General features: G+C 37.9%; 60 protein-coding genes, 4 tRNA genes, 1 other RNA gene and 3 pseudogenes. 36 read left to right on the top strand and 32 right to left on the bottom strand.

Annotation, left to right across the window (positions count from 1 at the left end; genetic code table 11):
- Nucleotides 1–508 precede the first annotated feature (508 nt).
- From ssrA to M1V25_RS06600, 5 genes are all read right to left on the bottom strand, one after another.
- Nucleotides 509–919: a transfer-messenger RNA gene (gene ssrA / locus M1V25_RS06620) on the bottom strand.
- Nucleotides 920–1,210: 291 nt separating this feature from the next.
- Nucleotides 1,211–2,176 (bottom strand): beta-ketoacyl-ACP synthase III, encoded by a 966-nt coding sequence (locus M1V25_RS06615; RefSeq protein WP_498842768.1) that lies wholly within the window; start codon nt 2,174–2,176, stop codon nt 1,211–1,213.
- Between the two features lie 5 nt (nt 2,177–2,181).
- Nucleotides 2,182–3,222, bottom strand: coding sequence for a phosphate acyltransferase PlsX (plsX, locus tag M1V25_RS06610; protein WP_498842775.1), 1,041 nt, complete (start codon nt 3,220–3,222; stop codon nt 2,182–2,184).
- Between the two features lie 49 nt (nt 3,223–3,271).
- Entirely contained in the window at nt 3,272–3,457 is a 186-nt protein-coding gene (gene rpmF / locus M1V25_RS06605; protein WP_116962957.1) for a 50S ribosomal protein L32, read from the bottom strand.
- Between the two features lie 25 nt (nt 3,458–3,482).
- Nucleotides 3,483–4,019 (bottom strand): YceD family protein, encoded by a 537-nt coding sequence (locus M1V25_RS06600; protein ID WP_498842767.1) that lies wholly within the window; start codon nt 4,017–4,019, stop codon nt 3,483–3,485.
- An 81-nt stretch (nt 4,020–4,100) separates the two neighbouring features.
- Between M1V25_RS06600 and M1V25_RS06595 the strand changes: the two genes are divergently transcribed.
- The 3 genes from M1V25_RS06595 (at nt 4,101) to M1V25_RS06585 (ending at nt 5,863) form a co-directional block, all read left to right on the top strand.
- The gene (locus M1V25_RS06595) at nt 4,101–4,568 is read left to right on the top strand and encodes a peroxiredoxin (protein ID WP_498842766.1); all 468 of its coding nucleotides are present in this window, start codon (nt 4,101–4,103) and stop codon (nt 4,566–4,568) included.
- Nucleotides 4,569–4,650: 82 nt separating this feature from the next.
- A complete protein-coding gene (locus tag M1V25_RS06590) occupies nt 4,651–5,583 on the top strand; it encodes a DnaJ C-terminal domain-containing protein (RefSeq protein ID WP_116962954.1) in 933 nt (310 codons plus the stop codon).
- Nucleotides 5,584–5,587: 4 nt separating this feature from the next.
- Nucleotides 5,588–5,863: a chaperone modulator CbpM gene (locus tag M1V25_RS06585; protein ID WP_116962953.1), complete on the top strand. Its 276-nt coding sequence runs from the start codon at nt 5,588–5,590 to the stop codon at nt 5,861–5,863.
- Nucleotides 5,864–6,109: 246 nt separating this feature from the next.
- On the opposite strand, the gene M1V25_RS06580 is transcribed toward M1V25_RS06585, so the two are convergent.
- Nucleotides 6,110–6,307 (bottom strand): aspartate 1-decarboxylase, encoded by a 198-nt coding sequence (locus M1V25_RS06580; RefSeq protein ID WP_275667729.1) that lies wholly within the window; start codon nt 6,305–6,307, stop codon nt 6,110–6,112.
- Complete coding sequence (locus tag M1V25_RS06575; protein ID WP_275667728.1) at nt 6,286–6,402, bottom strand: aspartate 1-decarboxylase; 117 nt, start codon at nt 6,400–6,402, stop codon at nt 6,286–6,288. Before M1V25_RS06575 ends, M1V25_RS06580 begins: the two co-directional genes overlap by 22 nt.
- Before the next feature lie 264 nt (nt 6,403–6,666).
- Between M1V25_RS06575 and M1V25_RS06570 the strand changes: the two genes are divergently transcribed.
- The 5 genes and pseudogenes from M1V25_RS06570 to M1V25_RS06550 form a co-directional block, all read left to right on the top strand.
- The gene (locus M1V25_RS06570; protein ID WP_498842765.1) at nt 6,667–6,918 is read left to right on the top strand and encodes a 2-oxoglutarate and iron-dependent oxygenase domain-containing protein; all 252 of its coding nucleotides are present in this window, start codon (nt 6,667–6,669) and stop codon (nt 6,916–6,918) included.
- Nucleotides 6,919–7,017: 99 nt separating this feature from the next.
- Entirely contained in the window at nt 7,018–7,554 is a 537-nt protein-coding gene (locus M1V25_RS06565) for an MFS transporter (RefSeq protein WP_498842764.1), read from the top strand.
- Nucleotides 7,555–7,571: 17 nt separating this feature from the next.
- Complete coding sequence (locus M1V25_RS06560; RefSeq protein WP_498842763.1) at nt 7,572–8,192, top strand: MFS transporter; 621 nt, start codon at nt 7,572–7,574, stop codon at nt 8,190–8,192.
- Between the two features lie 24 nt (nt 8,193–8,216).
- Entirely contained in the window at nt 8,217–10,073 is a 1,857-nt protein-coding gene (locus tag M1V25_RS06555; protein WP_498842762.1) for an aminopeptidase P family protein, read from the top strand.
- A 246-nt stretch (nt 10,074–10,319) separates the two neighbouring features.
- Nucleotides 10,320–10,631: pseudogene (locus tag M1V25_RS06550) on the top strand (transposase family protein); the annotation flags it as partial.
- Nucleotides 10,632–10,724: 93 nt separating this feature from the next.
- On the opposite strand, the pseudogene M1V25_RS06545 reads toward M1V25_RS06550, so the two are convergent.
- From M1V25_RS06545 to rplM, 6 genes and pseudogenes are all read right to left on the bottom strand, one after another.
- Nucleotides 10,725–10,910: pseudogene (locus M1V25_RS06545) on the bottom strand (3-methyl-2-oxobutanoate hydroxymethyltransferase); the annotation flags it as partial.
- Between the two features lie 25 nt (nt 10,911–10,935).
- Nucleotides 10,936–11,127, bottom strand: coding sequence for a hypothetical protein (locus M1V25_RS06540; protein ID WP_498842761.1), 192 nt, complete (start codon nt 11,125–11,127; stop codon nt 10,936–10,938).
- A gap of 160 nt (nt 11,128–11,287) precedes the next feature.
- Complete coding sequence (locus M1V25_RS06535; protein WP_498842760.1) at nt 11,288–11,695, bottom strand: ClpXP protease specificity-enhancing factor SspB; 408 nt, start codon at nt 11,693–11,695, stop codon at nt 11,288–11,290.
- Nucleotides 11,696–11,698: 3 nt separating this feature from the next.
- On the bottom strand, nt 11,699–12,316 hold the full coding sequence (locus tag M1V25_RS06530; protein ID WP_116964782.1) for a glutathione S-transferase N-terminal domain-containing protein: 618 nt from the start codon (nt 12,314–12,316) through the stop codon (nt 11,699–11,701).
- Between the two features lie 121 nt (nt 12,317–12,437).
- Complete coding sequence (gene rpsI / locus M1V25_RS06525) at nt 12,438–12,830, bottom strand: 30S ribosomal protein S9 (protein WP_116964784.1); 393 nt, start codon at nt 12,828–12,830, stop codon at nt 12,438–12,440.
- 15 nt (nt 12,831–12,845) lie between these two features.
- Nucleotides 12,846–13,274: a 50S ribosomal protein L13 gene (gene rplM, locus M1V25_RS06520; protein ID WP_116964786.1), complete on the bottom strand. Its 429-nt coding sequence runs from the start codon at nt 13,272–13,274 to the stop codon at nt 12,846–12,848.
- A 329-nt stretch (nt 13,275–13,603) separates the two neighbouring features.
- Here rplM and M1V25_RS06515 point away from each other — a divergent pair.
- Nucleotides 13,604–13,691, top strand: a tRNA-Ser gene (locus tag M1V25_RS06515).
- Between the two features lie 188 nt (nt 13,692–13,879).
- On the opposite strand, the gene ffh is transcribed toward M1V25_RS06515, so the two are convergent.
- The 12 genes and pseudogenes from ffh to M1V25_RS06455 all read right to left on the bottom strand — a co-directional run bounded on the left by ffh (nt 13,880) and on the right by M1V25_RS06455 (nt 26,685).
- Nucleotides 13,880–15,277 (bottom strand): signal recognition particle protein, encoded by a 1,398-nt coding sequence (gene ffh, locus M1V25_RS06510; protein ID WP_498842759.1) that lies wholly within the window; start codon nt 15,275–15,277, stop codon nt 13,880–13,882.
- A 134-nt stretch (nt 15,278–15,411) separates the two neighbouring features.
- Nucleotides 15,412–16,104, bottom strand: a complete 693-nt coding sequence (locus M1V25_RS06505; RefSeq protein WP_498842758.1) for a Bax inhibitor-1/YccA family protein — start codon at nt 16,102–16,104, stop codon at nt 15,412–15,414.
- Between the two features lie 93 nt (nt 16,105–16,197).
- Complete coding sequence (locus M1V25_RS06500; RefSeq protein ID WP_498842757.1) at nt 16,198–17,676, bottom strand: POT-type proton-dependent oligopeptide transporter; 1,479 nt, start codon at nt 17,674–17,676, stop codon at nt 16,198–16,200.
- Between the two features lie 33 nt (nt 17,677–17,709).
- Nucleotides 17,710–18,309: a lipoyl(octanoyl) transferase LipB gene (lipB, locus tag M1V25_RS06495; RefSeq protein WP_116964794.1), complete on the bottom strand. Its 600-nt coding sequence runs from the start codon at nt 18,307–18,309 to the stop codon at nt 17,710–17,712.
- Nucleotides 18,310–18,313: 4 nt separating this feature from the next.
- Nucleotides 18,314–18,625, bottom strand: a complete 312-nt coding sequence (locus tag M1V25_RS06490) for an HP0495 family protein (RefSeq protein WP_116964796.1) — start codon at nt 18,623–18,625, stop codon at nt 18,314–18,316.
- Between the two features lie 66 nt (nt 18,626–18,691).
- Nucleotides 18,692–19,270 (bottom strand): phosphoribosylglycinamide formyltransferase, encoded by a 579-nt coding sequence (gene purN / locus M1V25_RS06485; RefSeq protein ID WP_498842756.1) that lies wholly within the window; start codon nt 19,268–19,270, stop codon nt 18,692–18,694.
- Nucleotides 19,263–20,306, bottom strand: coding sequence for a phosphoribosylformylglycinamidine cyclo-ligase (gene purM, locus M1V25_RS06480; RefSeq protein ID WP_498842755.1), 1,044 nt, complete (start codon nt 20,304–20,306; stop codon nt 19,263–19,265). Before purM ends, purN begins: the two co-directional genes overlap by 8 nt.
- 71 nt (nt 20,307–20,377) lie before the next feature.
- Nucleotides 20,378–20,881: a DUF4442 domain-containing protein gene (locus tag M1V25_RS06475; RefSeq protein ID WP_498842754.1), complete on the bottom strand. Its 504-nt coding sequence runs from the start codon at nt 20,879–20,881 to the stop codon at nt 20,378–20,380.
- A 355-nt stretch (nt 20,882–21,236) separates the two neighbouring features.
- A complete protein-coding gene (lspA, locus tag M1V25_RS06470; protein WP_116964803.1) occupies nt 21,237–21,722 on the bottom strand; it encodes a signal peptidase II in 486 nt (161 codons plus the stop codon).
- Nucleotides 21,709–24,519: an isoleucine--tRNA ligase gene (gene ileS / locus M1V25_RS06465; protein ID WP_116964805.1), complete on the bottom strand. Its 2,811-nt coding sequence runs from the start codon at nt 24,517–24,519 to the stop codon at nt 21,709–21,711. The genes lspA and ileS overlap by 14 nt, the downstream gene beginning before the upstream one ends.
- A gap of 3 nt (nt 24,520–24,522) precedes the next feature.
- Nucleotides 24,523–25,476: a bifunctional riboflavin kinase/FAD synthetase gene (locus M1V25_RS06460; RefSeq protein WP_116964807.1), complete on the bottom strand. Its 954-nt coding sequence runs from the start codon at nt 25,474–25,476 to the stop codon at nt 24,523–24,525.
- 546 nt (nt 25,477–26,022) lie between these two features.
- A pseudogene (locus tag M1V25_RS06455) lies at nt 26,023–26,685 on the bottom strand (transposase).
- Nucleotides 26,686–26,993: 308 nt separating this feature from the next.
- On the opposite strand from M1V25_RS06455, the gene M1V25_RS06450 reads away from it, so the two are divergent.
- Nucleotides 26,994–27,920: a branched-chain amino acid transaminase gene (locus tag M1V25_RS06450; protein WP_116964870.1), complete on the top strand. Its 927-nt coding sequence runs from the start codon at nt 26,994–26,996 to the stop codon at nt 27,918–27,920.
- A gap of 164 nt (nt 27,921–28,084) precedes the next feature.
- Here M1V25_RS06450 and rpoH read toward each other — a convergent pair whose 3' ends face one another.
- The 3 genes from rpoH to M1V25_RS06435 all read right to left on the bottom strand — a co-directional run bounded on the left by rpoH (nt 28,085) and on the right by M1V25_RS06435 (nt 29,324).
- Nucleotides 28,085–28,960, bottom strand: coding sequence for an RNA polymerase sigma factor RpoH (gene rpoH, locus M1V25_RS06445; RefSeq protein ID WP_116964484.1), 876 nt, complete (start codon nt 28,958–28,960; stop codon nt 28,085–28,087).
- 190 nt (nt 28,961–29,150) lie between these two features.
- Nucleotides 29,151–29,226: transfer RNA gene (locus M1V25_RS06440), tRNA-Glu, on the bottom strand.
- 22 nt (nt 29,227–29,248) lie between these two features.
- Nucleotides 29,249–29,324 (bottom strand) — tRNA-Ala (locus M1V25_RS06435).
- Between the two features lie 364 nt (nt 29,325–29,688).
- Here M1V25_RS06435 and M1V25_RS06430 point away from each other — a divergent pair.
- Complete coding sequence (locus M1V25_RS06430) at nt 29,689–30,096, top strand: type IV pilin protein (protein WP_498842753.1); 408 nt, start codon at nt 29,689–29,691, stop codon at nt 30,094–30,096.
- Nucleotides 30,097–30,100: 4 nt separating this feature from the next.
- Here M1V25_RS06430 and dnaQ read toward each other — a convergent pair whose 3' ends face one another.
- The 3 genes from dnaQ to M1V25_RS06415 form a co-directional block, all read right to left on the bottom strand.
- Nucleotides 30,101–30,838 (bottom strand): DNA polymerase III subunit epsilon, encoded by a 738-nt coding sequence (gene dnaQ / locus M1V25_RS06425; RefSeq protein ID WP_116964485.1) that lies wholly within the window; start codon nt 30,836–30,838, stop codon nt 30,101–30,103.
- A gap of 258 nt (nt 30,839–31,096) precedes the next feature.
- On the bottom strand, nt 31,097–32,239 hold the full coding sequence (hemW, locus tag M1V25_RS06420; RefSeq protein ID WP_116964486.1) for a radical SAM family heme chaperone HemW: 1,143 nt from the start codon (nt 32,237–32,239) through the stop codon (nt 31,097–31,099).
- Nucleotides 32,239–32,673, bottom strand: a complete 435-nt coding sequence (locus tag M1V25_RS06415; protein WP_116964487.1) for a universal stress protein — start codon at nt 32,671–32,673, stop codon at nt 32,239–32,241. Before M1V25_RS06415 ends, hemW begins: the two co-directional genes overlap by 1 nt.
- Before the next feature lie 188 nt (nt 32,674–32,861).
- Here M1V25_RS06415 and M1V25_RS06410 point away from each other — a divergent pair, with 188 nt between their 5' ends.
- Complete coding sequence (locus M1V25_RS06410) at nt 32,862–33,185, top strand: YbaB/EbfC family nucleoid-associated protein (RefSeq protein WP_204723383.1); 324 nt, start codon at nt 32,862–32,864, stop codon at nt 33,183–33,185.
- Between the two features lie 24 nt (nt 33,186–33,209).
- Entirely contained in the window at nt 33,210–33,815 is a 606-nt protein-coding gene (recR, locus tag M1V25_RS06405) for a recombination mediator RecR (protein ID WP_116964489.1), read from the top strand.
- Nucleotides 33,816–33,850: 35 nt separating this feature from the next.
- Here recR and M1V25_RS06400 read toward each other — a convergent pair whose 3' ends face one another.
- Nucleotides 33,851–34,189: a P-II family nitrogen regulator gene (locus M1V25_RS06400; protein WP_116964490.1), complete on the bottom strand. Its 339-nt coding sequence runs from the start codon at nt 34,187–34,189 to the stop codon at nt 33,851–33,853.
- Between the two features lie 76 nt (nt 34,190–34,265).
- Between M1V25_RS06400 and M1V25_RS06395 the strand changes: the two genes are divergently transcribed.
- The 23 genes from M1V25_RS06395 to nuoN all read left to right on the top strand — a co-directional run bounded on the left by M1V25_RS06395 (nt 34,266) and on the right by nuoN (nt 57,237).
- Nucleotides 34,266–34,520 carry an accessory factor UbiK family protein gene (locus M1V25_RS06395; protein ID WP_116964491.1) on the top strand — a complete coding sequence of 85 codons (255 nt, stop codon included), beginning with the start codon at nt 34,266–34,268 and terminating at the stop codon, nt 34,518–34,520.
- 9 nt (nt 34,521–34,529) lie between these two features.
- On the top strand, nt 34,530–36,035 hold the full coding sequence (locus M1V25_RS06390) for a YifB family Mg chelatase-like AAA ATPase (RefSeq protein WP_498842752.1): 1,506 nt from the start codon (nt 34,530–34,532) through the stop codon (nt 36,033–36,035).
- Between the two features lie 29 nt (nt 36,036–36,064).
- Nucleotides 36,065–36,979: a lysophospholipid acyltransferase family protein gene (locus tag M1V25_RS06385; RefSeq protein WP_498842751.1), complete on the top strand. Its 915-nt coding sequence runs from the start codon at nt 36,065–36,067 to the stop codon at nt 36,977–36,979.
- On the top strand, nt 36,976–38,013 hold the full coding sequence (gene hemE, locus M1V25_RS06380) for a uroporphyrinogen decarboxylase (protein WP_116964494.1): 1,038 nt from the start codon (nt 36,976–36,978) through the stop codon (nt 38,011–38,013). The genes M1V25_RS06385 and hemE overlap by 4 nt, the downstream gene beginning before the upstream one ends.
- A 62-nt stretch (nt 38,014–38,075) precedes the next feature.
- Entirely contained in the window at nt 38,076–39,788 is a 1,713-nt protein-coding gene (locus M1V25_RS06375) for an NAD-dependent malic enzyme (protein ID WP_116964495.1), read from the top strand.
- A gap of 142 nt (nt 39,789–39,930) precedes the next feature.
- Complete coding sequence (gene glmM / locus M1V25_RS06370; RefSeq protein ID WP_498842750.1) at nt 39,931–41,271, top strand: phosphoglucosamine mutase; 1,341 nt, start codon at nt 39,931–39,933, stop codon at nt 41,269–41,271.
- Nucleotides 41,272–41,283: 12 nt separating this feature from the next.
- Nucleotides 41,284–42,036, top strand: coding sequence for a triose-phosphate isomerase (tpiA, locus tag M1V25_RS06365; RefSeq protein WP_498842749.1), 753 nt, complete (start codon nt 41,284–41,286; stop codon nt 42,034–42,036).
- Nucleotides 42,036–42,506, top strand: a complete 471-nt coding sequence (secG, locus tag M1V25_RS06360; RefSeq protein ID WP_498842748.1) for a preprotein translocase subunit SecG — start codon at nt 42,036–42,038, stop codon at nt 42,504–42,506. Before tpiA ends, secG begins: the two co-directional genes overlap by 1 nt.
- Nucleotides 42,507–42,543: 37 nt before the next feature.
- A tRNA-Leu gene (locus tag M1V25_RS06355) sits at nt 42,544–42,629 on the top strand.
- A 23-nt stretch (nt 42,630–42,652) separates the two neighbouring features.
- Nucleotides 42,653–43,048, top strand: a complete 396-nt coding sequence (gene ndhC, locus M1V25_RS06350; RefSeq protein ID WP_204723384.1) for an NADH-quinone oxidoreductase subunit A — start codon at nt 42,653–42,655, stop codon at nt 43,046–43,048.
- Nucleotides 43,039–43,524, top strand: a complete 486-nt coding sequence (locus tag M1V25_RS06345; protein WP_116964499.1) for a NuoB/complex I 20 kDa subunit family protein — start codon at nt 43,039–43,041, stop codon at nt 43,522–43,524. The genes ndhC and M1V25_RS06345 overlap by 10 nt, the downstream gene beginning before the upstream one ends.
- A gap of 2 nt (nt 43,525–43,526) precedes the next feature.
- Nucleotides 43,527–44,195, top strand: a complete 669-nt coding sequence (locus M1V25_RS06340) for an NADH-quinone oxidoreductase subunit C (protein WP_116964500.1) — start codon at nt 43,527–43,529, stop codon at nt 44,193–44,195.
- A 12-nt stretch (nt 44,196–44,207) separates the two neighbouring features.
- Nucleotides 44,208–45,461 carry an NADH-quinone oxidoreductase subunit D gene (locus M1V25_RS06335; RefSeq protein ID WP_498842747.1) on the top strand — a complete coding sequence of 418 codons (1,254 nt, stop codon included), beginning with the start codon at nt 44,208–44,210 and terminating at the stop codon, nt 45,459–45,461.
- A gap of 13 nt (nt 45,462–45,474) precedes the next feature.
- The gene (gene nuoE, locus M1V25_RS06330; RefSeq protein ID WP_116964502.1) at nt 45,475–45,966 is read left to right on the top strand and encodes an NADH-quinone oxidoreductase subunit NuoE; all 492 of its coding nucleotides are present in this window, start codon (nt 45,475–45,477) and stop codon (nt 45,964–45,966) included.
- Nucleotides 45,967–45,969: 3 nt separating this feature from the next.
- Complete coding sequence (nuoF, locus tag M1V25_RS06325) at nt 45,970–47,241, top strand: NADH-quinone oxidoreductase subunit NuoF (RefSeq protein WP_116964503.1); 1,272 nt, start codon at nt 45,970–45,972, stop codon at nt 47,239–47,241.
- A gap of 47 nt (nt 47,242–47,288) precedes the next feature.
- A complete protein-coding gene (gene nuoG / locus M1V25_RS06320) occupies nt 47,289–49,691 on the top strand; it encodes an NADH-quinone oxidoreductase subunit NuoG (protein ID WP_498842746.1) in 2,403 nt (800 codons plus the stop codon).
- On the top strand, nt 49,688–50,701 hold the full coding sequence (nuoH, locus tag M1V25_RS06315; protein WP_116964505.1) for an NADH-quinone oxidoreductase subunit NuoH: 1,014 nt from the start codon (nt 49,688–49,690) through the stop codon (nt 50,699–50,701). Before nuoG ends, nuoH begins: the two co-directional genes overlap by 4 nt.
- Nucleotides 50,702–50,717: 16 nt before the next feature.
- Nucleotides 50,718–51,209, top strand: coding sequence for an NADH-quinone oxidoreductase subunit NuoI (nuoI, locus tag M1V25_RS06310; RefSeq protein ID WP_116964506.1), 492 nt, complete (start codon nt 50,718–50,720; stop codon nt 51,207–51,209).
- 8 nt (nt 51,210–51,217) lie between these two features.
- Nucleotides 51,218–51,820 carry an NADH-quinone oxidoreductase subunit J gene (locus tag M1V25_RS06305; RefSeq protein WP_116964507.1) on the top strand — a complete coding sequence of 201 codons (603 nt, stop codon included), beginning with the start codon at nt 51,218–51,220 and terminating at the stop codon, nt 51,818–51,820.
- Complete coding sequence (gene nuoK, locus M1V25_RS06300) at nt 51,817–52,134, top strand: NADH-quinone oxidoreductase subunit NuoK (RefSeq protein WP_116964508.1); 318 nt, start codon at nt 51,817–51,819, stop codon at nt 52,132–52,134. Before M1V25_RS06305 ends, nuoK begins: the two co-directional genes overlap by 4 nt.
- A 4-nt stretch (nt 52,135–52,138) precedes the next feature.
- Complete coding sequence (gene nuoL, locus M1V25_RS06295; protein WP_498842745.1) at nt 52,139–54,148, top strand: NADH-quinone oxidoreductase subunit L; 2,010 nt, start codon at nt 52,139–52,141, stop codon at nt 54,146–54,148.
- A 24-nt stretch (nt 54,149–54,172) separates the two neighbouring features.
- The gene (locus M1V25_RS06290) at nt 54,173–55,786 is read left to right on the top strand and encodes a complex I subunit 4 family protein (RefSeq protein ID WP_116964510.1); all 1,614 of its coding nucleotides are present in this window, start codon (nt 54,173–54,175) and stop codon (nt 55,784–55,786) included.
- A gap of 8 nt (nt 55,787–55,794) precedes the next feature.
- The gene (gene nuoN, locus M1V25_RS06285) at nt 55,795–57,237 is read left to right on the top strand and encodes an NADH-quinone oxidoreductase subunit NuoN (protein WP_498842744.1); all 1,443 of its coding nucleotides are present in this window, start codon (nt 55,795–55,797) and stop codon (nt 57,235–57,237) included.
- Nucleotides 57,238–57,671 lie beyond the last annotated feature (434 nt).

Below are 57,671 nucleotides of genomic sequence, written 5' to 3'. Positions count from 1 at the left end.
TCCGACTCCTCAAGGGCGATTGGTTTTCTTGCCACGCCAGAGGTGATAATGGGGATGCTGGGCGGAGCTTCCCCAAGTTAAAATGCCCTTTAATATATTTAGGCAGGGGCCGATTGTCAAACGTTTTCGTCCGGATAAAGCCGCAAAGGTCTGCTCACGGGCGTAACCACTGGCCACTGGCAACTCTCTTTGCGTAAGTATGGGCATGGCAAAGTCGATTAAGGCGAATTATGAGGCTTAGCGCAGTAGTTGGTCCGAGGCAACGAAACAGATGGACGGTATTGTATATGCTACCGTTGTAAGTGACGTATTTCAGACTTGGTCCGGAGAAAACAGAGAATCAGGGGCCAAACAGAGAAAGAAAGGCTGGAAGATGGGGAGAATAGATGGTGCGGAGAGGTGATTTGGAAAGATGTGAAACGGGCGCAAACCATTTAGAAACAAGGGAAAAAAGAAAACCCGCCTACTCAGAGAATAACTCTGGAGAGACGGGTTTTCTTTTTCAAAATGGTGGAGGCGGCGGGAGTTGAACCCGCGTCCGTAAACTCGCAATCTTCAGATCTACATGCTTAGATTTATCTATTATGTTTAACTTGAGTCTACCCGATAAATCAGGGTATGAAACCAGCGAGTCTTAGAATTTAACATCAGTGTTCAGACGGACACTTTAGCTAGCTTATGTCAATATGAACGAACGTAAGATAGATCCACAAGCAAATACTATCGGTTCGTGCGTATCTAGGGTTTTAAACTAGATTAAGCAGCTTTACGAACAGCGAAAATGCTGTCGTTAGCCACAACGCGAGCTTTTTTATTGTTGCCAGTTATTCTGACGATATAACGTGTTTTACGAGGCAGATACACCCTCGGCATGCACCGTAAGACCTTGACATTCCCGTCGAAGCCATACTTCGCCCCCAGTGACACTGTCATTGTAAAGCTGATAAGATACAAAGGCAAGTAGGTTTTGATTAAGTAGCACACAAAGTAATTACTTTTATGACTCTGAAGTGTAGTACGTGTAGATAAAAATTTCGGTGGAGGAATGATATGTGTTAACAGAAAGATGTTTTGATAATTCATCACTTAAGCAAGCCAACAATCCTACTACTAAAAACATTGCGATAATTACGCTGAAACGTTCTAAAAGCTAAACCATAGCAAGATCTTTTTCAATGTCTTCTTGTAAAGAAAGTCGTTGAGGGAAGATTTATAATTTTGCTATAAAACCTCCCCATACTAAACCTGCTCCAAAAGCTTCCGTGAGAATGGTTTGCCCTGGTTTAATCGTGTTATTACGTATTGCATAATCAAGCGCTAACGGAATGGAGGCTGCGGATGTATTGCCATGGTTTTGCAGGGTAAGCACGACTTGAGACATAGGCATGTTAAGTTTTTTTGCTGTTGCTTCAAGGATACGATAGTTTGCTTGGTGCGGTACCAACCAGTCGATTTCATGGGAACTTAATTTGGCCTTATGTAGCAGCTCATTTACCAGTTCGCTTAATGCAGATACCGCTTTTTTAAAAACCTTGTTACCTTCCATATAGAGTTTTTGTTCAAGTTTTACGCCATCAAAAGCATTTTTAGGAAGAAGACCAGGAATGTTTAAAATATCTTTGCCTTGACCATCGGTATGAAGCACCGATGCAATAATTCCAGGTGTTTTGCTTTGTGTAAGCACAATTGCGCCTGCACCATCACCAAACAACACACATGTAGAGCGATCCTGCCAGTTTAAAGTGCGTGACATACGCTCTGATGCAATCACAAGTGCATTTTTGCTGCTTCCATTTTCAATATATTGTTTGGCGATATCTACCGCATAAACAAAACCACTACAGGCAGCAGAAATATCAAAAGCAGGACAGTTAGGGGTATGAAGTTTCATTTGAACAATACTGGCAGTTGAAGGCATAATGTAGTCGGCTGTACCTGTTGCAACGATAATGAGATCAATGTCGTTTGCTGTTAAGTGAGCACTTGTCAATGCATGCCGTGCAGCTTCAATTGCCATAAAGGATGTGGTTTCTGTTTCATCAGCAATATGACGTTCTTTAATACCAACACGTTGTCTAATCCACTCATCTGATGTATCGACCATTTTGGCAATATCACCGTTGCGCAAGATCATTTGTGGTAGATAACTGCCTGTGCCAATGATTTTTGCAAACATATCCTTTAACCTTCTGATTGCATTATTCGCTCAATGTGCGACTGTGTTTTTTGTGGAATATTAAATTTGATTTCTTTAATCGCTTCATAGATTGCAGTTTCAAAGGCTTCTGCAGAAGCACCCCCGTGACTTTTGATCACAATCCCACGTAACCCTAATAAAGATGCACCGTTATATTGATTTGTATCAAGTTTGCTTTTTAGGCTTTTAAGCACCGATGCACTAATAAGCATCGCAAGCTTAGAAAATATACTGCTAGTGAAGCTGTCTTTTAGCATGTCGGCTATGATTTTAGCAGTGCCCTCCATAGTTTTTAAGGCGATATTACCAGCAAAACCATCACATACAATAACATCTGCCTTTGCTGAAAAAATATCGTTGCCTTCAACATAACCGATATAATTAATGTGATCACAATTTTGGAGCATTTTAGCAGCTTGCTTAATGCTATCTAAACCTTTCATTTCTTCTTCACCAATATTTAGCAAAGCAACGCGAGGTCGTTCTTTGCCTTTTAAATTGGCAGCAAGTACCGAGCCCATAATGCCAAATTGAAACAGTTGTTCAGAGGAACAATTCACATTTGCCCCCAAATCAAGCATGTATGCTGGATCCATTTTCTTAGTTTTTCGATCTAAGGATGGAATAGCATAAACGATGGCAGGGCGATCAATGTCGTTTAGTGTTTTTAATACAAATTTAGAAGTTGCCATTAATGCGCCTGTATTACCAGCACTGACACAAGCATCGACATCATGATTTTTGACAAGGTTAATGGCTACTCGCATCGAAGAATCCTTTTTATTACGTAATACTAAAGCAGGGGATTCATCCATTTCAACGATTTCACTAGCATGAACAACCGTTAAGCGACTAGCATCATAGCGGTTTTTAGATGCACTTAGTGCTTGCTCAATTTGGTCAGAGATCCCAACTATAGAAATATGCAGATTGGAATATTTGTTCAATGCAGATATGCACGCAGGTATGGTGGTTTTTAAGCCATGGTCACCACCCATAGCATCAACAGAAATTTTATATGAAATTGCGGTGCTCACAGTATATTTAGAATAATTGCCTTATCGTGCACTCATTCTATTCATCATCAGATGCAACGGCAACTACTTTCTTTCCTTTATAGTAACCGTTTGCACTTACGTGATGACGCAAGTGAACTTCACCCGAAGTTTTATCAGTTGAAAGCGCAGCAGCAGTTAATGCATCATGAGAGCGACGCATATCTCTTTTTGAGCGACTTTTTCTGGTTTGCTGTACAGCCATTATTATTCTCCTATTACACTACTTTCTACTTTAATTTTTTATTAAACTTTAGCTCTTTTAAAGCAGCAAACGGGTTGTGTTTGTCCTGCTTTTCAGTATCACCAGTTTCAAGAACGCCATAGTATGGCGTATTTTGTTCAACTTGACAATCATTTCGTTCTTTTTTTGGAATCATTGGAATACACAACAGAACTTCCTCTTCGATCAGATGAGTTAAATCAATTTGGTTATCTTTATAGATATAGGGTTCGTAGTCATCAGGAAAGTTTTTAAAGAAGCGATCATCAGTAACAAAACCAAGTTTAATGTCACTTTCTATATTGAAGGTAAATGGCTCAAGTGTGCGCTGACAGATAAGCTCAACGTTACCTGTGACTTTCCCATCTAACAACGTTTTTTCATGCTGACAGCTAAAGTTGCCACTAAAGTGAAAGCTATATTCACCCTTTATGACGCAATCATGAAGTGTATCTAAGTTTGAAAAAACAAAGGTTTTGTCGATTACAAGGTTCTCTTTAGCTGATTTAATCGGATTTAAGTGATTGGTTTTTTGTTGTGACATGCTTTATCTCTTATTAGGTTTTGTTAAAGTAAGCATATTTAATAAGAAGTATATAATAATCGAAGTTAAGGAGTATAGACAATGACTTTTCAAGTTGGCAATAAAGTAACGTTACCTCAAGTAGCAACAACATCTGGTAAAACATTTAACTTAAATGACTACAAAGGCAAGTATGTCATACTATACTTTTACCCTAAAGACAGCACCCCAGGTTGCACGATCGAAAGCGTTGGATTTAAGAATCGCAGCGAAGATTTTGCTAAAGCCAATGCTGTGATATTTGGTGTTTCAAAAGATACTTTGAACTCACATGAAAAATTCAAGGCAAAGCATCATATGCCATTTGAATTAATAGCAGATACAGACATGATATTATGTAATGCCTTTGAGGTGCTTAAAGAAAAAAGCATGTTTGGCAAAAAATATATGGGCATTGAACGTAGTACTTTTATTATCAATCCCGAAGTCAAATTAATAAAAGAATGGCGTAAGGTTTCAGTCCTAGGACATGTTGAGGAAGTATTAGAGTACCTTAGAGGACTAAATTAGATTACTTAAGATCAAGGTGGAGTTATTCGTCATTATCACAGTCAAAAGTGTGAGACTTGCTATTTAGAATTAAGGACAATAAATGGAAAAAAATTATTATAGTATCTTAGGTATTGATAAAAATGCCAGTGATGCTGAAATCAAAAAAGCCTATCGAAGGTTGGCTAAAAAGTATCACCCAGACGTTAGCACTGAAACCAATGCTGAAGAAAAGTTTAAAGAAGTTCAAGATGCATACGAAGTGTTAAAGGACAGCAAAAAACGTAAGCTATATGATGAATATGATGGCAATTGGCAGCATGCAGAAAAAGGTGAATTTGATAATCAATATGCACATGATGGTGCTTATCGCCATTACTCTCATGGTTCGGAAGGTTTTGGCAGTTATGAAGATATATTTGGTGAATTTTTCCGCCAGCAACGCTCACATCGCCATCAAAATACAGGATTTGATATCGATGGGCAAGATCTACACACTAAGGTTGAGATTTCTATCCAAGATGCGTTAGTCGGTGTTGAACGTGAACTTCATTTTGTTTACCAGGCTTTAGATGAGCGTGGAAGCGTCGTTCAAAAAAGTAAAAAACTTAAAGTTAAAATTCCTAAATATGTGGGAAACCATCAGCAAATTCGTTTAAAAGGTCAAGGAGAAGCAGGGATTGGTAAAGGACATAACGGTGATTTATACATAGAGATTATTGTGCGTTCAGATCAGCAATATAAGGTTGTTGGTAACGATATTTACAGTCATATTCCAATTGCACCGTGGGAAGCTGCTTTGGGTGCGGATATTACCATTTCAACGCCACATGGCAAAATGAAATTGACAGTCCCAGCACATACTCAAAGTGGTAAAAAGATGCGATTAAAAGGGAAGGGATTAATAAATGGTGATTATTATGTAGTGTTGGAAGTAATTTTGCCACCAGCTGTTTCTGAAACTCAAAAAGCTTTCTATGAAAAAATGAAGAAGGAGATGGCATTTAACCCACGTAAAGATCTGCTAGGAGTATAACGTAATGAGTGAAATCATATCAGAAAGCCAATATATTACTGTTGTTGAACTGTCAAAATTGCTATGTGTTCCACAAGCGATTATTGTGGAGTGGATTGAGCATGAAGTGATTTATGCTGAGCATAAGCAAGATATTTATTACATTGCAGCATCGGATATTGTGCGAGCAAAGTCTGCTATGCGTCTTGCTTATGACCTAGGTGTAAATGCCTCGGGTATTTCAATTATCTTACAATTAAGAGAAAAAATTCAGCAACTTGAAGCATTGTTAAATAAGTGACAACCCTGGGGAAGGGATAAAATAACTGTGTAAATTCGTTCATAGGTCATGCTGGCTAAAACTTATAATCTAGGAACAAAAGATGAAAAAGTGAAAAACAAAATCAAGCTTTAAATCAAGCACTGGGTCTGATTATAGTTGACGTTTAATGTCAGAAAGGATGATTAATCGATGAGTCTAAATATCTCTTAATCTCAATTAACGCATTTTGCTTATTAACAAAGACCAGATAAGGATTATGATGTATTAATTCTTGTTCTTCGTATTCGGGGCATATGAGGCAATGATAACTGTATCCCCCTTGGCAACATGACGTGCTGCTGCACCATTTAGACAAATTTCCCCTTTGTCACCAAGAATAACATAGGTCGCAAAACGTGCACCATTGTTACAGTTATAAATCTCTACGCGTTCAAATGGAATTAGGTTAGCCTGTTTGCACAACTCTCTATCGATACTAATTGAGCACCATAATAACGTAAGTTAGCTTCAGTCACCGTTGCCATATGAATTTTAGATTTTAATAATGTGCGTTTCATGTAATTTCCTTGGGGTTATATATTATAATCTTGTGGAGGTTAGCATTATATTCAAGACACCGACTATTACCATAAAGAAAAATTGCAAAAATTGCTTGAGTTTTAATTACTCCATAGATTTAGATACAAAATATGTAAAATTTTGTAAGAAAAGTATTGCGATCAGCTTTCAGTGACGTTTAGAATGTGATTGAGATCGAGGGGGGAAATGATAAGTCTTCCGCATCAAAGTTTTATGAATTGCAAACAAAGGATGACTTGAAGATGAATAAAATTCCTGTTATTGAATTGTCAGAAGTACGGTTAGGCTCGCAGCAAGCAATTAATAATGCCGTTATAGAAATTGATAAAGCATGCAAAGAGATAGGTTTTTTTGTGATTACTGGACATGGCATTGACAAAAAGATCATACAGAGAGCCTATGAAGGATTAACTGATTTTTTTAACATGGATTTTAAACGCAAAACCGCATGTAAACTAACTTCAGGCTTGACCACAAATTATACCTCTTACTGAATTTTTAGAGTTTGCAAAATAGCAATAATCAGGTTGATAAATTTAAACTTCAAATTTTGACTGGAAAGAGAGGATTACATGTTTTTTATTTTAAGGAAAATGCCTAGCGTAATTCATATAGTCTTATTTGGTGGTGTCATAATATGGACAGTTTATTTTATGTTGTGGCCATTTATGGCAGTTATTTTTTATCAGAAGTTTGAACTATCAATTCTTGCCACGGGTTTTATTTTGAGCGTAGCGACGTTTATATCGATAATTTTAAGTATTTGTGGGGGGTATTTTTTAGATAAAATTGGTAATAGCTTTATGTTTAAGCTTGGGCTATTGGTTGTAAGTTTAAGTTTAGTGACTGTCTTGTTAACAGATAACTTATTAACTTATGTCATCATGCTTTTTGGTATTTCGGCGGGGAAAGGTATTTTAGGGACAACTTTTAAAACAATTATTGCCAATGAAATCAGGGATGCTGAGGTTAAGAAACAAGCTTTTTATTGGTTTTATTTTTGTATTAACGTAGGTGGAGCTTTAGGCCCTTTCTTTGGTGTAACTTTTACACTTCATTACCCTTGGCAAACTTTTTTACTCCTATTGACTACCTGCGTGGGATATGCCTTTATTGCGATTGTTTTTTAGATGGGCATCTTAAGAAAGTGATCAATTCTCAGGAGAAATTAAGTTTATCAAACTCGTTTAAACTTAAATATCAAGATCGTGCTTTTTTACTTTTAATTCTTGCTAACATGTTAGTTATTCTAGTTTTTGGTCAGATGGACTCAACATTAGCACAATATTTTTCTCGCCTAAATAACCCTGAATTTATTGTGTTATTTAGCTATTTAATTGTGGTTAATTGCGTAGTGATTCTTATCTTCCAGTTCCCCTGTTTAAAGTTAATTGCAAGATTCTCAGATAGACAGCAGGTTTACATTGGCATTGCGCTGTTCGCATTAGCGCAATTAGTGTTTGCAAGCACTCCAAATGCTTTTTATGTCGGTTGGGTGTTAGCTATTATTTTACTTAGCCTAGGCGAAATTATCTTATTTTCTGTTCTTAATGTACAAATTGATAAACTTGCTCCAGACAACCTCAAAGGGGCCTACTTTGGTGCATCGAATTTTCATATGTTTGGTCTAGTCATGGCACCTTATTTGGGAAGTTTGTTGCTCACGCTCATTGGTAGAAGATGGACCTTTGTGGCGATGTTCTTGTTATGTACAATAATTTTTATTTTGTATCGCATAGCTATAATGAAAATGAGAGAAATGCATTAATCAAAAATATGAAAGGAGAATAAAATGATAAAGATAGAAAAAAAACTCACTAAATTGCGTCAACTAATGCAGGAGCAACAGCTGGATTATTATCTTGTCCCTAACTCTGACCCACATGGTAATGAGATCCCTCCTAGTTGTTGGTCAAGGCGCCCGTGGATTACTGAGTTTACAGGCTCAGCGAGTGAAGCACTAATTGGGAAAGAAAATGCTTATTTATTTACTGATGGTAGATATTTTCTACAAGCGACCAATCAAATGGATCGTCGTTATTTTTCTTTATTAAAACAGCCTGGGTTTTCCTCTGTAACAAGTGCATTTTTGCTAGAAACTGCACACGGGAAAACAGTAGGAGTAGACCCGCAAACCATGACTATTCTAAGATCGGTAAATTTGTCACAACAACTTGAAAGTATAGGCGGAAAGCTGAAATTTACTGAAACAAACTTAATCGATACATGTAAGAAGTACTTTGATGAAATGCAAGCTTTACCAAGCTCATCGGCATTCGTATTAGATTTGCAATACGCGGGAGAAAGCTGCTCTGAGAAGATTAACTGGTTGCAAAAAATTTTGGAGCAAAATCATGCGGATTATATAGTATTAAATGTCCTTGATGAGATTTGTTGGCTTTTAAATATTCGTGCTAATGATATTGAAAATACTCCTGTATTGATTTGTTACGCCATTTTTGGTAAACATGAAAATATTTTATTTACCAATATAAAAAGTCTTAATCAAAGTGTATTAAATTATCTCGCAAATAATAAAATTAAAGTGCACAAGTATGATGAATTTCCAGTTTATTTAAGGGAACTATCTGGAACGATTATGCTGGATGATTTGCAGGCTTCCATGTGGATATATAATCATGTAATACAAAACAGACAAAATATAATTAACTTTAACCCTTCCCCTATTATTACCCGTAAAAGCTGTAAAAATAAAGTTGAACAACAAGGTGCAAGAGTGGCACATATTAAAGATTCTGTTGCTTTGATTAATTTTATGCATTGGCTTACAGAAAATTGGCGGCAGGGGATAACAGAAATAGAAGCCGCGGATAAATTAAAAAACTTGCGTTTGCAAATGCCAAATGCACTTGATCTTAGCTTTGAAACAAAAAGTGCTTTTGGCAGCAATGGTGCTGTTATTCATTATGATCCTACCCCGGAAACCAATAAAACAATTGCGGATTCCAGCCTTTACTTATTTGACTCTGGAACTCAATATTTAGAAAGCACAACTGATGTTACGCGCACAATTCACTTAGGGAAACCAACGGCAAGGCAAAAGCAACATTATACTTTGGTATTAAAAGGTCATCTCGCACTTGGTCGTGCTAAATTTCCAAAAGGAACCTGTGGAGAGCACTTAGATGCCTTTGCCAGAATGTATTTATGGGAAGAAGGATTAGACTACCAACATGGTACAGGTCATGGAGTTGGTAGTTCATTATGCGTACATGAAGGACCGCAAAAAATTTCAAAAGCCCCCTCAGGTGTTCCTTTACAACCAGGAATGATTGTCAGCAATGAGCCTGGACTATACATAGAGGGTGAATATGGGATTCGTATCGAGAATCTTTGCTTAGTCGCTGAGGTAAAGCATGAAAAAAAGGAACAGAATTTTACATCTGAACCATTTTATTGTTTTGAAACGCTAACCCTTATGCCATATTGTAAAAAGCTTATTGCTACAGAACTTTTGACCGAACAAGAAAAAAGACAAATTATTAATTATTATCAGGAAATAGAAAATAAAGTTATGCATTTGCTTGATATAGGTGGACAAGTCTGGCTGAAAAATGAGCTTTGCACTGATTTTCTTTTTCAGGCAACTCACCACAAACTATACACAGAAGAAGCCTCACTATCTTAATGCACTTAATGTAATGTGTAAAATGCGAGTCAAGGGTTCCCCTTTAAGCAGTGAGATTAAATTTTTCATATAACAACCTAAATGCAGCAGCTATTCGCCCAAAAATATGAACCATCAAACCTGAGGTGGCTTGTACCTTACTGACTATTTGAATACCAGTTTTTTCTTGAAGAACATTAGAGTTCTTTCCAAACCGTATTTAATCTAGCAAAATAGCTATTTAAAAATTAAAGGTGGATATGATCAATGAGATGGGAAACGATAAACAAGTTAGCAGCAGATGAGTTTCGTCGTTTAACAGGTGTAAAAAAGCCAACGTTTGAAGAGATGGTGAAAATATTACAAGCGGCGCGAGCAGAAAAAAAACTAAGGGGTGGTAGAAAAAATAAGTTGAGCATAGAGGAGACATTGTTAATGACGTTAGAATATTTAAGGGAATATCGTACCTACTTTCATGTTAGCAAAAGTTATGGGATTAGTGAGGGCTATGCTTATAAAACGATTCGTTGGGTTGAAGATACGCTGATTAAAAGTAAAAAGTTCAGCTTGCCAGGGCGATTAGTAGATGCCAGTGAACATCAGGTGCATTGCCGACAAATATCGGAATAGACGAAAAAGGTTTGGACTTCGATTTAATTTAATAACGGGAATTTACAACTTTGAATTGACTAATTGAGGTTTGGAAAGAACTCTATTGGCATAAGTAGTGTCAGGATAACCCAATTGCGTCATGGTCCCACTGTCACCAACAAGAACCATGTCAATTGCAGTTTGGTTAAGAATCTGGGCAAAACTAAAACCATAGCACGTGAGCATTGAGATTTTTTCTGTTGTTTCTTTTTGTTGTAAAAGTCATGAATACCTAGCTTTTTGATAAAATAATGATATCGCTTTGTTGTAACACTGCCTCTGGAGGTTCTAACCGCTGGCGATGCCAGAGCATATACGTAATACCTAACAAACTGAAATAATGCTGTATATGCTGCGATATACGCCCATTGCCAATGATACCATAGCTAGGATTGGCGCCTAAAAAATGAGATACCTGTCGCATAAGGTCAAGTTCCTTATACACTAATTATAAAAATTCAGTTAGTTACTACACAGGCGAGTACTTTCTATTTATAGTAAAGTCAAGCCACCGTAAACCCTAACTAAAGCGTATTAAAAAATCAGTCAAATAGCAATTAGTTGCATACTAATCAAAACTTCTATTACACAAGGTGAAGCCCTCCACTTCCTTTTTGTGATTTGCATTTTGGTGGATTGACTTCTCCTTCACTGTTGCCTTCATTGACATCAATGCCATAGCCAAATTCACGAGCATATAGACCTTGCGATGTTTCACCTGAGTAAAGTTCAAGAACAGCTTCAACGGGAATTTGGAGCGACATCATCTCTCCATCAAAAGTCGCATCAAATCGAACAAACTGGTCATCACAACCAAAGTGCTCGATTGCTTCAGGAGAAATATTTAATAAAATCTTACCATCTTCATCAACGTGATTCTCTGGCAATATCATATTTTCATATTCACTATCAACCAATAGATAAGGTGTAAGGTTGTGATCTAACATCCAATCATAAGTGGCTTCAATCAAATAGGCTCTTAACATTGCCATATACTATTCTCTCCTTTCATGTCTAATACTTTTTCTAAATGATTCGCGTTCAAATAGGCGCTTAGCATATTTGATTAAAGGCATGGCCTTTTCAGGCAAACGCACATCAAGTTTGGGTAAGTTATACAGAATAATAGCCATTGAACAGTCAACGATTGTAAATTCCTCACCTAATAAATAAGGTTGTCTATTGAGCGTGTGAATAAGACTAAACAGCGTCTTTAAAAGTGCTATTTTATTAGCTTGTTTGATATTTTCGTCGTCTGCATTTAAAGCGTTAACCAACAGTGGCATCCACTCAGTGTCAATTTTTTTGCACAGCATGCGTGCTTGAGCGCGCTCAAGCGGAAACACGGATAATAAAGGAGGATAAGGAAAACGCTCTTCAAGATATTCAAAGATAATACTTGGTTCATAAACGATAAGATCTTTTGTCATTAGCGTTGGCACTCCACCATAAGGATTAAGCTCGTAGAGTTCTTCCAACTTATTTTCTTTTTCAACATCAATGATGTCAGCATTAATATCTTTTTCAGCAAGTATCATTCTAACACGATGGCAAAAGGGATCATTACTATTTACATACAAAGTCATTGATGATCGTTTGTTTTGAGCAGACATATATCTCAACTTTCCTTATTCAATAGTTGCACGCAAGTATTATATATAACAAAAAAGCCCCTCTGCAATATGACAGTTGGGCTTTTGTGGTGTTTGTAAGCTGAAAATAAAAAGTATTTTCTTAGCGCTTAGAGAATTGACGTTTTCTACGTGCTTTTCTAAAACCAACTTTCTTACGCTCAACTTTACGTGAGTCGCGGGTAATAAATCCAGCTTGGCGAAGTTCAGGTTTTAATGTTTCATCAAAGTCTACTAAGGCACGAGCAATACCTAAACGGATTGCACCAGATTGACCAGTTTCACCTCCACCATGAACATTGATTTTAAAATCAAAATTTTCAAGATTGTTTGTCAAATCAAGTGGTTGTCTAACAATCATGCTTGCAGTTTTGCGACCGAAATACTCATCTAATGGAAGTTTATTAACGATGATTTTGCCAGTGCCTTTTTTCATGAATACACGTGCAACTGAGCTTTTGCGACGACCAGTACCATAATTATATGTTTGAGTCATTGTTCCTATCCTGCCTTATATTTCTAAAACTTGTGGTTGTTGCGCTGTATGTGGGTGAACATCACCTGCATAAACTTTTAGTTTTTTGTACATCGCACGACCTAAAGGATTTTTAGGAAGCATGCCTTTAACTGCTTGTTCAATTGCACGTTCTGGGTGCTTGGCAATAAGTGTTTCGAAAGAAATAGATTTAAGACCACCAATATAACCAGTGTGATGATAATAAATTTTATCTTTTTGCTTGTTACCTGTTACAGCCACTTTATCAGCATTAATAACTACAATATAATCACCTGTGTCAACATGTGGTGTATACTCAGGTTTGTGCTTCCCACGAAGACGTCTTGCAACCTCAGTTGCAAGGCGACCTAAAGTTTTTCCATTTGCATCGATCAATAGCCACTCTCTTTTGACTTGATCGGTTTTAGCGCTAAACGTTTTCATCTTTGTTACCTTAATATTTATTATTAACTACTCAGTTTTGCACAAATTTCTTTAGATTTTCTCAAATCCATAAAATTTAAGCCAGGCGATTCTATCATAGAGTATGGTCAAAAAGAAGCATTAAATTTGATTTTCCAAGATGTGATTTGAATCTTGAATTGTATTAAACGATATTAAATAAAAGAGCGCTATTTTGAAGTTTTATTTGAGTAAAATTCGGTGTTGTATGCCTTTTGATCGCTTGTTTTTGGTAGATAAACCTTTTTTTAAAAAAAGTATAATTTGTCCCTTTTCATTTGAAAAAATGCCGTTATAATTGGTTGCAATTCGGAGAGATGGCTGAGCGGTCGAAAGCGGCGGTCTTGAAAACCGTTGACTGTAACAGGTCCGGGGGTTCGAATCCCTCTCTCTCCGCCATAAGTATATCCTTTTAGTTATGTCTATAAATCAAGTAAAAAGCGATAAAATAATACAAAGTCAAAAATAAAAAACACGTAGATCAATTTCGTATCGCATTAAAAAATTATAACGTTATGTGTTTTAAAAATTCTTTTTGTTAATCATTTTTAAAGCCTTAAATCAAGCCCAAATGTAATTGCGTAGATCTATCGAAACTTGCCACCTTTTCCAGGTGGTAATATCTGCTGAACGTTCTGTATATTCTTCATACTGCGCATGGTTCCAAGTACTTTACCAAGTCCACCTTTCTCGCTTACTTTCTTCATTATTTTTTGCATATCTATAAACTGTTTTAATAAGCGATTAACATCTTGTACTTGTGTACCAGAGCCATTGGCAATTCGCAGTTTACGAGAAGATTTAATTAACTCTGGTTTGCGCCGCTCAAGCGCTGTCATTGAGTTAATAATCGCTTCCATTTGAATAAACGACTTATCGTTGATTTTACCTTGAATGCTGGCTGTTACACTGCCCATCCCAGGAAGCTTATCAAGCATAGAGCCAATACCACCCACTTTTTTCATTTGCTGTAATTGAACTTTAAAATCTTCAAGTGTAAATGACTTGCCTTTTTTAAGCTTATTAACAAGTTCTTTCGCTTCTTTTTTATCAACTTTTTGTTCAACTTCTTCTATAAGTGATAACACATCTCCCATGCCAAGAATGCGTGATGCAATTCGATCAGGATGAAATGGCTCAAGAGCATCAGTTTTTTCACCCATTCCAATAAACTTGATTGGTTTACCTGTAATCTCACGAATCGAAAGTGCCGCCCCACCTCTTGCATCACCATCAGTCTTGGTTAAGATGATACCTGTTAGAGTTAGCGCTTCATTAAATGCACGTGCTGTTTTGGCTGCATCTTGTCCTGTCATGCTATCAACGACAAACAGGGTTTCAGTAGGATTAATAGCTTGATACAAAGCTTTGATTTCATCCATCATTTCATCGTCGATGTGTAAGCGTCCGGCTGTATCTACGATCAGCACATCACAAACTTGCTGTTTTGCTTGTTGTAGTGCTTTGTTGGCAATCTCTAAGGGGTGTTCTTGTACTGATGATGGGCAAAAATGAATGTTTAAAGACTCAGCCAGCGTTTGTAATTGCTTAATCGCGGCAGGACGATAAACATCGGCACTCACGACCATGACTTTTTTATTGTGACGTTCTTTTAGAAACTTTGCCAATTTTGCGGTAGTGGTTGTTTTACCCGAACCTTGGAGACCAGCCGTTAAAATCACAACTGGTGGTTGTGCGGAAAGATTGAGTGATTCGTTCTTCTCACCTAGCGTGTGTTCAAGTTCCTTTTTCACCATTGAAATAAAGGTTTGACCGGGTGTTAAGCTTGTACGAATCTTCTCACCTAATGCTTCTTCTTGAATGCGAGCAATAAATTGCTTAACAACAGGCAAAGCAACATCAGCTTCTAGAAGTGCCATGCGTACATCACGTAACGCACCTTTGATGTTATCTTCGCTTAAGCGACCTTGACCTTTTAATTTATCAAGAGAACTGCCTAATCTTTCGGATAAGCTTTTAAACATATATCAATACCTAAATTATTTTAATAATTAATTTCGCTTAGTATTGTAATCTGGATTAGTTATGTTTGCAGTAAATTACAGATAAAAAAATCCCCATACTTAAGATGGGGACAACTGAATAAGAGAGAACTCAATTAGTTGCGATTTCCTGAGAATATGCCTAGGAATTGTAGAATCGTTAGAAAAATATTAAGAATTGAAACGTAGATGGTTACTGTTGCAACGATATAGTTTGTCTCACCACCACGCACGATTTGATTAGTTTGCCATAGGATAAGACCACCAGAAATAAATGCAATAATCACAGACAGTGCCAAATATAGTGCAGGCATTTGTAAAAATAGGTTAACGATGATCGCAACCAATGCAATTAACGCACCAATACCGAGAAATGAACCCAAACGTGAGAAATCACGTTTAGGATTTAAGGCGATAGCAGACAAGCCTAAGAAAATTGCCCCTGTTGAACCTAGCGCGATCATAATAAGCTCAGAACCATTACTAAAAGAAGTGATATAGAAGTTTAAAATAGGTCCCAAAGTCCAACCTAAAAATCCAGTTAACGCAAAGGTTAACACCAATCCCATTGGGCTGTTACGCGTCATTTGCACGCCAAATAAAAGACCCAAATAAATAAATAGGGTTAAAAATGGGTTAAGTACAGGGGCTGCAATCATCATTGACCAGCCTGCAGTAACTGCACTAAAGATAAGTGTTAATGACAATAGCAGATATGTATTACGCAGAACTTTATTGGTTTGAACAATGGAAGTGCCCCGCTGCTCAATCACACGTGCGTTTTGTTGATAGTTAAATTGATTATTCATAATCACTCCGTATTTTAATTATAAATCGATACCAAAATCAGTGCCAAGTATATGGGGAATGTCGCTGAAAAAACAATAGCAGATGACTTAAATTCATCCATTTTTTTTACTATAGTAAATAAATTTTGCAAGCATATACGCACTAATTGCAAATAAAGTACCAAGTATAGAAAGTATGCCATATAAACAAGATAAAGATTGGTAAGTTCTAATCAAATCTGTTGGCATGAGTGTCATTTTATTGAAGGATAGTGCAGCAACACCAATTGCGGCAATGATGATAAAAAAGAAGCCCATCACAATTGCTTCATATTTACGTGGTGATAGTTTGCCAACGATTGCATAGTAAAGTGGTAATAATAAAATTTTTGCAATGGAATTTAGCATTAGAGTCAACGTAAGTAAGTAGTTTCCTGTCGTAACAAATTGGTGCATGGATTGAGATAAGAAACTAAAAAAGAGTAATGCACAAGCAATTGAGGTAAGTAATATAGCTAAACTAAACAAACGAATGAGTCTTTTCATATGCTGTGTATGTTTATTTTTATTCCATAAAATCGCTGACACAAATCCAATAACCAATACCAAGCCAATATTGGCTTCAAAAAAGAAGTCGGCTGAAGGATTTTTGATATTAAAAAAACCATAATTGTGGCTAAATAATTGCAAGTAGTGTAAGAAAATTGTGGTGATATTTTTGTCAGCAAACCAGAAAAATATACTCAATGCTAAGAGGATGAGTAGAACATAATTACGTTTTCGCTGATTTGTGTCTTTTTCAAGATAAGCGTAAATAAGCATGATACTAATTGCAATTACGGCAAGTACAACGATCACTATTTTCAATATCAATAGACGTTGCAATAAAAAGTTTACAAGAGCTGATAAGACGACCAAGATAAATATAACACTATAAGTTGAAGGCGTGTATTTAGGTTCGATCCCGTCAATTACACTAATATTGCGATTAAGATAAATACCGCCTGCAAGGAAAATAAGCACACCAATAAGGCTTGTCAACGCCATTAAAATAAACCATGTTTGGTAGCTTAAATTGCTTGCAAATGTGCTGCTAATGGTAAGGGATAAAGCTGCACCACAAACGGTGGTCATGTACATTAAAGTAAAGCCAGCATGGCGTCGTGGATCATCTTGAGTGTATAAAAAACTCAAAGTGGTAAATAAATTAGGAATGACTAACCCAATGGCGATAATATAGCCGGAAAAACCAATCAATGATAAGTTGTTTAATGAAAGCAAAATGAGTGATACAAACCCATATAATATTCCAATGATAACTGAGCGTCTGTCCCCTATGCTATACCCAAAAAAACCGCCAATAAATCCTGAAGCGCTATATAAAAACAAATTGGTGTAAAGGTTGAAGTTGATACTCAAAATTTGTGGCGTGATTCCTTCTTGAGAGGGATTGGCAATGCTATGAAGATAAGCACTAAAATGAACGGTAATAGCAGTTGTTCCCATGCTAAATAACAGACTTGCTAATAATAAAAACCATAAACCAAAGGGTTGTTTAGTATTAAGTAAGAGTTTCTTAGGTTGCAGCTGCATAATGGTTACCTAGCTAGTTGGGAAGCAAGTCGTTTAATCGCGTATCATGAGCATAGCGTAATCACTTAGGACTATCTTGGTGTCAATATCAGGTACATAATCGCTAATTTGAGTCATTTTCAAATTTTTATAACCACAGGGATTGATATAACTAAAAGGAGTTAAATCCATATTGGTATTAATCGCAATGCCATGGTAAGTGAGTCCCTTTTTGATGCGTAAGCCTAGCGAGGCGATTTTAGTATTATTGACATAAATGCCAGGTGCATTGGCAATGGTGTGCGCTTTGATACCGTATTGTTTGAGTAAAGTTATACAAGTTTTTTCAATATGGCAAACGAAATCTTTAACACCAACACCAAGACGTTTTAAGTCAAATAGGAAATAAATCACAGCTTGTCCTGGGCCATGATAGGTAATTTGTCCTCCGCGATCTGTTTGGATAACAGGAATGTGATGTGGATTGATCAGGTGTTCTGCTTTACCGTGGCGCCCCTGTGTAAATACGCTAGGATGTTCTAGGAGCCATAATTCATCAGTGGTATTTAGACCACGATTTTTGGTAAAGTCGACCATGGCTTGATAAACTTTGTCATATACTGTTAAACCTAACTCTTTGATTAATGCTGGCATCGTTTTATAAAACCATATGAATTTCTTTGTGAGCGCTTAAAGTTTGGTAGATGTTATCCAACTGTTCTTTGCTTGTTGCCTCAAAGATTGCAGTAATTGAGATATATTTTCCAGTTTTGCTTTCGCGTGTAGAAAACTCAATTTTATCAGGCTCATCAACGTATTTCTCGAGTGTATTAAGCACGAATTCAACGACTTCTTTTTGTGGATTTGCCATGATTTTAATTGGGAATTGACAAGGAAATTCAAAAAAAGTCTCTTGCTGGGGTATGTTTTCCTGAATCTTGGGAGTATTGTCTTTATTATTTTCAGTCATAGCAGATCAATCTTTGTGATTTGTGAATTTAGGTTTAGTTTAAAGGAAAATACAATAAAAAGCATCTTAAAGCAAAGTCGCTTTTAAGCAAAGTTTGCGAATAATTTCAGGATAAAACGTATGCTCAATTGATTTAATTGTTTGCTCAAGTGTTTCTGCGGTGTCAAAAGGCAAAACATCGATGCGTTTTTGAGCAATAATTTCACCTCCGTCTAATGTTTCGTCAACATAGTGAATGGTCGTGCCATGCATGTTGTCTTTAGCATCAATCACACGTTGATGTGTATTAAGACCCTTGTATTTCGGCAATAATGATGGGTGAATATTGATGATTTTACCTTCAAAAGCTCTGATAAAAACAGGTGAAAAAATGCGCATAAAACCAGCAAGCACGATTAAATCAGGTGCAAATGGGATAATAAGGGCTTTGAGTAGTTTGTCGTATTCTTCACGTGATTGACTTTTACGCTTGGGTAAAAAAAGGCAAGGAATATTCGCTAATAATCCACGTGTAATCGATTGAGAAGCTTTGTCTGAAACAATAACACACACTTCAATACCCTCTTGAAGATGGAGCTTATCAATGATAGATTGAAGGTTAGAGCCATAACCTGAAGACAGAATAACCAGCTTATAATTATTCACTGCAGTAGAATACAAAAGGTTGTTGTTGTGTACTGGACTCAATGTGTCCAATTTCCCAGGCTACTTCACCCATTTGCGTCAAAGCATCTAAAACTGCTTTTTTATCTTGCTGAGCGATAGCCATCACAATGCCAGCACCGCAATTAAAAGTACGCAACATTTCTTGTTGAGGAATGTTGCCTTGTTGCTGTAACCATTGAAAAACTTCAGGCAGTGTCCAACTATTGAGATTAATTTTAGCACGAGTGTAATCTGGTAATACGCGTGGAATATTTTCTGTGAAACCACCGCCTGTGATATGTGAGATAGCATGAATGTTGAATTGTTTTAATAGAGTGAGTATCGTGTTGACATAAATCTTAGTTGGAGTCAATAGCGTTTTACCCAAGGTGCTATCTGCAAAAGGCATATCAAGTTTTGCTTTACTGTACTCAATTACCTTTCGTACTAAAGAGTAACCATTTGAATGCACTCCAGAAGAAGCAATTGCAATGAGTATGTCACCATGTTTTACACGATCAGCGGTGATAATGTCTTCTTTTTCAACGATCCCCACACAAAAGCCAGCAAGATCATACTCCTCAGCTTGATACATACCAGGCATCTCTGCTGTTTCTCCACCAACCAAAGCGCAGCCTGATTGCTTGCAACCCTCAGCAATGCCTGCAATGACTATAGCAGCTTGTAGCGCGTTGAGTTTACTAGTTGCATAATAATCCAAAAAGAACAAAGGTTCAGCACCACCAACGATTAAATCGTTAACACACATAGCAACAAGATCAATACCAATTGTGCTGTGATCATTTAAGTCAAATGCAAGCTTAAGCTTGGTACCAACTCCATCAGTGCCTGAAACTAAAACAGGTTTTTTGTAGCGATCAAGCGGAAGTTCAAATAATGCCCCAAATCCCCCTAAGCCTGCTAAGACTTCTTTACGCATCGTAGCTTTGGCTAGTGGCTTGATCTTTTCAACAAGAAGATTTCCTTCGTCGATACTAACACCGGCATCTTGATAGGTTAAGGATTGGGTTGGCATTGCGTGTATTTCCATTGTTTATGAGCTCATGCAATGGCGCAGAGTATAAAACAAATGCTAGCAAAAGTCGCCTAATTATTAAGAAGTTTTTTATCGGAAAAGCGTTTGTCCTTGATATAAATCGTACGTGTTACAATCGCAATAAGCTCGTTGCTTTTATCATGAATTTTGACTTCTTTCTGCCAGTGAATTTTGCCATGTTGGATCGTTTGAGAAATGATTTCTTCAATACTCGCTTGATCCAATTTAAACTCACAATAGACAGTTGTCGTGCCTGGTTTTAGATACTTAATTGAAGACTCTTTGTCCCAGATAATATAGTTTTTGCCTAATAATTGACTAAGCATAAGCGGGTAAAAAGCATCTGTCATTGAAAATAACGAGCCACCAAAGTGAGTACCCAAGTAATTGCGATTGTACCACTTAAGAGGCATAGCAACTTTTATATGACGATAATCTTTAGCAATATAAAGTGTTTTGATGCTAGCTCCTTTGTATGGACGGTAGCGATTTAAAACAAACCGTAATAAGCTTACCGGCATTTTAGCAAGGAGCTTGCGAATTTGGCTGTGCATGTACTTTCCTCAAAGCTTCGTAACATAAAATTAACTATTTCCAATTTACTACAAAATCAAGTTTTAAATGGACAACTTGATTCTTCCTGTGAATAACTTAATTCTAATAAGGTGAGGAATGACCTGTCCTACACACTTGAAGTGATTTATGGCTACGTTCACTAGTGAAACTTGCACTAACAACAAATGGGCTTGCTATCAATAGTCTGGTAGTTCTGTTTTTCATTTGCATAAAACCTTTCCTTAAAAATTATCAGCATTTACCTTATATCCTCCTAAAGCCTCTTTGTATAGATTAAGCGTAACCCTGTCTTTATTATGTTAAGCTATTAATCAAACTTTCATGTATAAACATTTATACTCTATCTGACTTTTTAAAACTCATAACAATTAAAATTCCAGCACCAATACAAATAGCTGAGTCGGCGATATTAAAGGCTGGCCAGTGATAGTTGTTGATATGGAAATCCAAGAAATCAACAACGTAACCATGAATCATCCGATCATATAAGTTACCTAACGCGCCACCTAAAATAAGCGCTAAAGCGCAAGCTATTATATTTTTGTCTTTAGTTAGTTTGATTAACCAAATGAGGATAATTATTGATACAACAATTGCAATAGTAGAAAATAAAACCAATTGCCACATGGTGTCGGCATTACTTAAAAAACTAAAGGCCGCACCGAAGTTGTGTAATAATGTTAAGTTGAAAAAAGCTAGCATTTTAACTGGCTTAGCATAAGTAAGCGTGGTGGAAGCAATATATTTTGTGCCAAGGTCAATTAAGATCACAACAATACTTAGCCACAACCAGCGGATTTGAGTATTACGCAAATTCACGCGCTTCCCCTTCTATTGAATCGATATTTTCAATACAGCGCTGGCAAATATCAGGGTGTTCGCAACTTGTGCCGACATCTTCACGGCGATGCCAACAACGTTCACATTTTTGTGCAGTTGATTTATCAACAACGATGCTAAGACCCTTAATATCAGTTTCAAGGGCATTTAGTGGCTTTTTCGTTAATGGTAGTAATTGCGCACTTGAAACAATTAATGCAAAGCGTAGCTCATCTTTAAGCTTAGCTAAATGATTATAAAGCGTGTCATCAGCAAAGAGCGTAACACAGGCTTCAAGGGACGCACCTAAAACCCCTTCTGTACGCTTTGCTTCAAGGAGTTTATTACACTCACTTCTAACATCTTGAACAATTTGCCAATAATCCAAATTAAATGGGCGATGATAAGGGATTGTAGTTAGTCCTTGATACCATTCACAAAGAATCAGATCAGGTTTATCCTCTCCCGGAATAGCTTCATAAATTTCATCGGCAGTAAAGCAAAGAATAGGTGACATCCAGCGAACTAAGGCGTGAATGATGTGATACATCGCTGTTTGTGCCGATTTTCTAGGTTTGCCATTAGTTTTGGCTGTGTATTGACGATCTTTTATGACATCAAGATAGAAACTGCCCATATCAATTGAACAGAAATGGTGGATCTGTTGTGCTACAACGTGGAAGTTGTATTCATCGTATGCTGCAATAATTTTTTGTTGCACTTCATAAGCCTTGGCAATAGCCCATTGATCCAATGCCACAAGCTTATCAAATGGCAAAAGATCATTCTTGGGATTAAAACCTTCTAAGTTTGACAGAAGAAAGCGTGCCGTATTGCGTAAACGGCGATAAGTATCGGCGTTACGCTTTAAAATTTCATCCGATACTGTCATCTCAGAGCGATAGTCGGTTGCAGCGACCCAAAGCCTAAGAATATCGGCACCTAGCGTGTTGACAACATCTTGAGGAGAAACGACATTCCCCAGTGATTTAGACATTTTTTTACCATGGGCATCGACTGTAAAGCCATGAGTAAGTACCTGTTTAAAAGGTGCTTGATCACAACGAGCAAGGCTTGTTAACAATGAAGTTTGAAACCAACCACGATGTTGATCAGATCCTTCAAGGTATAAGTCAGCTGGAAATTGAAGATCTTTATTATACTCAAGCACACAAGCATTAGATGCGCCAGAATCAAACCAAACATCCAGGGTGTCTGTGATACGTTGATAATCGTTTGTTTCGGCAATAAATTGACTATCGTCTGCTTCAAACCAAGCTTCAATACCATCTTTTTCAATCGCAAGGGCAACTTTTTGAATGATTTCAGATGTTTTAGGGTGGAGTTGTTCTGTGACTTTGTGAATGAATAAAGGAATTGGAACGCCCCATGTGCGTTGGCGTGAGATACACCAATCTGGGCGATCTTTCATCATTGCTTCAATACGACTTCTCCCCCAACTGGGTATCCATTTGACTTCTGTAATACTTTGCTTTGCACGATTACGTAAATTATTTTTTTCCATGCTGATGAACCATTGGGGTGTAGCACGGAAAATAAGAGGTGTTTTATGGCGCCAGCAATGTGGATAGCTATGCTCAAGCTTTTTAAAGTTAAGTAAGGCACTATTTTCTTTAAGTACTTCAATTACATGTTCATTGGCTTTAAAGACAAATTCACCTGCAAAAAATTCAGTATCGTTGTTATAACAACCATTATTATTAACAGGATTATCAACGGGTAAATTATGGGTTTGACCTAAAGCAAAATCATCTACACCATGAGCAGGAGCTGTGTGCACCAAACCTGTTCCTGAGTCTACTGTGACATGATCACCATGTAAAACAGGTACAATACGATCATAAAATGGATGGTGTGCTTTTAAATGAGTCAATTGATCACCTGAAACTGTGGCAAGGATATGATATGCATCAATATTCGTGCGTTTCATTACAGATTCAACTAACTCTGTTGCGATTATTATATTTTGATTATTGTTAAAATTAACAACAGCATACCCAATGTCGTTATGTATGGCGATAGCTTGATTAGCAGGTAACGTCCAAGGCGTTGTTGTCCAAATCACAGCGGCGGTATTTTGAGATAAATCCTCTAGACCAAAAGCTTCAGCCCATGCTTGAGTGTTTACAATGGTAAATTTTACATCAATTGCAGGGGAGGTTTTATCTTTGTATTCGACTTCAGCTTCAGCAAGTGCGGAACCACACTCAGGGCACCAATGAACAGGTTTAAAACCCTTAGTCAAATGACCGTTTTCAATAATTTTGCCAAGAGTACGTACCATATTGGCTTCATAGTCAAAGTTCATCGTAAGATAAGGATTCTCCCAATCTGCAAGGATACCTAAACGTTTAAAATCCTCAGCTTGGCGCTTAACCTGTTTAGCTGCATAATTGCGACATTCTTTACGAAAAGAATTAGCATCAATTTTGACATTGGCTTTGCCAACCTTTTTTTCAACTTGAAGCTCAATCGGTAAACCATGACAATCCCAACCTGGAACAAAAGGTGCATCAAAGCCAGAGAGCGTTTTTGAACGCACAACTATATCTTTTAAAATCTTGTTGACAGCATGACCAACATGAATATCACCATTGGCATATGGCGGACCATCATGAAGAATAAACTTATCACGTCCTGCAAAATGTTCGCGGATCTTGTTATAAATATCTGCTTTTTCCCATTGTTTTAAACGCATAGGCTCTTTTTGTGCCAAGTTTGCTTTCATAGCAAACGATGTTTTCGGCAAGTTTAAAGTATCTTTATAGTCAGTCATGTTTTAAACCTTTAGATGGGTTATTAGGTTGTGTTGTTTTAACCAGCTTAGCGCTGTGGTTTTATCTTGTTCAATTTGCAGTTTCAGTTCCTCAAAACCAGAGAATTTTTTCTCGCCACGTAGAAACTGTAGAAACTCAATCGTAACATATTGACCATACAAGTCATGAGCAAAGTTAAAGATATACGTTTCCAATAATCTTAAGCGCCCACAAACCGTTGGTCTAACCCCAATATTGGCAATGCCCTGATAGACTTGCCCCTTTAGATGGATATTTACTACATAGACCCCAGAAACTACAACCTGAGTAGGCATGGGGATATTAATGGTAGGAAAACCAAGTTTGCGACCATTTTGATTACCGTGATGAATGCGTCCACTTAAGGTATAAGAGTGACCCAACAGAGTTTGCGCTTGTTCAAAATTTCCTTGTTGGAGTAAAATACGAATATAACTACTACTGACGCGGACACCACCATTTTGAACAAAAGAAGGTAAACTCTCAACGTTAAAACCAAATTTTAGACCAAGCTCTTTTAGTAAGGTAAAGTCACCTTCACGCTTATGACCAAAACGAAAATCATCACCAACGATGACATGTTTGGCATTTAAGCCGTAAACCAAGATTTTCTCAATAAATTCATGAGGGTCAAGGCTAGCAAGTTTTTGATTAAATGCCAAACACAACACTTGGTCAATATGATGCTTTTGTAGTGCTTGTAGCTTGTCACGGAAAGGAGTGATGCGTGGCGGGGCCTGATCTTTTAAGAAAAACTCTTTGGGTTGTGGCTCAAAGCAGATGACATTAGAGGTAAGTCTGAGGGTTTTTGCCAGCTTGGCAACGTGATTAAGAATAGACTGATGTCCTAAGTGCATGCCATCAAAATTGCCAATTGTAACAACGCTAGGTGTTTTATTTTTACTGCTATTTAAATCTGCAAAGCGTAACAATCGCATGTGGGGTTTAACCTAAATTTTTGTGCACACTGTTTTTGACCTTACTTCACAAGCAGGTTTGAGAGTGCTTTGTGATAAGTGGATAAGCATGCTATTACAACTAGGCTGGTATTATTATATATTAGTGCCCATTTTTCAATTGCTGTCCTTAATTAACGTGAGCACCCGTTAGGATTATCAGAAAAATGTGTTGAAATACAACTAGATGCAAATAGCTATAAACCAGTTGCAACATCAATAATTTTTGTTTATTTTCCATAGGGAACAAGTTAATCAGTTTTTCTTGCATAAGATGATGAGTATTTACTTATTTTTTTTGCTAAGAATAGTTTTGAAAAAACCAGTTATGATATAGGCACTGTGTGACGTATGACATCAGAAGCAGATACTAAAGCTAATTACATTGATCCCGCACTAAAAGCTGCGGATTGGCAATCGACAAACATTGTTCGAGAATACTATTTTACCGATGGACGCAAGTTGGCAGGAGGCATGCGTGGTCGTCGTTGTTTTGTTGATTACCTACTTCACGCCATGTTCAACTTTTTAAATCCCCAATTTTTCAAACTGTATGGCTGAATAACCTTCACTCTTGCATATGACAGCACTAACGGTATGCGCAAGTACCTTTCTGGCAATTCGCTTCGTTAAATGCCAGCAATCACGAGCACGAACTTTCTCAATATTAAAACGTTCAGTTAATTGACCAATAACAGTTTCCACTAGCCTACGAGTAGATATAATCCAGCGATTGGCATCTTTTCCTCGGCTATCTGTCATATTTCCCCCTTGTAGGGGTCTGCAAATCAATACCAGTCTCCAACCTGAAATCTTTTTGATAATCCTGACCAATCAAACCTTTATCAGCAAGTAATAAGCCTTGAATGCCAGGCACAATTTCATAGAGCGATTCCCTTTCGTCAATATGATTTGTTGATGAACCTGCCATAAATTTGCAGATTGCTTCACATAGTTACTACAACTACCAAGCCCTAGAAACCAGGCTTGCCAGTCCGTTTTAAAGTATTGCCATATACCCTTGTCTGTGTTCTTGCCCATAAATTCTCCTACAATATCCATTGTAATCACTTCCGCATCTGAAAGCTTTGGCGCAAAGCCTCGAGCTCTTAAAGGTCGCTCTCTTATCAGCTTTTTTAATTCATTATCTACCAAACAATACACAGAAATGATAAAGTCTTCTAATAGCATGAGGCGCGCTTCCAGTTTTGTTATCCAAATTAAAAACTAAAGCTTTGCCTCATGCTATGCAATCTCTGCCTCCCAGCTTCAACCTCAAAAAGTTGAACAGGGCGTTACTGTTTGTAAAAATGTATAAATCTTTTTCCAAACTTAATCACTTATGTGATAATGCATTTTGCAATCCTTTTTTGTTTTCTAAATTATATTTCAACTTAAGGAAGGATTGTAAGCTTTCAAATAATTTTTGAACTAAATTAACCTAATTACATATTATGTAGCTTTTTTGGTTCACAGAACCTAGTTGGAGAGAAAATTAAGTGATAGAACAAGCATACATTTGGCAAAACGGTCTTTTTGTGGAAAAAGAAAAAGCGGTTACTAGTGTAATGACACATGCTCTACATTATGGGACAGCTGTATTTGAAGGCATTAGAGCTTACAAAACAGTAAAGGGCACGGCGATATTGAAACTAAAAGAGCACATGCAGCGCTTTAATTATTCTATGTGTGCATTGGGGATGAGCTCTCCCTATAGCATTGAAGAAATGTGTCAAGCAGTTATTGATACGGTTAGAAAGAATACTTACGATGCTTGTTATATTCGACCATTGGCCTATTACGGTGAGGGTGGAGTTGGGGTATTACCAAAAGAAGATCATCCAATAGAAGTGATCATTGCCTGTTTGCCAATGGGGCGTTATTTGACCGCAGATAGTGTTGATGTGTTGGTTAGTAAGTATATTCGCATCCATCCTGATTCAACTATCTGTGATGCTAAAATTGCAGGGCATTACGTTAATAGCATGTTAGCAACGATGGAGCGTAGGGGCACTCATTATCATGAAGTACTGTTACTTGATGTTAATGGGAATGTAACAGAGGGAGCGGCACAAAATATTTTTATCGTTAAAAATAATGAGATTATTACCACGCCACTTGGAACGATTTTGAATGGTATTACTCGCAGGCTTGTGATTCAAATCGCAAGGGAAAGTGGTTATACCGTGCATGAGAGATATTTCAAAGTAAACGATATTATTAATGCAGAAGAAGCGTTTTTTAGTGGAACTGCTGCAGAAATTGCACCAATTAGAAGTGTAAACGATCAAAAAGTTGGAGGTACTGGAGAAATTGGTATAGTCACAACACATATTAAAAAATGCTTTAAAGAAATCACGCAAGGTTTGGTTGAATCAGATGCTTTGACGTACCTAACTGAAACCGTACGTTTGGAACATAATTGAGTATATAAAGCGGAATTTGCAATGAATCAGCAAAATATCGCGAATAAAGAACGCGTTTATATGTATAAGTTTATATATGTGTTATAGAAACTGTAATTCAGCTAAAACAGTTGAATCTAGAAGAAATCAAGTCAAGTCTAAACTTCTACAACTTATACAGTTTATTATAACTTTAAAACTGCAATTTTGAGTTTGTGCATTGCTGCCTCTTCAATTTGTCGTATGCGCTCGGCAGAGACATTATGCTTGGCAGCTAGGTCATGTAGGGTAAGCTTTTCATCAACAAACCAGCGCGACATGATAATATCTTTGCTGCGATCATCAAGCTTATCAATTGCGGCTTGCAATTTCTCTTGCGTTTTTTGCTCAAAATCTTCTTCTGCTAAAGCCTGTTCTGGATTGGCAGATTGATCTTCTAAATACATTGCTGGGTGAAAACTTCTCTCATCGTCATTCTCTTCAATTGGGGCATCAAAAGCCATATCATAAGCATTCATCCGTTTTTCCATTTCAAGGACTGTTTCTGGCTTAACACCTAGCTCTTTGGCAACACTTTGAATCTCATCATCACTAAACCAGCCTAAGCGTTTTTTACTGCTCCTTAAATTAAAAAATAGTTTGCGTTGTGATTTTGTGGTAGCAATTTTTACAATGCGCCAATTTTTGAGAATATATTCGTGCATTTCTGCTTTGACCCAATGAACAGCAAAAGATACCAAGCGTACTCCCATATCTGGATCAAAGCGTTTAACTGCTTTCATAAGACCAATATTACCTTCTTGGATTAAATCAGTAATGGGGAGTCCGTAACCTGAAAAGCCACGCGCAACCTTAATAACAAAGCGTAAATGTGACATAATCATTTTTTGAGCAGCTTCGATATCATTTTGGTAACGCAATCGTTTGGCTAATTCCTTTTCTTCTTCTTCAGATAGTATGGGGATGCTATTGGCAAATCGAATATAGCTATCCAAGCCGTCCGTATCTGATAAGGATGGAATAGGTAAGGTATTTTGTTTTAGAACTAAGTCTTTGCCCATAGAATAAATACTTAAGTTGTTGTTAGTATTGTTGCATGGTTAAAAAGTATAGCACAGTTAAATCACACAAAAATGGGGTTTTAAGCAAGAATCTGATTTATGCCTACTATAGTTTGTTTGATGTATTTTGTTTGCATTATTACACTTAATAAACAAACCGAAATGAAAAGCCACAAAAGCAATTTATTTATGGCGTCCCCAAGGGGATTCGAACCCCTGTTACCGCCGTGAAAGGGCGATGTCCTAGGCCTCTAGACGATGGGGACACAAAATGTGTCTAAATATGACTGGTGGAGCTAAGCGGGATCGAACCGCTGACCTCTTGCATGCCATGCAAGCGCTCTCCCAGCTGAGCTATAGCCCCAAGCCGAAGCTGCATTCTAGTGTGCTTTTTATGGGCTGTCAAGCACTAGATTTTAATAAACAGAAAAATTACTTCTAATAGGGGTTAATTCCATACATGGTTCTGCTTATTGAGGCAAGGATTTTTATTTAGATATTGATAAATTTATTCTTTTTATATTTACGTATATTGCCGCCCATCTGAATAAAAGAATCAATAAATTGGAAGATTCACTCTTGGTTTAATTAGGTCTGAGATTATTTGTACATTAATTTCATCGAGATTTCATGTTGCAAAAATAATTTATTTCACAGAATATGTGAATAACTACGCTATAATGATAACACGATCTAGTTAGCGTAAGTTAAAAAGAAAGTTTCCATCGATGAAAAACAAACGACTCAATTTGGCAGGATTCTCGTTGATCGAATTATTGGTAGTGATTGCTGTGATTGCAATTTTAACTGCAATTGCGATTCCACTGTATAACAGTTATACGTTGCGTGCACATCGCTCAGATGCAATCAGTGCACTTAGCACAATTGCCATGAATGAAGAAGCGCATATGCTCAGTAGTGGAATCTATACTGGCACTTTGAATGAGGTCTGGTTAGGTACGACAAGTACAAGAGGCTTTTATGCTATTGACCTGTCAGGCGTGAATAGTAGCGGCTATGTAATAACAGCAACTCCAATTGGTTCGCAAACTTCTGATAGTGGGGACTGTCCTCATTTAACATTAGCAGCCAACGACGGTTCAATCATCAGAACACCTGCTGGTTGTTGGGAGTAAGGTATCAAAGTTTACGCCATAAAGCGTTGCCTTTGGATTTTTTATCTAGCAGAGTTAAGTATTCTTCATGTGCTTTGGGTGTACAATTGTCAGCAAGTAAATCAATAAGCCTTATTTTATTAACTTCTTCAGCTTTTGCATGTGTCTGTATGGTGGAGCTTGTGGCTAATAAATGTGTTTGTGTATTGTCGCTTATGTCAGATAAGTTAAATAAATTAAGTTGTCCGCCAGTCATTAATAAATAGACTTCAGCTAAAAGCTCGGAGTCAAGAAGTGCACCATGAAGTGCTCGATGTTTGTTATTTACGCCGTAACGTGAGCAAAGCGCATCAAGCGAGTTTTTTTGTCCTGGATGCTTTTCTCTGGCCATGAGTAAGCTATCAATGATAGTGCAGTGGTTTTCAATCTGTCCCCACTTATTTGACTTAAGGTGTTGAAGCTCCCAATTTAAAAAGGGTAGGTCAAAAGCTGCGTTGTGTATGATTAGTTCTGAGCCTTGTAGAAATGCTATGATTTCATCAATTTTGTCAGCAAAAAGTGGTTTATCTGCCAAAAACTCATTGCTAATTCCATGAACTTGGAAAGCTCCTGCTTCAACTTCAATATCTGGCTTGAAATAAAAGTGAAGATTCTTACCTGTAAGTTTGCGACTGATCATTTCAACAGCCCCAAATTCAATGATGCGATGACCAGCTTTATAGTCAAACCCAGTTGTTTCAGTATCTACAAAAATTTGGCGCATGAAACCTTTCTATTGGTTAGGCAAAATATGGTAGCTATTATAGCCAAGCAAATATTGTTTTGACACAGTAATGTTTAGCAATAGTCACTATAGTTTCTCTTCCTTAAATGCACCATGATTGACAATTAATACCAAGAGCGATTCAATGAATCTAGCGCTAACTCATTAATTTCATGACTTTTATTAGGTAGAGACTTAAGAGTAAAAAGTTTTGTTACTTATGTTGCTGAGTTATAGATTTAATTTATAGCAGATAGCTTATGGCAAGAAAAGGTAAATTAAGTCATTTAAAAACCGTTGTCCAATCTTGCTAGGGATAAAATATTTTCCATTTTGAATAAGCAGCTTGCGATTAATGGCTAGATCTAACGTTTGTTCAATCGTTTCTATTCCTAAACCAGTCGTTTGCTCAAATAAGTCAGTTGAGAATCCATTGTATAAGCGTAGTGCATTGAGCATAAACTCATATGGACGATCTTCTTTCATAATTTGGGATTGCCCATAAGGAAACCTTTTTTCGCTGATATAGAGTGTTGGGTGCTTGCGCTTCCAATAGCGCTTGATGATATTTTGTTGTGGATAACTTATTTTACTGTGAGCGCCTGCACCTATCCCTATGTAATCGCCAAAGTGCCAATAATTAAGGTTATGTTTAGCTTGGAGTGTTTTGCATTTGGCATAAGCAGATGTTTCATATTGATCAAAACCTTGCTCACCAATCAATGCTTTGCCTTGAGTTTCAATTTCATAAAGTAAATCTTCATCTGGCAGCTTAGGTGGTTTCACGGCAAAAGGGGTGTTAGGCTCAAGTGTGAGTTGATACCAGGATAAGTGTGTTGGTTCTAAAGCAATTGCCTGGTTTAAATCATAGATAGCATCTCCAACGCTTTGATTGGGTAAGCCGTGCATAAGGTCAAGGTTAAAGTTATTAAATCCCGCGCATTTTAGCTTTTCTACTGCATGATAGATATTTTGGTCATTATGAATACGACCAAGGATTTGTAGTTTATCATTTTGGAAGCTTTGTACTCCAAGTGATATGCGGTTGATACCCATAGCTTTATAATCACAAAATTTACCATGCTCAATAGTACCTGGGTTAGCTTCCAATGTGATTTCGGTGTTATTGTCGGTAAGGTTGTGTTGATTAAGGTAATCAAAAAATTTAGATAATGTTAGGCTTGGAAATAATGAAGGTGTCCCTCCACCTAAAAAAATGGAGCTAAATTTCCTGTCTTGTAAATCTTGATGATGACTTTCTAAATCACGAATAAGCGTTTGTAGATATTCGTTGGCTGGCAAGGATGTTCTTAATTGATGTGAATTAAAATCGCAATAAGGGCATTTTTTGACACACCAAGGAAAATGAACATAAAGGCTTATAGGTGGAAGTTTTAACATTATTTGGATTGACCAATGCGAATAACAAGTACATCACAGTGCGCGCGTTGCAATACACCATTTGCAGTTGAGCCAATAAAGCGCTCAACACCATAGCGACCATGGCTGCCGATAACAATAATATCACAGTTAAGCTCTTCAGCAAGCTTGACGATTTTGCGCTTTGGTGAACCATGCAATAGATGAAAATCCGCTTCGATGTCAATTTGTGCCTCCAATGCTTTTAAATGCTTCATATTTTCTTCTTCTAGATAATCCTCTAGATCAGAAATAGAAGGAACGCCTGAGGCCATGTAATATGGAATATTTGGTAAAACATTGACTACGCTTAATTTTGCATTATTGCGTTTAGCAAGAGATACGGCTTGTTCAATGACTGGTTGATTGTCGGCGTGTAGATCCGTCGCGAGTAAGATGTGCTTGTAATTTTTCATCAGGAACTCCAAAACTATATTAATGTTGAACGATAAGCATTTTAAAAAACTTCATCTGTAAAAGATAGTGAGAGTTATGGTGAAAAAAATATGATTGTGGTCTATTTCGCCAAATACTAGTTGAAATATAAGGGTTAAAAATTTAAGCTAGCCGCTATCGTTTTAAAGTCAATTCTAGGTAAATGATGATGAATGCGAATATGGGTAAGTTCATGCAACAAGCGCAAAAAATGCAAGAGCAAATGAAAAAAATGCAAGAGGCACAAGAAAGTATAGAGGTAACTGGTGAATCAGGTGTTGGTCTTGTAAAGGTAATTATGACAGGTAAACACGATGTTAAACGTGTTGAAATCGATCCAAGTTTGTTGACAGAGGAAAAAGAAATTTTGGAAGATCTTTTTGCTGCTGCGGTTAATGATGCAGTGCGTAGAATTGAAACAAAGGCTCAAGAAAGCATGGCGCATTTTAGCAAGGGTTTTAATATTCCAGCTGGTTTTAAATTCCCATTCTAATTAATCTGATTTAATTCTTTTGATATGACGCAAAAATTGTTTTCACCTAAGGTAGAAGCCCTGATTGAAGCATTAAAAATATTGCCAGGGGTGGGCAGAAAAAGTGCCCAGAGAATGGCGATTCAGCTGTTAGATAAAAAGCCAGATGCTGCTCAGCAATTAGCTCATAGTATTAGTGAGGCGGTACGTGCTGTAAAACGCTGTACGCAATGTAATATGTTATGCGAAACAGATGTGTGCCATATTTGTGCAAGTCCACGCCGAGACGATACACAACTTTGTGTTGTTGAGAATATGTTGGATATGATGGCAATTGAAAGTACCGCAATTTATTTGGGCAAATATTTTATTTTACATGGACGTATTTCTCCACTAGATGGGATGGGACCTAATGAATTGAAATTACCAAGACTCAAAGCCATTGTACTTCAAAAGCAAATCACTGAGATTGTGATGGCACTTAGTCCATCTGTTGAGGGTGAGACAACGGTACACTTTATTTCAGATATGTTAAAAGTGCACGAGTGTAAGATTACACGCATTGGCTTTGGTGTGCCGTTTGGTGGTGAGCTTGAGTATTTAGATCAAAAAACTTTAACACATGCCTTTAATGCACGCGTAAACTTTTGATTGACTTTTTATGATAAGTACTAGTCTTGCTCTACTTACAATGCTTCTTCATCTTTTTCGCAGGTGCGAATGCGAATGACTTCGTCTAAATGAGTAACAGTGATTTTACCTGAGCCGATTTTATCGCTTTTATTCACCTCAACGATGGCATCAATAAACACATCTTTTTGTGTATCTTTGCAGATTACGTCTATTTTGATCTTCGGCAAAAAATCAACAGCATATTCTGCACCTCGATATAGTTCCGTGTGACCTAATTGACGACCGAAGCCTTTGACTTCCGTCACCGTAATGCCAGATGCGCCTGCAATTAACAAGGCTTCACGAGTGCGATCCAATAAAAAAGGTTTAATATAAGCAGTAATTAGCTTCATGCTCGAATTAATTTATCAATTTGAATGACTATGCTACATTATGCACTATCTATAAGTAAAGAATTAAGAGTCAGCAATGAAAATCAATAGCAAAATTATCGACGATGTTGCCAATAAAATTTCTCATTCCCTTCCTAGTGGAATTAAAAGTATTGCAAGCGAATTTGAAAGCAGTTGTAAAAGCATTCTTAAAGCAAGCTTCGAGAAGTTGGATTTAGTTACACGTGAAGAGTTTGATATCCAAAAAGAGGTTTTATTGAAAACTCGTCAAAAGCTTGAGCAACTCGAAAAGAAAATCGATGAATTGCTTGCTCAACACGATGGCAAATAGGTAGTTTAGATGTCATTGGCTACTGTTTATAGTCGTGCACAACTTGGAATTGAAGCACCTTCTGTCACAGTTGAGGTCCATTTATCGCAAGGTTTGCCAAGCTTGTCTATAGTAGGGCTTCCTGAAGCTGCGGTAAAAGAGAGTAAAGATCGTGTAAGAAGTGCGATCATCAATTCTGGCTTCCAATTTCCAACCAAACGTATCACCATTAACCTTGCTCCTGCTGATTTACCTAAAGAAGGCGGTCGATATGATCTTCCCATTGCTATTGGTATTTTACTTGCTTCCAAGCAAATCATAGCACCTGAAGTCTTGGAATATGAGTTTGCGGCTGAGCTTTCGCTTTCAGGGAAGCTGCGTCCAATAAAAGGCATGCTCCCTTTTGCTATTCAATGCTTAAAGAGTAGTCGCAGTCTAATATTTGCACTAAAAAACCAAGAAGAAGTGGCGCTTGTTCCCAATATGTGTGCTTACTCTGCCAAAAACCTACAAGAAGTTGTTTTGCATTTATCTAGGACTCAACTGCTAAATAAGTTGACTTTGTCCGAAAAGCAAATGAGTACACAAAGGCTGTTAGATTTAGCAGATGTTAAGGGGCAATTTCAAGCAAAACGCGCTCTTGAAATTGCAGCTGCGGGTGGGCATAACCTATTGTTTGTTGGACCGCCTGGTACTGGAAAAACAATGCTAGCTTCTCGCTTTAATACCATATTGCCAGCATTGACGATGGATGAGGCATTAAGTACAGCAATGATTGCCTCAATTAAGGGTATGAGCAATATTGCAGAGCGTTTTTATGAGCGTCCATTTCGTGCGCCGCACCACACGTCATCTGCGATTTCCCTTGTTGGTGGAGGTACTAATCCCAAACCGGGTGAGATTTCTTTAGCACACAATGGTGTGTTGTTTTTGGATGAGCTACCAGAATTTGATCGACATGTATTGGAAGTTCTACGTGAACCATTGGAATCTGGCACAATTATTATCTCTCGCGCCAACGCTCAAGTTGAGTATCCTGCTAAATTTCAGCTTATTGCAGCGATGAATCCTTGTCCTTGTGGTTTTTTAGGCTCACAAGTAAAGTCCTGTAAAGATACGGATGTTCAGATAAAACGTTATCAACAAAAACTCTCAGGACCTTTACTGGATCGAATTGATTTACAGGTAGAAGTGTTAGAAGTTGATCATCACACTTTAACTAATATAGATCGTCAAGTTTCAAGTGCTGAAATAAAAGCGCGTGTTACGGTAGCACGTGCACGTCAGCTTAAGCGCCAAAATAAAATTAATGCCGAACTTCAAGGCAAGGAAATTGATCAATTTTGTGTTTTAGGTAATAATGAGCGGCTGTTATTGGCGGATGCCATACAAAAGCTTGGATTGTCGGCAAGAGGGTATCACCGTATCTTAAAAATTGCCCGTACTATTGCTGACTTAGAGACCGCAGATTTGATTAGCAAACAACAAATTCAAGAGGCAATTAGCTATCGCAAATTTGAACGTTTTCGTCAATAACATAAACATGAATAAAAATGGTAGTGTAGATGAAAAAAATTAGTTCACAGTTATTAGTCTTTATACTGTATTTATGGAGCAGACTCAGCTTTGGTATGGCGCAACGTATTGGCTGGGTGATTGGATCATTATTTTATTACTTTAATAATAATATGCGTAGAGTAGCAAGTATTAACATTGATAAATGCTTTCCTGATCTAAGTGTTTATCACAAAAAGCGTTTGTTGAAAAAAACGCTTCAGCAAACGTGCATGACAGGCGCTGAAATGCCTGCTATTTTATTCAAAAGTCCTCAAAAGCTATTGCAACAAATTCGTGTGACCCATGGCGATAAACTGATGCAAAAGCTCTATGAAGAGGCGCGTGGAGTGATGGTGTTAGGGCCGCACATTGGTAGTTATGAAATAGGTTCTATGTTTTACCCAAATAGTTATCCTGCGGCAATGCTTTATACTCCACCCAAGATCAAGACTTTGGATCGACTCATTTTACGTGCACGTTCACGCCTATGCAAAAACATGTCTCCTGCTAGTCACAAGGGTGTCAAAATGCTGTTTAAAGCACTTGCCAATAAAGAAGTCATTGCGATGCTAACCGATCAAGTGCCAGTCGATGCAGGCGGCACTTACGTTGATTTCTTTGGTCATCCTGCTAAAACTATGAACTTTCCAACGAAGTTATACCAAAAGCTTAAACCTGCTGTTGTCTTGAGTTATGTTGTTAGAAATGGTATCGGTAAAGGTTCTACTTTATTTATTGAGGATCTTGAACCTTTGATCAAAAAATATGAAATGCTAGATGATATTGAAGACCCTGTAGCATATGCTTTTAGTAAGCGTTTTGAAGAAATCATTCGCCAATATCCAGAGCAATATCAATGGACTTATAAACGCTTTAAATATCATCCAGATGGTTTGGACTACTACAAGAAGGATAAAAAATGAGAACCTTATTTTTGGATGCGTTGCTTGGCAAGCCCGTTGAACAAACGCCACTTTGGATTATGCGTCAAGCGGGTCGTTACTTGCCTGAGTATCGTAAAACGCGTGCCAAGTTTAATGACTTTATGCAGATGTGTCGTAATTCTGAGGCTTGCTGTGAAGTGGCTTTACAACCACTAGATCGTTATGAACTTGATGCTGCTATTGTTTTCTCGGATATTTTAACCATACCTGAAGCAATGGGTATGGAACTTAAATTTATCTCAAGCAAAGGTCCTGTTTTTCCAACACCACTTACCACACAAAAAGATATTGATGGATTGGATGACAAAAATGCGCTAGAAAAACTCAAATATGTGATGGATGCAGTTTCTACTACCAAATTAGCTGTAAAGAATCGAGTTCCTTTAATTGGTTTTAGTGGTAGTCCTTGGACGCTTGCAGCTTACATGGTTGAAGGTCAAGGGTCAAAGCAATTTACTGAGATTAGAAAAATGCTCTATAGTGTACCTTTTTTACTCCACACTCTGCTCAAAAAATTAGCTCATATCGTGACTGATTATTTAGATCAACAGATCCAAGCGGGTGCCGATGCAATCATGATTTTTGATACCTGGGGTGGTGTTTTGACTGAAAAAAGTTATGCACTTTTCTCATTAAATTACATGCGACACATTATTGCTGAACTTAAAGAACGTCATCCAAATGTGCCTGTTACGCTATTTACTAAAGGGGGTGGTTTATGGTTAGATCAGCTAGTGCAGGTAAACTGCAGTGGTGTGGGGATTGACTGGAGTATAGACATAATGCGTGCACGTGGTCTTGTTGCTGACAAAGTTGCCTTACAGGGAAACCTTGACCCAGCTGTGCTTTACGGTGATCATAACAGCATTCGTAATCAAGTAAAATATATTGTCGAAAGCCAGAAATGTCATTCTAAATTTGTGTTTAATCTTGGTCATGGTATTTATCCGGACATTGACCCAGATAAAGTAAAAACAATGGTTAATGCTGTACGTGAGTTTGGCATGAAATAGAAAAACGACTAACTTTAACAATTATTAGCGTTCTTAACAAACAAAATAACAACTGAGTTAATATGAAAAGAGTAAAACGATTTGAATTTAAGCGCAATCCAGAAACAGGTGAGATGTGGGTTGAAACAGACTTGCAAGGCAAGAGCTTATTAACACTACCTTCCTTAAATAAAGGAACGGCTTTCTCAGAGCGTGAGCGTGAAGAGTTTGGACTCTTGGGTAAGCTACCTTTCCAGATTGAATCATTAGAAGAGCAAAAAACACGTGCTTATCAACAGTACAAATCTTTTCGCAGCAATATTGGGCGCCATAGTTTTTTAAAGAACCTGCATAATATCAATGAAACTTTGTTTTATCGCTTGGTGCGTGATAATTTAAATGAGATGTTGCCTATTATCTATACGCCAACTGTAGGTGAAGCAGTCATGCACTATAGTGAAAAATTCTTATCACCTAGGGGTTTATATGTTGCCTATCCTGATCGCTATAAAATGCGCGAGATTTTACATAATCGTACTAACTCCGATATCGATATTATAGTTGTCAGCGATGCTGAAGGGGTGCTTGGTATAGGTGACCAAGGTGTTGGAGGTATTGAAATTCCTGTTGCTAAACTCATGGTTTATACCTTATGCGCTGGAATTAATCCTGGTAGATATTTACCTGTTTTTTTGGATGCTGGAACTAATAACAAGCATCTGCTTGAAGATCCTTTATATCTTGGGTGGCGACATGAACGTGTGCGTGGTGAAAAGTATGATGAAATGGTTCAGTTGTTTATTGAGGCGGTCAAAGCCGAAATGCCTGATACATTTTTGCACTGGGAGGATTTTGGACGAGACAACGCACGTAAAAATTTACTCAAATACCAAAATGAAATCTGTAGCTTTAATGATGATATGCAAGGTACAGCTGCAGTTGCACTAGCCGCATTAATTTCAGCTTCCAAACATGCGAATATTGAGTTTTGTGATCAAAAATTTGTCATTTTTGGTTCAGGGACCGCGGGGATTGGAATTGCGGATGAAATTGTGAACGCTTTGGTTCGTTTAGGGTTTACCAAGCAGCAAGCTTATGATCATTTTTGGTGTATTGATAAAGATGGACTTCTCATCGACGATCAGCAAATGATGGATTTCCAGCGTCCTTATGCGCGCACGCGCGAATTAGTGAAAGACTGGTCACACGATGAACAAGGCCGCATTTCACTTCTTGAAGTTGTTAAACAAGCTAAACCGACTACCCTTATTGGTTGTTCTAGTGTCGCCAACGCCTTTAGTGATGACGTCATCCTTGAAATGGCAGACAACATTGAGCGCCCAATTATTTTTACCCTTTCTAATCCCACCAGTCGATGTGAGCGTATCCCACAAGACATTATTCGTTTAACTGAAGGTCGGGCTTTAATTGCAACGGGTAGTCCTTTTGATGACGTTGGCTACAAAGGTAAGGTATATCGCATTGCGCAATCTAACAATGCACTTGTTTTTCCTGGAATTGGTCTAGGTATTGTTGCCATTCAAGCCAAACGGTTTACTGAAAATATGCTATGGGCAGCCTGTAAAGCTTTGGCAAATTATTCTACGCAAGATGACGATGCGTTGTTACCAAAGCTAAGTGAAGCATATAGCGTGAGTCGTCAAGTTGCTTTTGCTGTTGCTCGTCAAGCTATTGAAGATGGTGTTGCTGAAGATGTTGATGATATTTGGCGCAAGATTGATCATGTAATTTGGGAACCAAAATATTATCCATATTATGTCTTTAAAGAAAACTGATTTTAAAAACGTTGTCAAAACAATTTGCGTGTAATCGAAAGTGTAGCAACTTTTGCTTAATAGAGAGGAGTAAAACTGCTTAACCATTTCAAGCAAGATGTGCATAATATTAAGCGTTTTAAATAAACAAACGAATTTAGTTATGGCAAGAAGATATTTTGGTACCGATGGCGTGCGCGGGGAAGTAGGAAAAGCACCAATGACAGTTGAGTTTGCAACAAAGCTTGGCAACGCAGTTGGTCAAGTATTACAAAACGCTAATCAAAAAAAAATAAAAGTGGTGATAGGACAGGATACCAGGCGTTCATCCGATATGTTAAAAACAGCTTTTATTGCAGGTATCACCGCCACAGGCGTCGATGTGATCAATCTGGGTGTGGTGCCAACTCCGGTTGTCGCATTCATGGTGAGTGAGCTTGATGCTGATGCAGGCGTAGTGTTAAGCGCGTCACATAATCCATATTATGACAATGGAATTAAGCTTTTCTCTAAAAAAGGGTATAAGTTAGCAGACGAGTTTGAATATGAGATTGAGCAGTATATTGATAATGACTTTTTTTACTATCATCCACAAGGTAAATTTGGTGAGATGTCTAGTCAAGTCAATCAAATCGAGCCATATATTGTACATTGCTTGAAACACTTTACTGATAAAATTAACTTAGCAGATAAAAAAATTATCTTAGATTGCGCTAATGGTGCGCTTTATCGTACAGCACGTGAAGTATTTAAGTGTTTAGAACTTAATGTAATTGAGATCGCATCAAAACCAGATGGCTTAAATATCAATAAAAATTGTGGTGCAGTTCACCTTGATGCTTTAAAAACTGCGGTAGTCAATGAGTTTGCTGATCTTGGTATTGCATTTGATGGTGATGGTGATAGGTTAATGCTGGTGGATGAATCAGGTTGTGTAGTCGACGGTGATGATATCTTATTGTTGCTTGCAAGATATCCAGCGATTAGTCAAAGTGACAATGGTATCGTTGGTACGGTGATGACAAATTTAGCAATTGAGCAGCAGCTGGCTAAGCTAAATATTGTGTTTGAGCGTGCCAAGGTTGGAGATCGTTATGTAATGGAAAAGCTATTACAAAATAACTGGATGTTGGGTGGAGAGTCATCAGGACACATTATTAATTTACATTACAATACAACGGGTGATGGTTTGATGGCAGCCTTGCAAGTGTTGGCGATTTTAAGTCAAACTAATCAGAGTTTATCAAGCTTAATTGATGTGCAAAAAATGCCGCAGGCGATGATCAACGTACCGTTAACAAGGAAACTAGATGCCAATGACATGAGTTTGTTAATAGAAGATGTAAGCTTTACTGAAAAAGCCTTGGCAGAAGATGGACGCGTGGTATTGAGACCCTCTGGAACAGAGCCCGTATTAAGGGTTATGGTTGAAGCAAAGTCGCAAGAGCTGGCTGTGGAATGGGTGAATTATTTGGTTGAGAAAGTTAAACAAAAGATTAAATAGTTGGAGTTGAGTATGAGAAGACAAATTATTATTGGAAACTGGAAAATGAACGGTTCGTTGTTATCCATAAAAAGCTTGTGTGAATCATTAACTAAACTCGCACATGAGTCAGACGTGGCAGATATTGCAGTGTGTGTGCCCAGCATTTATTTACCTTATGTGCAAACTAATCTTAAAAACATATGTTTGGGCGTACAAAACGTAAGCCAATATAACAATGGTGCATATACGGGAGAAATTAGCACAACGATGTTACAAGACTTTAATTGTCGATATGTCATCGTCGGTCATTCTGAGCGCAGAGCATTTTTTGGAGAAACAGATGAAGATGTTGCCAATAAGACCAAGCAAGTAGTGCAAGCAGGTTTAACGGCTATTGTTTGTGTTGGTGAAACATTGGAGGAGCGTACAACGGGTAATTTACAGTCAATTTTAGCCAGACAATTACAAGTCGTATTAAATAAATTATCGACAAAAGAGCTTGAAAAACTGATTATTGCCTATGAACCTGTCTGGGCAATTGGCACGGGTTTAGCAGCAACAGCCCATCAAGTTCAAGATGTACATCGCTATTTGCGCAAGATTGTCACAAACTTTGATGAAGAGCTTGCTAAAAACATCAAAATTATATATGGTGGCAGCCTAAAACCATCTAACGCAAGTGAACTACTAAGCTTGGAAGATGTAGATGGTGGGTTAATAGGTGGTGCTTCTTTGAACGGGAAGGACTTTGGTCAAATTATTAAGCAGGCAAAAAAAATATAATGTTAGCATTGGTTATAACCATACATATAATTGTTGCTGTTCTAATCGTAGGATTGATTTTATTACAGCAAGGCAAGGGCGCAACTATGGGAGCATCCTTTGGTTCAGGAGCATCACAAACTATTTTTGGAAGCAGAGGCGCGGCCCCTTTTATGTTTAAGCTTACTGCATTTTTAGTAGCAATTTTCTTTGTCACAAGTGTTGGTTTAAGCTATATTGGCAAACGTACAGCTGAGAATAGAGCATTGGCTGGTCAATCTTCAGCGGGTGTGACTCAAGCGGATTATCAAAAGCAGCAAGCTCAACAGCAAGCGCTCATTGACCAAGCAAAAGCAACAGTTGAGAAGCAAACTCCAAAACCTGATTCATTAAATATGAATGACTTATTGCAAACCTCAGCAGTTACTACTGATAACACACCTAAAGATGCTACTTACAAAAAACCCTCAGAAAGTGAAAAACACCTGTAAAAGTTAAAGGTTCAGCTGCCTCGAAATAAGTTTTATTGCCAAAGTGGTGGAATTGGTAGACACGCCATCTTGAGGGGGTGGTGAGTATCACTCGTGCGGGTTCGAGTCCCGCCTTTGGCACCAAAAAATAAAAGGAAATAAGCATGTTGCAATATAGTGTGTACCATGAGTTTTTACCGATTTTAATCTTTTTTATTATCGCCATATGTATTGCAATCGCAATGGCTGTAGGTGGTAAAGTTCTTTCCATTATCGTTGGAGTACATAAACCTAATCCGGAAAAAAATGCACCTTTTGAGTGTGGGTTCTCTGAGTTTGAAGATGCGCGCATCAAATTTGATGTGCGTTTTTATTTAGTGGCAATACTCTTCTTAGTCTTTGATTTAGAGGTCGCATTTATGATTCCATGGGGGGTGCTTGTCAGGGACAGTGCAGCAGGTGGCATATCTTGGGCTGCTTTTATTGCGATGATGGTTTTCTTATTTATCTTACTCGTAGGTTTTATCTATGAATGGAAAAAAGGAGCGCTAGAATGGGAGTAGAAGAAAACTTAAATAGTAATAAAGGCTTTATTACTGCCAGTGCTGATTCTTTGGTTAACTGGGTGCGCACAGGTTCTTTGTGGCCAGTGACATTTGGTTTGGCTTGTTGTGCGGTTGAAATGATGCATTCAGGTGCATCGCGATATGATCTAGATCGTTTTGGTATTGTATTTCGTCCTAGTCCCCGTCAATCAGATGTGTTAATCGTTGCTGGCACCTTGTGTAATAAAATGGCACCCGCTTTACGTAAAGTATATGAGCAAATGCCAGACCCAAAATGGGTGATTTCGATGGGGTCGTGTGCTAATGGTGGTGGCTATTACCATTATTCTTATTCTGTCGTTAGAGGTTGTGACCGTATTATGCCAGTTGATATTTATGTTCCTGGTTGTCCACCAACCGCGGAAGCACTTATTTATGGTATTATTCAATTGCAAAATAAGATCAAACGAACCAATACGATTGCGAGGAAATAACGATGTCCTTAACGCAGGAATTTATTGATGATTTAACAAAAGACTTTGGTGGAAAGTTAGTCTCTATCACTTATGCTTATGGAGAATTTACTGCTGAGGTTCATAAATCAAACCTGATTAAGGTGATGACGCGTTTAAAGAATATATTTAAGTTTGAACAATTAATCGATATATCAGGCGTGGATTATCTTTGTTATGGTGAAGATGAATGGAAAACAGAAAGTTCTACCAGTACTGGTTTTTCGCGTGGTATGGTAACAGGCGAGCTTTTACACAAAAAACTCAACAAAGGTAAAAAGCGTTTTGCAGTTGTGTATCATTTGATGAGTTTGGCGCTTAATATTCGTCTACGTATTAAAGTATTTTTAGATGAACATGATTTGATGTTGCCCAGCGTAGTTGACATATGGTCTTCAGCAAATTGGAATGAGCGCGAGGCTTTTGACATGTTTGGTTTTGTTTTTATTGGTCATCCTGATTTGCGTCGTATTCTGACTGATTACGGCTTTGTGGGTTACCCCTTTAGAAAAGACTTTCCGCAAAGTGGCTATGTTGAGATGCGTTATGACGAAGTGCAAAAACGTGTGGTGTATGAACCCGTTGAAATTGATCCGCGTATCAACACACCAAAGGTTATCCGTCAAGATAATCGCTATTTAAATGAACAATAATTGAGCGTTGTTATGGCAGAATTTAAAAACTATACAATGAACTTTGGTCCAGTGCATCCAGCCGCACATGGCGTGTTGCGTTTGGTTTTAGAACTAGACGGTGAAGTCGTTGTTCGCGCTGATCCACACATTGGTCTTTTACACCGTGGCACCGAGAAACTTGCAGAATCTAAACCATATAATCAAAGTATTGGCTATATGGATCGCTTAGACTATGTTTCAATGATGTGTAATGAGCATGCCTATGTATTGGCAATTGAAAAGCTTTTGGTTATTGAAGTGCCTAAACGTGCTCAATACATTCGAGTGATGTTTGCCGAGATTACGCGTATTTTAAATCACTTATTGTGGACGGCAGCAAATAGTCTTGACTTAGGTGCAATGACGATGTTCTTATATGCATTTCGTGAGCGTGAAGACTTGTTTGATTGCTATGAAGCAGTATCAGGAGCAAGAATGCATGCAACTTACTTTCGCCCTGGCGGAGTGGTGCGTGATCTACCGTTGCAAATGCCAAAATATGAGAAATCTCGTTTTACTTCTAAACGTAAACTCAAAGCAATTAATAAAAATCGCCAAGCTTCTCTCTTAGACTTTATTTGGGATTTTACGGAACGCTTTCCAAAATGTATTGATGAGTATGAAAATCTTTTAACCAATAATCGAATTTGGAAGCAGCGTACAGTTGGTATTGGGGTGGTTAGCGCTGAACGAGCAAAAGCATTAGGCTTTGGAGGCCCTATGCTTAGAGCTTCAGGTATCGCCTGGGATTTGCGTAAAAAGCAACCATATGATGTTTATGATGAGGTGGAATTTGATATTCCGATTGGCAGTCATGGTGACTGCTATGATCGTTATTTAGTGCGCATGGCTGAGATGCGTGAATCAAATAAAATCATTCGTCAGTGTGTGAAATGGTTGCGTGAAAACGAAGGACCTGTAATGACGCCAAACCATAAGGTAACACCGCCTAAGCGTGACGAAATGAAAAACAGTATGGAAGCCTTGATTCACCATTTTAAACTGTTCTCCGAAGGCTATTGTGTGCCAGAAGGTGAAGTGTACGTAGGGACAGAGCATCCGAAGGGTGAGTTTGGCATTTATTTAGTATCAGATGGTGCAAATAAACCCTATCGTGTCAAAATACGTGCACCAAGTTTTACTCATTTAAGTTCAATGAATGAAATGTTAAGTGGTCATATGTTGTCAGATGTACCAGCCATTATTGCCACGCAAGATATCGTATTTGGCGATGTAGATAGATAATTGGGATTGCCATATGTTAGAAAAAAAACAAATTTTTCCAGGTCACATTACTGAGTTGCTAGAAAACTGGGAAAAACGTTACCCAAAAGATCAACAAAGATCGGTGATTATTCCAGGTTTGCATATATTGCAGGACCATAACAACGGCTATTTGACGATAGAGCTCATGGATAAATTGGCGCAATATTTGTCTGTTCCTGTAGCACATGTTTATGAAGTGGCAACTTTCTACAGTATGTATGATTTACAAAAAGTAGGTCGGCATAAGCTTAATGTGTGCACAAATTTATCTTGTATGCTCAATGGTGCTAAAAAAATTATGACGCATATTGAAAATCGATTGGGCATCAAAGCAGGTGAAACAACGCCTGACGGGCGTATAACACTTAAGTCTGTTGAGTGCCAAGGTGCTTGCTGTGGTGCGCCCATGCTTGAAGTTGATAAGGTTTTTTATGAAAATCTAACGATCGGAAAAGTTGATCAATTACTAGATTCTTTGGAGTAGCAAATGGCGAATGAAGTTTGTTTTAGAACACTCCACCTTGAGCGACCTTGGTCGCTTAAATCATATGAGTCAGTTGGTGGTTACTCATATTGGAAGAAGATTTTAGATGAGAAAATCCCACCTGAACAGATTATTGAAGAGCTCAAAAAATCTGGACTGCGTGGTCGCGGTGGAGCGGGTTTCCCTGCTGGACTTAAGTGGAGTTTTATGCCACGTAACTTACCAGGGCAAAAATATGTTGTTTGTAATTCAGATGAAGGAGAACCAGGTACGTGCAAAGATCGTGAAATCCTGCGCAACAATCCCCATCAATTGATTGAAGGCATGGCAATTGCAGGTTATGCCACGGGTGCAAGTGTTGGTTACAATTATATTCGTGGTGAGTTTTATGAACCGATTGCACGTTTTGAAGCTGCACTCAATGAAGCAAGAGCGATGGGGTTAATTGGTTTTAACATAAGAAGCTCTGGGATTGATTTTAACCTTTATTGTTCCATTGGAGCAGGTGCCTATATTTGTGGTGAAGAAACTGCACTTTTAAACTCCTTAGAGGGTAAGAAAGGTCAGCCTCGATTTAAGCCACCATTTCCTGCGAATAAAGGCTTATATGGTTGTCCGACTAATATCAATAATACTGAAACCTATGCTTCAGTTCCACCGATTCTAGAACATGGTGGAGAGTGGTTTCAGAAACTCGGTACTGAGAAAAGTGGTGGTACCAAGCTTTTTTGTGTATCAGGTCACGTTAATCAACCAGGGGTATTTGAGGTAGGCTTAGGTATTCCATTTAAAGACTTGTTGGCAATGGCAGGTGGTGTTCGTAGTGGTAAAAAGATTAAAGCAGTTATTCCAGGTGGAAGTTCCTGTAAAATTTTGACGGGTGAAGAAATGCTTGCACTGACGATGGACTATGAAGCAATTGCTCAGGCAGGCTCTATGCTGGGATCAGGTGCGGTAGTCGTCTTAGATGAAGATACGTGCATGGTTGAGCTTCTAGCACGGTTGGCCGATTTTTATTATGAAGAATCATGTGGTCAGTGTACCCCATGTAGAGAAGGGACAGGTTGGATGGCGCGTACACTTGAGCGAATATTGCACGGTGAAGGCAGATTAGAGGATATTAATAACTTGATTCGTGTGGCCTCCAATATTGAAGGAAATACGATTTGTGGTTTGGGTGATGCAGCAGCTTGGCCGGTCCAAAGTTACCTTAAGAAATTCAGACATGAATTTGAATATATGATTGAGAATAAACGTAGTATTGTCGCGGTTTAGATAATTTTGAGTAAGAAGAATTTAAAGTAAAGTTAAGGGTGAGTCCCGTGTCAGAAAAAGAAACACCAAAACAATTGAGCATTGAAATAAATGGTCAAAACTATCTAGCACATCCTGGTGAGATGGTCATTCAGGTGGCAGATAGGCATGGTATTTATATTCCACGTTTTTGCTATCATAAAAAGCTTTCAATTGCAGCAAATTGCAGAATGTGTTTAGTAGAAATAGCAGGTGCCAGAAAGCCGTCTCCAGCATGTGCAACGCCAATCATGGATGGTATGAAAATATTCACAAAATCACCTACAACGATTGCATATCAGAAGAGCGTGATGGAGTTTCTGCTAATTAATCATCCATTGGATTGTCCGATTTGCGATCAAGGTGGTGAATGTGAACTGCAAGATATCGCAATGGGTTATGGTAGTGATGCTTCTAAGTATAGTGAAACCAAACGTGCCTTTGATGATCCAAGTTTAGGTCCATTGGTGGCAACCGATATGACGCGTTGTATTCAGTGTACGCGTTGTGTGCGATTTGGTGAAGAAATAGCAGGGGATAAGGAATTAGGTGCAATGGGGCGTAGCGATCACATGGAGATTAGCACTTATGTTGCAAAAACAGTCAACTCTGAGTTATCAGGTAATATCATCGATCTGTGTCCAGTTGGTGCGTTGACCTCTAAACCATTTAGATTTAATGCTCGTGCATGGGAATTACTGCAGTACTCAACGATTTCGGGTGCAGATGCAGTGGGTGCTAATATTTATGCGCATGTAAGACGCAATCAAATTATGCGTGTGATACCAAAAGAAAATGATGAATTAAATGAAACTTGGCTTGCCGACAAAGATCGTTTTTATTATACAGGCGTTTATAGTGAAGATCGTGTGACTTCACCAATCATTAAGAAAAATGGACATTGGATCGAAGTATCATGGGAAGAAGCGCTTGATTTTGTGAAGGTTGCAATTGAGCACACAAAAGAAAATGAAGGTGTTAATACCATTTCAGCCTTAGCATCTGAGTCAGCAACAACAGAAGAATTGTATCTATTGCAAAAGCTCATTCGTAAACTTGGTTCGAATAACATTGAAACACGCTTAAAACAAGGATCAAATGCTAAAAAATTACATACAGGAGTCGGTTTTGATTGCAGTTTTGCGGAGATTGAACAATCGGATACAATTTTATTGCTTGGAAGTTACTTGCGCAAGGAAATCCCATTAATTAATCATCGCGTGCACAAAGCAGCAAAAAATGGTGCTAAGGTGTTAGCTATAAATAGCCAATATTACAGCTTTAATTATGAAATTCAAACCACATGTGTAGAAGCCAATGAATTCGTTTATGCTTTAGCAAGTTTGGTTAAAGCAATTGCCCAAAAGGTTGCTACCCCAATTCAGTCTGAAACTGTAAAATCAGTTATTGATGCAATTGAGGTTTTCCCTGAAATTGAACACATTGCAGCTGAGCTTGGATGTTGTAAGAATCCTTTACTGATATTAGGTTTTGATGCTATTTTAAATAAGGATTTTGCTGAAATTTATGCACTTTTCTTTGAGCTTAAACATTTACTTAATGCTAAAGGTGGTGTGTTGAGTATGGGGGCAAATAGCAAAGGCGCACTTTTAGCAGGTGCCTCAGTAGATTACTCACCAGGTGGCGAAGAAAATCTGCAACATGGTTTAGCACTACATGATATGTTGAGTAGTAAAACTAAGCTTATGCTAAGCTTTGGCATTGAGCCTGAGTTAGATTGTATTGCTGGTAGTAAAGTGCTAAATGCATTAAAAGAGATTGATATCGTGGTTGCTTTCTCTGCTTATGCTAATGAAGCCATGCGTGAATATGCTGATATTATTTTACCAATCACAACGCACTTTGAAACCGATGGTTCATTTGTGAATATTAATGGTCAAACCCAGCGCTTTAAAGCGGTAATATCTCCATATGAAGATAGTAAACCATTGTGGAAGGTACTGCGTGTATTAAGTAATTTATTAGCTATAGAAGGTTTTGATTACCAGACGTTAGATGAGGTTTATGCTGAGTATGCAGCCATTGAAAAAGTAGCACCTGTGCCGGTTATAGATGATTATTTAAAGAATGGATTGCCAAATTTGGCAGAAGGTTATTCGATTTTACCAACTGTTTCAATGTATAGTACATCAAGCACATTAAGGCGTGCGAAGCCATTGCAGAATACTCAAGATGCGATGTACTATAAAGCGGTAAGGTTGTCAGCTAAGTTTGCTGTAGATAAAGGTATCGTTGACCAAACTGAAGTAAGCATTGGTATATCTGATCAATTTTACCAATTACCGATTGTGATAGATGAAAATTTAGCTCAAAACACGATAGTAATTCCGTTCCAACTTCTGTCTCCTTGTAGTAAAAATTTAGCAAATGTTACAATTGCTGTAGTTAAAAATGAAGTGGTGGACATATGATTTTAGATATTATTTGGATCGTTTTGAAGATTTTATTGATAGTCATCCCATTGATACTTGTTGTTGCTTATTACACTTATGCTGAACGTAAAGTGATCGGTTATATGCAGGATCGTATAGGTCCAAATAGAGTGGGTTCGTTTGGTCTTTTACAGCCAATTGTTGATGCAATTAAGCTTTTATTAAAAGAGATTATTATTCCTGCGAAATCAAACCGATATTTATTTTTTATTGCGCCGATGTTGGCTTTTGCTCCAGCTTATACTGCTTGGGCGGTTGTGCCATTTGGTCAAGGAGTTGTGTTAGCAAATATTAATGCAGGTGTGCTATATATTTTGGCGATGACTTCGATTGCAGTATATGGGGTGATTATTGCCGGCTGGGCTTCTAACTCGAAATATGCGATGTTTGGAGCATTACGTGCGGCAGCGCAAGTGGTCTCATATGAACTTGCAATGGGCTTTGCGATTATTGGTGTGCTGATTGCTGCTGGCTCCTTGAACCTAAGCACGATTGTCGAAACGCAAAAAGGTGGCTTTTGGCATTGGTATTTTATTCCACTTTTCCCGCTTTTCATTATTTATTTTATTGCAGGAGTCGCTGAAACTGGGCGTGCGCCATTTGATGTGATTGAGGGGGAGTCTGAAATTGTAGCGGGTCACCATGTCGAATACTCAGGTGCACGCTTTGCGCTATTCTTCTTGGCAGAATATGCCAATATGATTTTGATCAGCTTATTAACAGCTGTTTTTTTCCTAGGCGGCTGGATGTCACCATTTGAGCAGATTCCGGTGTTGGATAAATTCTTTAACTTTGTGCCGGGTATAATTTGGCTATTCTTAAAGACAGGGGTATTTATGTTTATGTATCTTTGGATTCGTGCTACTTTTCCAAGATACCGTTATGATCAATTAATGCGTTTGGGTTGGAAGATTTTTATTCCAGTTACCCTAGTATGGGTAATTGTAGTTGCTTTCATGGTTAAACTTGGCTTAAGCCCTTGGTGGTAGGAGAGGAGGTTTAGATATGTTTAAAACAATTAAACGTTATTGTCAGACTTTCTTGCTGTGGGAGTTAGTAAAAGGTCTTAAGATTACAGGTAAGCATCTTTTTACGCGCAAGGTAACCGTGCAATATCCTGATGAAAAAACACCACAATCAGGTCGTTTTCGTGGTTTACATGCTTTACGTCGTTATGAAAATGGTGAAGAGCGTTGTATTGCATGTAAATTGTGTGAAGTGGTATGTCCTGCTTTGGCAATTACAATAGAAGCAGCGCCGCGCAAAGATGGTTCAAGGCGCACCACAAAATATGAAATTGACTTATTTAAATGTATTTTTTGTGGCTTGTGCGAAGAATCTTGTCCTGTCGATTCTATTGTTGAAACACGTATATTTGAGTATCACTTTGAGAATCGTGGTGAAAATATCATGACAAAAGCAAAACTGTTGGCAATTGGAGATCAGTATGAACAGGAGATTGCCAGGGATCGTGAAGTGGACAAGGCATTTAGATAGGAGCCAAGATGAGCGTTAACATTATATTTTACGTTTTTGCAACCCTCACTGTTTTAGGTGCTTTGCTGGTGATTAGTGCTAAAAACCCAGTGCGAGCAGTAATTGCTAAGGTATTTACTTTCTTTGCAGCAGCGGGGGTGTGGTTAACTATGCAACAAGAATACTTGGCTTTACTTTTAATCGTTGTTTATGTCGGTGCGGTTTTGGTTATGTTCTTGTTTGTGGTGATGATGCTTGATATCGATATCATCATTAAGCAAAAAAAGCTTGTTTTCTATTGGCCGATTGTAATTGTGCTTTGTGTTTGTTTGGCTGTGTTGATTTCAATTGTGGCGACACATACGTTTAGCGGTAAAGTGCTCACAGGGGGATTAGGTACAGTTGAAAACCTAGGACGTGAGCTGTTTTCTGATAAATATCTCTATACTTTTGAGCTTGCAGGTATGATTTTGTTAGCTGCAATGGTTGCGGCTATCACGCTTACTTTCCGTGGTAAAAAACCAGGTAATAAATCTATGAACCCCGCATTACAAATCAAAACTCAGGCTAAAGATCGTTTGACAATGGTTAAAATGAAGTCTGAAAAGACTAATAAGGGAGAACCTAAATGACAAGTATTCCTGTGCCCTTAACGCATTATCTTATTTTTAGTGCCATTATTTTTTCACTGAGTGTTGCTGGTATTATCATCAATCGTCGTAACTTGTTGATCTTATTGATGTCAATAGAGTTAATGTTATTGGCGATAAATACGAATTTTATTGCCTTTTCAAGTATGCTAAAGCAAAACACAGGTGAGGTGTTTGTATTCTTCATTTTAACTGTTGCAGCAGCAGAAGCAGCGATTGGTTTAGCGATTGTTGTGGTGTTATTTAGAACACGTAAGACAATTGATGTTGGTCAACTTAATACACTAAAAGGTTAGGTCAATGGGTATTGATTTTATTATTGCTATCATCATTTTGGCGCCAGCATTTGGTGCAATTGCGGCGGGCTTTTTTGCTAAGAAAGTCCAGCCTATTGGTGTGAATTGCATTACCATTGGCTTGGTTGGGTTGTCGTTTATTCTAAGTGTGGTCTTAGCTTTAGGCGTGTATCTAAATAATGCTGTTTATACAGCAACTTATTTTAACTGGGCCCTTTTTCCAAGTTTAGGCATGAAAGTAAGCTTCACTGTCGATAGACTTTCTGCTTTTATGATGGTAATTGTGACTTTCGTATCAGCTTTAGTCCATATCTATTCAGTTGGTTATATGCGTGGTGAAGCAGGTTATGCGCGCTTCTTTGCTTACATTTCAGGCTTTACTTTTGCTATGTTGTGCTTAGTCATGGGTAATAACTTTTTATTACTTTTCTTTGGTTGGGAAGGTGTTGGTCTATTCTCGTATTTGCTTATTGGTTATTACTTTGATAAAGACTCAGCCAATGAGGCAAGTTTACGTGCATTTATTATTAATCGGGTTGGTGACCTTGGCTTTTTATTAGGCATTGCTGCGGTCATTTACTACTGCAATTCCATTGATTATAGTACGGTGTTCACTACTATAGCCAATTTGGATAATAACCAAGTGATTTCCTTTTTAGGCATGAAGTTTAGTCCAATTACCTTAATGTGCGTGCTGTTGTTTGTTGGTGCAATGGGTAAATCAGCTCAGTTTCCATTACATACCTGGTTAGAAGGCTCAATGGAGGGTCCAACACCAATTTCTGCTTTGATCCATGCTGCAACGATGGTAACAGCAGGGGTGTTTATGGTAGCGCGCTTATCTCCGATGTTTGTTCACTCGACAACGGCTTTAAGCTTTGTGATGATTATTGGCGCCATTACGTGTTTGTTTATGGGGTTGATTGCAATTGTGCAGATGGATATTAAGCGCGTTATTGCTTATTGTACATTATCTCAATTGGGTTATATGATGGTTGCTCAAGGCGCATCGGGTTTTTCGATCGGTATGTTCCATTTAATGACCCATGCGATGTTTAAAGCTTTACTATTTTTGGCAGCAGGTTCGGTGATTGTTGCGCTTCATCACGAGCAAGATATGCGTAAAATGGGTGGATTGCGGAAATACATGCCTATTACCTATATTTGTATGATCATTGGTGGTTGGGCGCTTGCAGCTATCCCTCCATTTGCAGGTTTTTTCTCAAAAGATTTAATCATTGAAACAGCAGAAATCACTACTTTACCTGGTCATGAATTTGCGTATTATTTAGTATTGGCATGTGCATTTGTTACTCCATTCTATACTTTTAGAATGATTTTTATGACTTTTCATGGTCAGCCAAGAATGGACGCGCATACTAAGGCACATATAAAGGAATCACCTTGGAGTATTTTGATTCCACTTATTTTGCTAGCCATTCCATCGATTTTTATGGGTATGTTGTTCTTTGAACTAGCGTTAACACCAAATACAGCTAATTCAGACGGGTTCTTTGGCAATACTATTGCGCAATATATGCAACCGCAATTAGGTAACATGACCGTAATTAGCGTATTGGCAGAAGAAGCAATAACGAAAACACCTTGGGACTACATTATGCACTCCCTGCATACTGCTCCTTTTTGGTTAGCAGTCTTAGCTTTGATTCTAGCCTATATCTTTTATGTTTTGATGCCAAACATTCCAAAGATACTCGCCAATGTACGCTCAGGTATGGGTATTTTGCATTATGTGTTAGTAAAAAAATACTTTATTGATGAACTGTATGACTTGGTGTTTGTTAAAGGTACGAGGTTATTGAGTAAATTTTTATGGGTTGTCGTTGATATCTTTATGATCGATAAAATTGCTGTGCAAGGTAGTGCAAATTTAATTTATTTCACTGGTAAGAAACTGACCAAGGTTCAGCGTGGTTATTTGTTTGATTATGCGTTGGTGCTTTTGATCGGTGTATTGGCATTAATCACATGGCTTATTTTTTGGGTAAACTAGGGCATTTAGAGGAAAGTTAATATTATGTTTATAACTCATTATTTACTGAGTTTACTAATTTGGGTGCCGGTTATTGGCGGCTTTATTGTGCTTGCGGCAAAATCTCCTGATGGCAAGAAAGAAGCAGCGCGTTGGACGGCACTGGCAGTGGCGGTGATAACGCTTCTATTGTGTATTCCTTTATATCTTGAGTTTGATCCAACCACTGCACAAATGCAGTTTGTTGAGCGTGTACGTTGGTTTAGTTTGTTTGCTAATAAAGATGCCGTTTATTACTATCTTGGTGTAGACGGTTTTTCTGTATTGTTTATTATTTTGACAAGTTTCACCAACCTTGTAATTGTGCTGGCGGCTTGGCATAGTATCAAGGTGCGTTTAAGACAGTACATGGCGATCTTTTTGATTACAACAGGCTTAACCAATGCTGTTTTTATGGCACAGGATACTATGCTTTTCTATATTTTCTGGGAAGCATTATTAATTCCAACAACTCTGGGTATTGGTATTTGGGGCGGTAAGAAAAAGGCCTATGCAGCTCTTAAATACTTTTTGTATACCTTTGCAGGTTCTATCTTCTTATTGCTTGCGTTTTTATACATACAACGACAAGTAGCCGCTTTGCCCACTAGCTCACTTGTGGATAGTGGCACGTTCTCGATCCAAAACTTTATCTTCTGGGCAACGGAAGTTAATAACATAGGGCAATTGATCAATATTACGCTAACGACGCAATTGCTATTGTTCGGTGCATTTTTCTTGGCTTTTGCCGTTAAAATACCGATGTGGCCGTTTCATTCATGGTTACCAGATGCGCATTCAGAAGCACCCGCGGGTGGTTCGGTTGTTTTGGCTGCTTTGATGTTAAAGCTAGGTGCATATGGTTTCCTACGCTTTGTGTTGCCTCTGATTCCAGCAGTTACTGCTATGTTGGATTGGTTTTTAATTGTTATGTCCCTCATTGCTATTGTATACGTTGGGATTGTTGCAATTGCTCAAACTGATTTTAAACGCTTAATTGCTTACTCATCCATCTCACATATGGGATTAGTGACATTGGCAATGTTTTCGATCTTTCTTTTAGTAAAAAATAATCCAGATCACATGCTTGGAATGGCGGATGCGCAGTTTGCCATTCAAGGTGCGGTGTTTCAGATGATTGCTCACGCTTTTTCGTCAGGTGGGATGTTTATTGGTTGTGGTTATTTATATTTACGGATGCAAACACGTAATATTGCTGATTTTCAAGGTGTTGCCCGTTCAATGCCAATATTTGCGACTTTTTTTATGTTATTTTGTTTAGCAAACGTCGGACTCCCAGGCACAAGTGGTTTTGTCGGTGAGTTTTTAATTATTTTAGCTGTGTTTAAATATTCTCCTTGGGTGGCACTGTTAGCAGGATTGACACTTATCATTGCACCTGCTTATACGCTTTGGATGTATAAGAGGGTGTTCTTTGGTAAAGTAGTAACCACACAAGTGGCGACACTTAAAGATATTTCTGGACTTGAGATTTTTGTGCTTGTGTTGTTGGCAATACCAACGATTTTGTTTGGTGTTTATCCTGAGCCGATTTTACAACTTTCTTCTGCGGCTTCAACGCATATCATCCAAGCTGCACATGCGATAACGATAGGATAAGATTAAATATGATGTTAGCAAATATTATCACTGTATTACCTGAAATTACCTTGAGTATTGGCGCACTTGTAGTGATGTTATCTGACTTGTTTTGGGGCAAGAGAGTTAAGAATATCGCCTATATTTTGACTCAGTTATTTTTAATTATTGCGTCTTGGATTTTATTGAAGTCTTTGTTAAGCCACGTCCATGTCGGTTTTGAAGGGCAAACTCTATCCAACGAACTAACTTTTGTATTGCAAGAAGTTATTGTGTTAGTTGCGTTTTTCGTGTTTATCTATTGTAAAGAATACATAGAAGATAGGCAGTTACCGCAAGGTGAGTTTTATGTGTTAGCACTTTTGTCTATTTTGGGTGCGCTGGTGTTAACTTCAGCACATAGTTTATTAACTATTTACATTGGATTAGAGCTTTTATCTTTACCGCTTTATGCACTTCTTGCGATTCGCCGCGGATTTGCTAAAGGTGCTGAAGCAGCAATTAAATACTTTGTATTAGGAGCGATAGCATCAGGCTTGTTATTATATGGAATGTCGTTTATCTATGGTATTACTGGCAGTCTGGATTTAACTGAAATTGGTAAATACCTTACCAATCCAACAGCTGCACATATGGATATCGTGTTAATCGCTATGGTATTAATGATTACAACGGCTACTTTTAAGCTTGGAGCTGTGCCTTTTCATATGTGGGTACCAGATGTTTATGAAGGCTCACCTAATGCAGTGACTGCTTTTTTAGCGTCAGTACCAAAAGTTGCCGCTTTTGCAATGCTTGTTAATATTCTAATGATTGCAATGCCAGCACAATCCTTTGCCTGGACAAAAGTATTAATGGTATTGGCAGTGATTTCGATCTTCTTTGGTAACTTGATGGCGCTAGCCCAGAAGAACCTTAAGCGTTTATTAGGTTATTCCATGATTTCGCACGTCGGATTTGTGTTGTTAGCGCTTATTTTGAATCCCACTGCTTTTGCGGTATCAACTGCATTATTTTATGTTATCATCTATGTACTTATGTCAGCAGCAGCTTTTGGTGTACTTATCGTATTGAGTGTTAAAGGTAATGATGTTGAAAACCTAGGTGACTTTGCAGGACTGAACCGTCGTAATCCGTGGATTGCCTTTCTAATGTTGATCGTCATGTTTTCAATGGCAGGTATTCCACCGTTATCAGGTTTTACAGCTAAGCTTTTTGTGATTATGGGCTTGGTTGATACAGGGCATCTAGGTTTGGCTATTTATGCACTTATCATGTCTGTCATTGCTGCATATTATTATTTACGTGTTATTAAAGTGATGTACTTTGAGTTACCTAAAAACCAGACCCCTGTTTATGCCAATAAAGTTACTTTGTTTGGCTTGAGCATTAACACCGGACTGATTTTACTATTAGGGGTATTCCCAGCACTTCTTGTTACACTTATTACACCAATTTATATGCTGTTTTGATTTTTATTATTAGGAGTATTTCTAGCACTATAGATTCCTAACTTTCTATCTTAACTTTACTTTAAGTTGTTTCAGTAATTACCAGTGATGTATATAGTGATCCCAAAATAAACCCTACTTATGTAATAGTGCCAATTGTTATCAAAAGTTTATGAAATGAATGTCATATAGTTTAGAACTGAGAAAGCAAAGCGCTTTTATGTCCTTCATTTGTATGAACAAGCCATAACGAGTGAGTGGTTTAACCAATAGCTTGAAATACGACAAAATTACTTGGTGTTAGCATTGATCAACGTAAAACAACTACTCTTTACAACAAAGCATTACAGCGATACTGGAATTTTAAGATACCATCTGTATTTGAGGTAAAGTGAATGTAAGGAAACCTTAGATGATTAAAAGTGTTGTTCTAAAGTATCTTCAAGCGACACTTT

Source organism: Candidatus Nebulibacter yamunensis, assembly GCF_024208055.1.
GTDB classification, from domain to species: domain Bacteria; phylum Pseudomonadota; class Gammaproteobacteria; order Francisellales; family Francisellaceae; genus Caedibacter; species Caedibacter lacustris.
This window is presented reverse-complemented; position numbering and strand designations above follow the sequence as displayed.

Coding starts and splice junctions, on each gene's coding strand:
- M1V25_RS06615 (WP_498842768.1), bottom strand. CDS start 2,176: ATGTTTGCAAAAATCATTGGCACAGGCAGTTATCTACCACAAATGATC.
- rpmF (WP_116962957.1), bottom strand. CDS start 3,457: ATGGCTGTACAGCAAACCAGAAAAAGTCGCTCAAAAAGAGATATGCGT.
- M1V25_RS06600 (WP_498842767.1), bottom strand. CDS start 4,019: ATGTCACAACAAAAAACCAATCACTTAAATCCGATTAAATCAGCTAAA.
- M1V25_RS06595 (WP_498842766.1), top strand. CDS start 4,101: ATGACTTTTCAAGTTGGCAATAAAGTAACGTTACCTCAAGTAGCAACA.
- M1V25_RS06590 (WP_116962954.1), top strand. CDS start 4,651: ATGGAAAAAAATTATTATAGTATCTTAGGTATTGATAAAAATGCCAGT.
- M1V25_RS06585 (WP_116962953.1), top strand. CDS start 5,588: ATGAGTGAAATCATATCAGAAAGCCAATATATTACTGTTGTTGAACTG.
- M1V25_RS06575 (WP_275667728.1), bottom strand. CDS start 6,402: ATGAAACGCACATTATTAAAATCTAAAATTCATATGGCAACGGTGACT.
- M1V25_RS06570 (WP_498842765.1), top strand. CDS start 6,667: ATGAATAAAATTCCTGTTATTGAATTGTCAGAAGTACGGTTAGGCTCG.
- M1V25_RS06565 (WP_498842764.1), top strand. CDS start 7,018: ATGCCTAGCGTAATTCATATAGTCTTATTTGGTGGTGTCATAATATGG.
- M1V25_RS06555 (WP_498842762.1), top strand. CDS start 8,217: ATGATAAAGATAGAAAAAAAACTCACTAAATTGCGTCAACTAATGCAG.
- M1V25_RS06540 (WP_498842761.1), bottom strand. CDS start 11,127: ATGCGACAGGTATCTCATTTTTTAGGCGCCAATCCTAGCTATGGTATC.
- M1V25_RS06535 (WP_498842760.1), bottom strand. CDS start 11,695: ATGGCAATGTTAAGAGCCTATTTGATTGAAGCCACTTATGATTGGATG.
- M1V25_RS06530 (WP_116964782.1), bottom strand. CDS start 12,316: ATGTCTGCTCAAAACAAACGATCATCAATGACTTTGTATGTAAATAGT.
- rpsI (WP_116964784.1), bottom strand. CDS start 12,830: ATGACTCAAACATATAATTATGGTACTGGTCGTCGCAAAAGCTCAGTT.
- rplM (WP_116964786.1), bottom strand. CDS start 13,274: ATGAAAACGTTTAGCGCTAAAACCGATCAAGTCAAAAGAGAGTGGCTA.
- ffh (WP_498842759.1), bottom strand. CDS start 15,277: ATGTTTAAAAGCTTATCCGAAAGATTAGGCAGTTCTCTTGATAAATTA.
- M1V25_RS06505 (WP_498842758.1), bottom strand. CDS start 16,104: ATGAATAATCAATTTAACTATCAACAAAACGCACGTGTGATTGAGCAG.
- M1V25_RS06500 (WP_498842757.1), bottom strand. CDS start 17,676: ATGCAGCTGCAACCTAAGAAACTCTTACTTAATACTAAACAACCCTTT.
- lipB (WP_116964794.1), bottom strand. CDS start 18,309: ATGCCAGCATTAATCAAAGAGTTAGGTTTAACAGTATATGACAAAGTT.
- M1V25_RS06490 (WP_116964796.1), bottom strand. CDS start 18,625: ATGACTGAAAATAATAAAGACAATACTCCCAAGATTCAGGAAAACATA.
- purM (WP_498842755.1), bottom strand. CDS start 20,306: ATGCCAACCCAATCCTTAACCTATCAAGATGCCGGTGTTAGTATCGAC.
- M1V25_RS06475 (WP_498842754.1), bottom strand. CDS start 20,881: ATGCACAGCCAAATTCGCAAGCTCCTTGCTAAAATGCCGGTAAGCTTA.
- ileS (WP_116964805.1), bottom strand. CDS start 24,519: ATGACTGACTATAAAGATACTTTAAACTTGCCGAAAACATCGTTTGCT.
- M1V25_RS06460 (WP_116964807.1), bottom strand. CDS start 25,476: ATGCGATTGTTACGCTTTGCAGATTTAAATAGCAGTAAAAATAAAACA.
- rpoH (WP_116964484.1), bottom strand. CDS start 28,960: ATGGGCAAAGACTTAGTTCTAAAACAAAATACCTTACCTATTCCATCC.
- M1V25_RS06430 (WP_498842753.1), top strand. CDS start 29,689: ATGAAAAACAAACGACTCAATTTGGCAGGATTCTCGTTGATCGAATTA.
- dnaQ (WP_116964485.1), bottom strand. CDS start 30,838: ATGCGCCAAATTTTTGTAGATACTGAAACAACTGGGTTTGACTATAAA.
- hemW (WP_116964486.1), bottom strand. CDS start 32,239: ATGTTAAAACTTCCACCTATAAGCCTTTATGTTCATTTTCCTTGGTGT.
- M1V25_RS06415 (WP_116964487.1), bottom strand. CDS start 32,673: ATGAAAAATTACAAGCACATCTTACTCGCGACGGATCTACACGCCGAC.
- M1V25_RS06410 (WP_204723383.1), top strand. CDS start 32,862: ATGAATGCGAATATGGGTAAGTTCATGCAACAAGCGCAAAAAATGCAA.
- recR (WP_116964489.1), top strand. CDS start 33,210: ATGACGCAAAAATTGTTTTCACCTAAGGTAGAAGCCCTGATTGAAGCA.
- M1V25_RS06400 (WP_116964490.1), bottom strand. CDS start 34,189: ATGAAGCTAATTACTGCTTATATTAAACCTTTTTTATTGGATCGCACT.
- M1V25_RS06395 (WP_116964491.1), top strand. CDS start 34,266: ATGAAAATCAATAGCAAAATTATCGACGATGTTGCCAATAAAATTTCT.
- M1V25_RS06390 (WP_498842752.1), top strand. CDS start 34,530: ATGTCATTGGCTACTGTTTATAGTCGTGCACAACTTGGAATTGAAGCA.
- M1V25_RS06385 (WP_498842751.1), top strand. CDS start 36,065: ATGAAAAAAATTAGTTCACAGTTATTAGTCTTTATACTGTATTTATGG.
- hemE (WP_116964494.1), top strand. CDS start 36,976: ATGAGAACCTTATTTTTGGATGCGTTGCTTGGCAAGCCCGTTGAACAA.
- M1V25_RS06375 (WP_116964495.1), top strand. CDS start 38,076: ATGAAAAGAGTAAAACGATTTGAATTTAAGCGCAATCCAGAAACAGGT.
- glmM (WP_498842750.1), top strand. CDS start 39,931: ATGGCAAGAAGATATTTTGGTACCGATGGCGTGCGCGGGGAAGTAGGA.
- tpiA (WP_498842749.1), top strand. CDS start 41,284: ATGAGAAGACAAATTATTATTGGAAACTGGAAAATGAACGGTTCGTTG.
- secG (WP_498842748.1), top strand. CDS start 42,036: ATGTTAGCATTGGTTATAACCATACATATAATTGTTGCTGTTCTAATC.
- M1V25_RS06345 (WP_116964499.1), top strand. CDS start 43,039: ATGGGAGTAGAAGAAAACTTAAATAGTAATAAAGGCTTTATTACTGCC.
- M1V25_RS06340 (WP_116964500.1), top strand. CDS start 43,527: ATGTCCTTAACGCAGGAATTTATTGATGATTTAACAAAAGACTTTGGT.
- M1V25_RS06335 (WP_498842747.1), top strand. CDS start 44,208: ATGGCAGAATTTAAAAACTATACAATGAACTTTGGTCCAGTGCATCCA.
- nuoE (WP_116964502.1), top strand. CDS start 45,475: ATGTTAGAAAAAAAACAAATTTTTCCAGGTCACATTACTGAGTTGCTA.
- nuoF (WP_116964503.1), top strand. CDS start 45,970: ATGGCGAATGAAGTTTGTTTTAGAACACTCCACCTTGAGCGACCTTGG.
- nuoH (WP_116964505.1), top strand. CDS start 49,688: ATGATTTTAGATATTATTTGGATCGTTTTGAAGATTTTATTGATAGTC.
- nuoI (WP_116964506.1), top strand. CDS start 50,718: ATGTTTAAAACAATTAAACGTTATTGTCAGACTTTCTTGCTGTGGGAG.
- M1V25_RS06305 (WP_116964507.1), top strand. CDS start 51,218: ATGAGCGTTAACATTATATTTTACGTTTTTGCAACCCTCACTGTTTTA.
- nuoK (WP_116964508.1), top strand. CDS start 51,817: ATGACAAGTATTCCTGTGCCCTTAACGCATTATCTTATTTTTAGTGCC.
- nuoL (WP_498842745.1), top strand. CDS start 52,139: ATGGGTATTGATTTTATTATTGCTATCATCATTTTGGCGCCAGCATTT.
- M1V25_RS06290 (WP_116964510.1), top strand. CDS start 54,173: ATGTTTATAACTCATTATTTACTGAGTTTACTAATTTGGGTGCCGGTT.
- nuoN (WP_498842744.1), top strand. CDS start 55,795: ATGATGTTAGCAAATATTATCACTGTATTACCTGAAATTACCTTGAGT.